This is a genomic window from Ruegeria sp. BG7, assembly GCF_056535685.1.
Map to the genome: position 1 here is coordinate 3,403,066 of NZ_JBQFIU010000001.1, position 55,993 is coordinate 3,459,058.

Below are 55,993 nucleotides of genomic sequence, written 5' to 3' on the forward strand. Positions count from 1 at the left end.
TCACCGACGCGCTGATGACCAATTTCCACCTGCCGAAATCAACGCTGTTGATGCTGGTGTCGGCGCTCATGGGGCAAGACCGGATGCTTAAAGTGTATGATCATGCGATTGAGCAGAAATACCGTTTCTTTTCTTACGGCGACGCGTCGCTTTTAATCCCGTGAAGGGCGCAGGCGAAGCATCAAAACAGTTCAATGTCGTAGACAAGCGCGACAGAAGCGGTCTTTGATCGCAGAACAGCTCGCACTTTAGGTTGGCATCAGTCGGAGACCCCAATGATTCAGGTTCTTTCCAGCGCATGGGCGTTGCTGCTCGGCATGGGGTTGCTGATGGTCGGAAACGGCCTTCAAGGCACGCTTCTGGGTGTCCGGGGCGAAATCGAAGGGTTCTCGACGCTGCAGATGTCATTTGTGATGTCAGCCTATTTTGTCGGTTTCCTCGGTGGCTCTCGTCTTGCACCTGAAATGATCCGACGCGTGGGTCATGTACGGGTTTTTGCGGCGCTGGCGTCTTTCATTTCGGCCGTCATGATTATGTACCCGATGCTCACGGACCCAATCGCTTGGGTTTTGGGGCGGGTGGTGATTGGCTTCTGTTTCTCGGGCGTGTATGTCACCGCAGAAAGCTGGCTGAACAACGCGGCCAATAACGAGAACCGGGGGCAGGCATTGTCCCTGTATATGATTGTTCAGATGTCAGGGATCATTGGTGCGCAAGCCCTGTTCCTGGTCGGTGATCCGGCGGGATATGAGACCTTTGTCATCGCTTCGATCCTGGTATCTGTGTCTTTTGCGCCAATTTTGCTGTCCATTTCACCAACACCGGCCTTTGACACCACCAAGCCCATGACCCTACGCGAATTGATGCAAAAATCGCCGCTGGGCTGTATCGGCTTGTTCCTTTTGGGAGGGGTTTTCTCTGCTCAGTTCGGTATGTCCGCGGTGTACGGGGCGCAGGCGGGGCTGAGCCTTGTTGAAATCTCAACCTTTGTAGCTGCCTTCTACGTTGGTGCGGTTGTGCTTCAATATCCGCTGGGGTGGTTTTCGGATCGCATGGACCGGCGTGTTCTGATCTTTCTGGTCGCAACGGTAGGGGCGGTCGCGGCCCTCGCAGGAATGCTCTACGGGGTGACTTTCGAAATCCTGTTGGTCTCGGCTTTTTTGATCGGCGGTATGTCCAACCCGTTGTATTCATTGTTGATCGCACATACCAACGACTTTCTGGAACACGAAGATATGGCCGCCGCGTCCGGTGGCCTTGTGTTCATCAACGGCTTAGGTGCCGTCGCAGGTCCATTGATCACCGGTTGGCTGATGGACGATGCCGTGTTCGGCCCGCCCGGCTTTTTCCTGATCATTGCTGTGCTGCTGTTCTTCCTTGCGGTGTATTCCGCATATCGGATGACGCAGCGCGCCTCGGTTCCCGTGGACGAAACCGGCACAATGGCGACATTGTATCCAACAGCGTCACCAGTCGCATTCGAAGTTGCGCAAGAGGTTGCGATCGAAGCAGCCGAAGCAGAAGCAGAAGAAAGCGCGCAGGAAACCGCTTAAGACACGAATTTATGTCGAATATGTTGCAATATGTTACTGTAACAGTTCTGTAAAACGGCCTTAAATGACCTTACGTCCCTTTTGCGGGCATAAGACGGAGTTTAAGGCAATGGCAACGCCTGAAGAGGTATTGAGTTTTTGGTTAGATAAAGTTGGTCCGAAAGGCTGGTACATACAGGATGAGGCGCTGGATGCAGAAATCCGCGATCGTTTCCTGTCAACTTGGGAGGCAGCGGTAGAGGGCAAGTTTTCGCTCTGGCTGACATATCCCAGCGGCGCACTGGCTTACATTATTTTGACGGACCAGTTTCCACGTAACATGTTCCGGGGTCAGGCGCGTGCTTTCGCGACAGACCGGGCGGCTTTGGCGGCGGCGAAATGCGCGGTCGACAAAGGCTGGGACAAAAAGATCGACGAACCGGCGCGGCAGTTCTTTTACCTGCCCTTGATGCATTCAGAAAACCTGTGCGATCAGGAGCGCTGTGTGAGGTTGATTTGCGAAAACCTGAGCCGCGACACAAGCAATCTGCTGCATGCGCGGGCGCATCGCGAAGTGATCCGCAAGTTTGGCCGGTTCCCGTATCGAAACGAAGCGCTGTCGCGTAATTCGACCCCCCACGAGGTCGCATATGTCGACATGGGTGGTTACGGCACCACCGTGCGCGAGCTTCAAGCGACCGTTTGACGGCACCCGACGTGTTGGCAGGCCGCGCAGTATTTTGCGCGGCGCAGCCTCATGAACCTGGCTCGCACCCTTTGAAATCCAGTACGCGCTGAGACACGATGTCGGCACCCTTTTCGATGGTTTGAGCAATCAGAACCTGAGGTTCGTCCGACAGGCTGCTCAACCGTTCCTGCGCTGCCTGTAACTTTTGTTCCAAACTGTTCAGGCGGGCCAAGGCTGACCGGAGCTCTTGCGCGGCTGCACTATTCGCCCCAGGATTTTCCAGCGACAAATCGGCCAGGTCTGCACGCAATGCCGCAAGCTCTGTTCTCGTGCCATTCACTTCATCCCGGATAGGGGCAACAGCTTGCACGGTTTGGGAAAACTCTGCTGTGATGCTCTCGACCTTGGACGCAAGTTGCCAGCCCAGAAACAGACACAGCGCCACAAGGATCAATGTGGCGTTGAGCAGAGCAAGCAGCAGGTCTTTAAGGGTTTTTGCCATGATCAGCCTCTTGAATGTCATTTGTTAAGAATTGCTCGAACGGTGTCGGCGGTTCTGTTCTAGCCACAGAGAGAGCTTGGGTATAGGCTGAATCCCGCACATTCAGGCATTGCTTACCCTGCGTCGCTTTTGTCGCGGGGGCGGCCTGTTGATGTGTTTCGGAAAGTAGTTTAATGGTAAACTAATTTCTCAACACCTGCGCCGAGAGGGACACATGGCTGCACAATCTTATGATCTGATCGTAATCGGGGCTGGCCCCGGCGGCTATGTCGCTGCAATCCGCGCAGCTCAGCTGGGTCTGAAAACCGTTGTTGTCGAACGCGAACATCTGGGTGGTATTTGCCTGAACTGGGGCTGCATTCCGACCAAAGCCTTGTTGCGCTCGTCCGAGGTGTTTCACCTGATGGAACGCGCCAACGATTTTGGTTTGAAGGCCGACAAGATTGGCTACGATCTGGATGCGGTGGTTAAAAGGTCACGGGGTGTGGCCGGGCAACTGTCGGGTGGGATTGGCCACCTGTTGAAGAAGAACAAGGTTGCCGTGGTGATGGGCGAAGCCACGATCCCTGCCAAGGGCAAGGTCAGTGTCAAAACCGAAAAAGGTACCGAAGAACTCACAGCCAAGAACATCATTCTGGCCACCGGCGCGCGGGCACGGGAGTTGCCGGGGCTTGAGGCAGACGGCGATCTGGTCTGGACCTACAAACATGCGCTGCAACCGCCACGGATGCCAAAGAAGCTGCTGGTCATTGGGTCTGGCGCAATCGGCATCGAATTCGCCAGCTTCTACAACACGCTGGGCGCAGACACGACCGTGGTCGAGGTGATGGACCGGGTGCTGCCGGTGGAAGATGCCGAGATCAGCGCCTTTGCTAAAAAGGCATTCACCAAGCAAGGCATGACCATCATGGAAAAAGCTATGGTCAAGCAGCTGGACCGGGCCAAGGGCAAGGTAACGGCCCATATCGAGGTCAAGGGCAAGGTCGAGAAACACGAATTCGACACCGTGATCTCGGCTGTTGGCATTGTCGGCAATGTCGAAAACCTTGGGCTTGAAGCTCTGGGGGTCAAGATCGACCGCACACATGTGGTGACGGATGAATTCTGCCGTACCGGTGTCGAAGGCCTGTATGCAATCGGTGACATCGCCGGCGCGCCCTGGTTGGCGCACAAGGCCAGCCACGAAGGTGTAATGGTTGCCGACCTGATCGCGGGCCAACATGCGCACCCGGTTAAACCCGAGAGCATTGCAGGATGTACCTACTGCCAGCCTCAGGTCGCGTCCGTGGGCTACACGGAAGCCAAAGCCAAAGAGCTGGGCTATGACATCAAAGTTGGTCGCTTCCCCTTCATCGGCAACGGCAAGGCGATAGCGTTGGGTGAGCCGGAGGGGTTGATCAAAACCGTCTTTGACGCAAAGACCGGAGAACTTCTGGGTGCGCACATGATCGGCGCAGAAGTCACCGAACTGATTCAGGGATACGTTGTGGGTCGCCAGTTGGAGACCACTGAAGAAGACCTCATGAACACGGTCTTCCCACATCCAACCTTGTCAGAGATGATGCACGAAAGCGTTCTGGACGCTTATGATCGCGTGATCCACATGTAAGGGAAGGGGGCGCTGCCCCCGCCGCGGCAAGCCGCGACTCCCCCGAGGTATTTATAGCCAGATGAAGCAGGGGATCCGTACTTCATCTGGCCCAAAATACCTCGGAGCGCGAGGCAGAGCCTCGCAAAAAACTACTTGTTCAAAGCATCCAGAATTCGGGCCCACGAGCGGATGCCCTTATGGAAACTTTTGACGTCATATTTCTCATTCGGAGAATGGATGGCATCATCTTCGTTTGCATAGCCAACCAGCATCGAATCGAGCCCCAGCACGGTGTTGAAATACCCGACGACCGGGATGGACCCGCCCATGCCTGTAAACACAGCCTCGCGCTCCCATTCATCGGAAAGGGCTGCGCGCGCGGCTTCGAATTCCGGTCGGTTGATGTTCATGACGGAAGCAGGAGAGCCTTCGGAGTCATTATCCCAAACGACTTTAGCATCTGGAGACAGGCGTTCCTCGACGTGTTTGCGGATCTTCCTGCGCAACGCATCGGGGTTCATATCGCCCACAAGGCGGCAGGTAATTTTACAATGGGCTTCCGACGGGATCACGGTTTTCGAACCAGCGCCATTATAGCCGCCCCATAGGCCGTTCACCTCTAGTGTTGGACGTGCCCATTGCTGTTCAAGTGTCGAATACCCCTTTTCACCATGCGGTTGGGTATAACCGACCGAGTTCAGATAATCTGCTTCGTCGAAACCGCAGTTTTGCCACTGGCGAAGCTGGTCTTCGGGTACTTCGTGCACGCCCTCATAAAACCCTTCGATCGCGACGCGCCCGGTTTCGTCATCGTAGAACGAAGAGACGATCTTGGACAATTCCCGCAGCGGGTTCAGGCCGGGGCCACCATAGTGGCCGGAATGCAGATCGATCCGGGGACCTATGATTGTGAACTCGTCCTTCAGCATGCCGCGCAATTGGGCGGCAATCGAGGGAACGCCGCGTGACACCATCGAGGTGTCGCAAACAAGTGCCAAATCTGCTTTAAGCTCGGCCGCATTTTCCTTGAGGAAAGGAACCAGAGAGGGCGAGCCGGATTCTTCCTCGCCTTCGAAGAAAAAGGTGATGCGACAGGGCATGGACCCATGGACGGCCTTCCAGGCCCGGCAGGCTTCGACAAAGGTCATCAATTGTCCTTTGTCGTCAGATGCGCCGCGCCCGCGGATCACCGGACCATGTGCTGTTTCTTCAATCGCGGGATCGAAAGGATCGCGGGTCCAGAGGTTCAAAGGGTCGACTGGCTGAACATCGTAGTGACCGTAGAACAGAATATGCGGGGCGTCTGTGTCCTCTCCCACATGACCGACAACCATAGGGTGGCCGGGAGTTTCCCGCTTTTCAGCAGCAATCCCGATACTGCGGAGGTCATCGACTAGCCAATCTGCGGCGCGGCTTACCTCGTCCTTGAATGCGGGATCGGTTGAAATGGACTGGATTCGCAGCAATTCCATCAGACGGTCGATCGACGTTTGCAGATCATCGTCAATCCGGTTCAGCACGGTGTCTAGCGACATAGGGGGCTCCTGCTTTTCTAGTTTGGGCGAACCCTAGCAGCGTCAACGGCGCCGTCCAGAGCGGTTGTGTCGAAAAGTTAAAGTCTACTCAGCACACTGACTTGACGGCGCCTGCGTCGTTTCCACGCGTTCGATGGCCGTAACTTTACTTGTCGTAGGGGGCGCAACCTTTTATTTGATGCAAATCAAAGTTGGGTTCACCTGTTCGGCTGTAACCAGCTAAACTAAGGAACGCAAAGCCGCTGAAGCAGGTTACACTGTTTAAGGCGGCAGACTATTAGCCCAAGGGAAACCAATTTGGGCGCTCAAGGAGGGTCCGTTGGACTATACTGCTCAGCTCGATTCAGCGATCGCAAGGCTGCACGACGAAGGACGCTACCGGACCTTCATCGACATCGAACGTCGCAACGGACATTTCCCTCATGCGGTACGCACGCGTCCGGATGGGTCGCAGCAGAACATCACCGTATGGTGCGGCAATGATTACTTGGGCATGGGCCAGCACCCTGTTGTTCTGAATGCCATGCACGAGGCTGTGGACGCCGCAGGTGCAGGATCTGGCGGGACGCGCAACATCTCTGGCACCACGGTCTACCATAAAAGGCTTGAGGCCGAGCTGGCCGATCTGCACGGCAAAGAAGCCGCGCTGCTGTTCACAAGCGCTTATATTGCCAATGACGCAACGCTCAGCACTCTGCCCAAGCTGTTTCCTGGTCTGATCATTTATTCCGACGCGCTGAATCATGCATCGATGATTGAAGGTGTGCGCCGCAATGGTGGCGCCAAGCGGATCTTCCGGCACAACGACTTGGCGCATCTGCGTGAGTTGCTTGAAGCAGACGATCCTGCCGCGCCTAAGCTGATTGCGTTTGAGTCGGTCTATTCGATGGACGGCGATTTTGGTCCGATTGAAGAAATCTGCGATCTGGCAGATGAATTCGGCGCTCTGACCTATATCGACGAAGTTCACGCGGTTGGGATGTACGGCCCGCGTGGTGGCGGCGTGACCGAGCGGGACCGTCTGGCCCATCGGATCGACATTATCAATGGCACGCTCGCCAAAGCATATGGCGTTATGGGGGGCTATATCGCCGCCAGCGCCAAGATGTGTGACGCTGTGCGCTCTTACGCGCCGGGTTTCATTTTCACCACTTCGTTGCCGCCTGCTGTCGCTGCGGGCGCCGCCGCTTCGGTCGCGCATCTGAAAACCGCGCAAGAGCTGCGTGACCAGCATCAGACCCAGGCCAAGATCCTCAAGCTGCGACTGAAAGGTATGGGTCTGCCTTTGATTGATCATGGCAGCCACATTGTGCCCGTGATCGTTGGTAACCCTGTGCACACCAAAAAGCTCAGCGATATGTTGCTGGATGATTATGGCATTTACGTGCAGCCCATCAATTTCCCGACTGTCCCGCGCGGCACCGAAAGGCTACGGTTTACCCCGTCTCCGGTGCATGGACCCGACGAAATGAACCGTTTGGTGCAGGCGATGGACGAACTTTGGTCACATTGTGCGCTAAATCGCGCCGAACTTGCCGGTTAACCTCACGCCAAAGTGTGCAACGTGATTGCCGCGTGTTAAGCTTAGGTTAACAAAATTGGCAGACGAATCATTGTGGGGATGATTCGCCGCTAACGCGAAATACGCGACAGGCAGAATGGGGCAGCAGGGATGATTGGGCGCAGATCTCAGCGCGAGTCCGAAGAAGATGTAGACGTCAGGCCAAAAGGGTTTGACGATTACGAGATTCGTTTAGGCGACAAGATGCGCGGTGAACGCGCAACGATGGGCAAATCTCTTCTGGATGTTCAACGCGAGCTGCGGATCAAAGCCAACTACATCGCCGCAATCGAAAACGCCGATCCTGATGCATTTGATACACCCGGCTTCATAGCCGGGTATGTGCGTTCTTATGCACGTTATCTGGGCATGAACCCGGATGAGACTTTTGCGACCTTCTGTCAGGAAAGCGGGTTTGAAGTCGCGCACGGCATGTCGGCCGAAGCATCGGTTGTCCGCAAACCCACGGGTGGTCTTCCGGCACGTGGTCCGATGGGACGCGATCCGTTCATCTCGCCCAACACGCCCTTCATTCCGGGCAAGGAACCTCTGGTCAGCCAGATTGAGCCTCGGGCCATCGGGTCTTCGCTGGTCTTGTTGGCGGTCATTGGCGGCATCGGCTACGGCGGCTGGGCCGTTCTGAACAAAATCCAGCAGGTGCAAGTCAACCCGGTAGAACAAGCCCCCGTCGTTTTGTCAGATTTGGACCCGCTGGATGCAGCGCGCAGCACAGTTTCGGACGGTCCTGTCGAGACGGCAAGCGCCGAAGCACTCGACCGTCTTTATCGTCCGCAGGCTTTGGACGTTCCGGTTCTGGTGGCGCGTGATGCGCCTATTTCAACGCTTGATCCGCGTGAGGTCGGAACGTTCCGTCCGCCCGAGCTGCCGCAGTTCGAAGTGGCAGATGTACACACAGTTGAACGTCCTGCATTGCCACAGGTGGTCGAGCAGATCGACACAACGCTAAAGATCGTGGCCGTGGACCCGGCTTGGATGCGCGTGACTGCGGCTGACGGCAGCATCATCTTTGAAGGCACTTTGGGCACGGTTGAGCAGGGCAGCGTTTTTGAGGTGCCCCTGACAGAAGAACCACCGCAGTTGCGGGCCGGGGCGTCTGGGTCGGTTTACTTCTCAATGAACGGTGAGCATTACGGCCCGGCCGGGGCACCAGGTACGGTTGCCAAAGGTGTCGTCCTGTCGAAAGATGCCGTGTCCGAGACTTATGCCGTTGCCGATCTTGAGGCCGAGCAGAACAGCGCGCTCAAGCAACTGGTGGCTGAACTGCAGACCGAGGCGACAGAAGCGCCCGCCGAGTGATCTAGCCATTGCGGTGACCCCGTTGCCGAACTATCTACAGTCGCAACTCTGGCAGACGCGGATCCGTCCTTATGTCCCTCAATCACGTACGCCCCTGGCGCGACATCTATCGCCGTAAATCCCGTCAAATCATGGTTGGCAACGTCCCGGTTGGCGGCGACGCGCCCATCGCGGTGCAAACCATGACCAACACGCTGACCACCGATGTGGCAGCGACCGTGGCGCAGGTTCAGGCCGCAGCCGAAGCGGGCGCCGATATTGTACGTGTTTCGGTCCCGGATGAGGCATCGTCCAAAGCGCTGAAAGAAATCGTACGCGAAAGCCCCGTGCCGATTGTGGCAGATATTCACTTTCATTACCGCCGTGGCATCGAAGCAGCCGAGGCAGGGGCGGCTTGCCTTCGTATCAATCCCGGCAACATTGGCGATGAAACTCGTGTGAAGGAAGTGATCCAAGCTGCGCGCGACCACAATTGTTCGATCCGCATTGGCGTGAACGCGGGGTCTTTGGAAAAGCACCTGCTTGAGAAATACGGCGAACCATGCCCCGAGGCGATGGTGGAAAGCGGGTTGGAACATATCCGTATCCTGCAAGACAACGACTTTCACGAATTCAAGATCAGCGTGAAGGCCAGCGATGTCTTCCTGTCTGCCGCCGCTTATCAGGGCATTGCCGAGGCCACAGACGCTCCTATCCACCTCGGTATCACCGAGGCTGGTGGGCTGGTCAGCGGCACCATCAAATCGGCCATCGGTCTGGGCAACCTGCTGTGGATGGGAATCGGCGACACGATCCGCGTCAGCTTGTCCGCAGACCCGGTGGAAGAGGTCAAAGTTGGCTTTGAAATCCTGAAATCTCTGGGTCTTCGCCATCGCGGTGTGAACATCATTTCGTGCCCGTCCTGCGCCCGGCAGGGATTTGACGTGATCAAAACCGTGGAACAGCTTGAGCACAGGCTAGAGCACATCAAGACGCCGATGAGCCTTTCGATCATCGGCTGTGTCGTGAACGGTCCGGGCGAGGCTTTGATGACCGACGTTGGCTTTACCGGCGGCGGGGCAGGGTCCGGCATGGTCTATCTGGCGGGCAAGGCCAGCCACAAGATGTCCAACGATCAGATGATTGATCACATCGTGGAGCAGGTCGAAAAAAAAGCGGTTGAACTGGACGCGCAGGCCGAAGCGGCAGAGTAACGGCGCTTTCAATAGAAGCTTTCCACGCGTCGCAAATGGCAAGTCTGCAAAAGGGGGCTAGGAATGATCTCCTATATCACCGTTGGCGTAAACGACATCGCACGCGCCGAGCAGTTTTACTCTGCTTTCCTGCCGTCCTTGGGGTATGAACTGGAGAGGTATCATGGCGACTTGAGCTATGCCTTGCCGGTCCAGCCAGGCCAGTCCGTTGCCTTGCCAGAATTTTATGTGAAATCCCCGTTCGACGGGCAACCAGCCTCAGCCGGTAATGGTACGATGGTTGCGTTTGAGGCACGAAATCAAAAGCAGGTTCGTGATCTTCACGCGGCAGCGATTGCCGCCGGTGGGGCGGATGAAGGCCAGCCAGGCTTTCGGGACGCATACGGTGCGCATTTCTATGTTGGATACCTTCGCGACCCTCAAGGCAACAAGATCGCGTTGTTTTCCAGCAATCCAGGTGAACCTGGACGAGACGGATAGATCAGACGTTATCGAAGTTCTTAAGGTGAGAGGCTTCGAGATCTAGCAGGGTCTTCGTGAATTTTGTTCTACGTCGCACGCGCACAGGAAACGAAATTGGGGCGGGCCAAGCCGCCCCATCCCTTGTTTACCCGCGCTCAGCCCGAACACCATCCGCGATCTGTTTCATCTGATCGGCAGGCAGGAAGCCACGCAGCATTTCTGTGCCCAGAACAAAGGAAGGCGTACCCGAGATTTGCATCCGCTGCGCCAGCGCTCGGGTGCGGGTGATTTCATCCGTCACGCTGTCGCTGTCCATCGCGGCGATGATCGCATCGCTGTCCAGGCCCAATCCGTCCGAGATGCGGCGTAAAGAGATTTCATTTGGCTCGCCGGTGAACTCCAGCAGCGCGTCGTGGACCTGTTTGTAAGCGTCGTCTCCGGCCACCTGCTTGGTCGCAACCGCAAAGCGCGAGGACAAGACAGAGGCATCACCCAGAATGGGAAGCTCTTTGATGACAAGGCGGATATTACCGTCTTCGGCCAACAGGCTGGCAACTTCGGGTACGGCACGTCGGCAATAGCCACAGCGGTAGTCCATGAATTCGACCAGAGTGATGTCACCGTCCGGGTTGCCGCCCACCCAGCTATAGCCGTCGTTGAAAAGCTCGTCTTCGTTGGCCGCGATCAGTTCCTTGTCAGCCAGCGCTTCGGCTGCGGCGTTGCGCTGTTCCAGGATGTTGATCGCTTCGATAATGACTTCGGGGTTTTCCAGCAGGTATTCGCGTACCTGCGCGCCAAACTCAACCTTTTCGGCTTCGCTCATTGCGTTCAGGTCCAGCGCCTGCGCCGAGGTCGCCGCCATGGAAAGCCCCAGAAGGGCGGGTGCAGCATGTCTGAGGATCATTTCCGTTTCCTTTTGTTTCTCTTGAATCGTTCGGATGCAATCAGCATGTCTTGTGCCCTTTGCCAACCCGGTGAACCTTCGGGCAGTCGCGCCACGGCGCGTTTTGCGTGAATTCCGGCATCTTCCAGCCGCCCTTGCAGCGCATACCGCTCGGCTGTCACGGTCGACGCCATGCCGTTGTTGCCCACTTTTGCATATGCAACGCCCAGATCCCGCATCAAACGCGCGTTGCGAAAATCGCGCGCACGCGCTTGTTCCAGGGCAGTAAGGGCCTGTTTGGTCTTGCCTTGCGCCAGTAAAGCCCGCCCGTAACCTGCAAGGATCAGGGCATTGTTTGGGGCCATTTCAACGGCATTTGCATAAGCTTCAACAGCTTCGCTTACCTGCCTGTTTTCCAACAAAATTTGCCCCTTCAGATCATAGTAAAACGGATCATCCGGACGGATAGCCAACGCTTCATCAATTGCGGCACGGGCTTGGGAGAGGTTGCGGTTTTGATGATGGGCCGAGGCTTCGCGCATCAGGCGAATGTCCCGATCGGTCTCTTCCTTGGCGCGTCGCAAGGTCCAGTTGGGCGATCGCAAAAACGCCGAGAGTTTGCCTTTGACGCGGGCAAACCAATAGTCGGCGGTTGGATTCGGAACGGCCTTGTCTCCAAATTCGTCCAGAAAAGCTTCGGCTGCGCGCAGGCGTTCGCGGCTGGTGGGGTGCGACCGCATATAGGGATCCTGATTGGCTACGCTCAGCAACTCCTGACCTGCGAATTTCCTGTGCAGTTCCACCATGCCGCTGGGTGAGATCCGCGCCCACCGAAGGTAGCTGGCGGCACTGCGGTCCGCCGAAGCTTCTTCAGCGCGGGTATGGCCCAGAAAACTGCGAAGGGCTGCGCCCCGCGTGCCGGCGGCGATGCCAATAGCAGCTTCTCCGCCGCCCGCTGCAGCCGCAAGCAGAGCCAAGGCTGTGCCAAGGCCCGCATTACGCTGAGCAGCTTTGAGGTTTTCGGCCCGGCGCGCCAGGTGGCCATTCGCGATATGAGCGGCTTCATGTGCGATGACGGCCTGCAACATTTCCGGGTTCTCTACGCTTAGAATCAGACCGTAGTTCACGTAGATGGCATTGTAGTCGATGACAAAAGCGTTGAACGTGTTGTCGTTGACGACCAGGATCTGAACGCGGTTTGTGTTCAACCCCGCTGCGCGCAGCACGGGAAAGGCCAGTTCACGCAGCCCATACTCGATATCGGGATCGCGGATCAGGCTTTGCGCATGGGTTTGCGCCACTGCCGCCAGCCAGACAACAGCTGCAAGCATCAGAGCCGGGATTGACGCCAGCCTGGATACGCGTTCAAAAGCCATGGCTGCAACATGGGAGATGGGCATGAGAAACTCAACCCGGTCCGGGGTCGATCCGTTTATTGTGATGGACGTGATGGAGGCCGCGCGCAAAGCGGAAGAGGCCGGACGCCATATCATCCACATGGAAGTCGGCCAGCCAGGAACAGGAGCACCAAAAGGGGCCACGCAAGCTTTGGCCAGTGCCATGGAGGAAACCCCTTTGGGCTATACAGTGTCCTTGGGTCTGCCTGCGCTGCGCCAGCGGATCGCGCAGCTTTACGGGCAATGGTACGATGTTGACCTGAACCCCGAGAGGGTGGTGGTCACACCCGGATCTTCTGGCGGGTTTCTGCTTGCGTTTACGGCGCTTTTTGACAGCGGGGATCGGGTGGGTATCGGCGCGCCCGGTTATCCGTCATACCGCCAGATCCTCAAGGCGTTGGGTCTGGTGCCCGTCGATCTGCCCACTGCCGCTGAAAACAGGTTGCAGCCTGTCGCCGATGACATTCGAGGTATGGACCTGAGGGGGCTGATGGTGGCCTCGCCCGCAAACCCAACCGGCACGATGCTGGATCACGCGGCCATGGGGGCGCTTATTGACGCAGCGCAGGGGCAAGGGGCGTCGTTCATAAGTGACGAAATCTATCACGGGCTGGAATACGAAGCCAAAGCTGTCACCGCACTGGAGCTGACGGATGAGTGCTATGTGATCAACTCATTCTCCAAATATTTCTCGATGACCGGCTGGCGCGTCGGATGGATGGTCGTTCCCGAGGATCAGGTGCGCGTGGTCGAGCGGATTGCCCAGAACATGTTCATTTGCGCGCCCCATGCCAGCCAGGTCGCGGCACTGGCGGCAATGGATTGCGAAGACGAATTGCAGGCCAATCTGGACGTGTACCGCCGTAACCGCGCGTTGATGCTGGACGGTCTGCCCAAGGCCGGGTTCACAAACATAGCCCCGCCCGACGGTGCGTTTTATGTTTATGCTGACGTGTCTGACCTGACCAATGACAGCCGTGCCTTCGCGGCCGAGATTCTTGAAAAGGCGGGCGTTGCGGTAACTCCGGGTCTCGACTTCGATCCCCAGCGCGGTCACACGACCCTGCGTTTCTCTTACGCAAGGGCCACGGCGGATATCGAAGACGGTCTTGAGCGTTTGCGCCTGTTCATGGCCGCGCGTGGCGCGATCAGGGAACAGGCCTGAACCGTTCACAAAACGCAGCTTGTGGTATAGGCTGCCGTCCAAACGATCTCGGGAAAACTTGAGGCTATGAGCAGGATCTTCTTTTGCATCGCCCTGATATGGGCGCTGGCCAGCGGTGCGATGGCGCAGGATTTCAGCGCGCTGGCGCGTGTCCAGCCAGACCAAAGCCGCATTACGGACGTCGGGCGTACTGGGGTGCAGGTGAATATCGGTCTCAGCCAAGGGGTGCCGTACCGGATCTTCACCTTGCAGGACCCGTATCGGATGGTTCTGGACTTTAACGAGGTCGACTGGACGGGTTTGAAGTCGCAGGACTTCCTGCAATCAGATCGCATAAGCGGTGTTCAGTTCGGAGCTTATGTTCCTGGCTGGTCACGTCTGGTGCTGGAGCTAGGCGCACCCATGGCGGTTGATACAGCGCAATTGTCAGTTGCCGAGGATTCGGGTGCTGCCGTGTTGTCCCTGAACCTCAAGGGCACGGATTTCGACACGTTCAACGCAACCGCAGGTGCGCCGCGCAATCCGGGCTGGGACCTGCCGGAACCCGCCAACCTGCCGCAAGCGGAACCACGCAGCGCCGACCGGCCCCTGCGTGTCATGCTGGATCCGGGTCATGGCGGAATTGATCCGGGTGCCGAAGTCGGCGATGTGAATGAGAAGACGATGATGCTGACTTTCGCGCGTGAGCTGCGGGAAGTTCTTTTGCGTTCAGGCAGATACGAGGTGGTCCTGACGCGGGTTGAGGATCAGTTCGTGTCGCTTGAGCGTCGGATTGCCTTGGCCCATCGGGCGGGTGCGGACCTGTTCATTTCGCTGCACGCTGATTCCCTGTCCGAGGGGCAGGCTCATGGCGCGGCGGTCTATACTTTGTCCGATGATGCCTCGGATGTGGCAAGTTCAAAACTGGCCGAGCGACACGACCGGGGGGATTTGCTGTCGGGTGTTGATCTCAGCGGCTCGGACGATCAGGTGGCCGATGTTCTGCTGGATCTGGCGCGGCAGGAAACCAAGCCGCGCACACGGTCGCTGGCTTCGGCGATTGCCAACGGCATGGCGCAGCAAGGTGGCCCAATGAACCGCAAACCGCTGCGCACGGCGTCTTTTTCCGTGCTCAAGGCGGCGGATATCCCTTCTGTTCTGGTCGAGCTTGGGTTCTTGTCCAGTCCCAGAGACCTGAAAAACCTCAAGGATCCGGAATGGCGATCGAAAATGGCTCTGGGTATTTATCAGGGGCTTGAGGACTGGCGACAGCAGGATGTGATCCGTAAATCCCTGATTGGCCAGTGACCTTGCGGCGCAAACCGGCTAGAATACGCTTGGTGTTTTGACCCTCAGGCGGCGCATCACTATATAGACGGCACCGCGAGAAAAAGGCAGTAACGTGATCCGGTTCATTCTTTCGTTTTTCGGGGCTATCTTCAGCCTCGTAACTTTGGGTATTTTCATGGCCGCACTGGTAATCGGTGCGGTGTTTTGGATGTATGGGCGCGACCTGCCCAGCCATGAATCACTGGCACAGTACAAGCCTCCGACCATCAGCCGGATCTATTCGGGCGAAGGTCAGCTGATCGACGAATTCGCGCAAGAGCGTCGTCTGTTCACCCCATCCGAGGAAATTCCTGATCTGGTGAAGCAGGCTTTTATCTCGGCGGAAGACAAGAACTTTTACACCCATCAGGGATATGACCCGCGTGGTATCATCGCCGCGGGGGTTGAGGCCGTGCGCAGCAAGGGCGAAACCGTGCGCGGGGCCTCGACCATCACCCAGCAGGTGATGAAGAACTTCCTGCTATCGGGTGACCGCCGAGCTGAACGCAAGATCAAGGAAATCATCCTCGCCACCCGGCTTGAGGATACCTTGGACAAGGAACAGATCCTCGAGCTTTACATGAACGAGATCTTTCTGGGTCAGAACTCGTACGGTGTGACGGCTGCGGCGCAGACCTATTTCAACAAGACCTTGCAGGAACTTGCTCCGCATGAGGCCGCGATGTTGGCCGCAATGCCAAAGGCACCGTCGGATTACCACCCGGTTCGCCAAAAAGAACGCCTTCTGGCCCGCCGCAACTATGTGCTGCGTGAGATGAACCAGAACGGCTATATTGATCAGGCGACCTATGAGGTCGAAGTCGAAATGCCGCTGCGTTCGGTGCAGAACGGTGACTTTGAAAGTTTCCGCACCGCTTTGCCGCCGCGGGACTATTTCACCGACGAAATCCGCCGCCAGTTGAGCGAGGATTTTGGCGAAGGCGAGTTCTTTACCGGCGGCTTTACGGTTCGTGCGTCTGTGGACGAAGAAATGCAGATCGAAGCTGCCAAAGCCCTGCGTACCGCGCTGCAGAAATACGACCGCTCACGCGGCAGATGGCGTGGAACCGGCGAAGTGATCCCGGAAGAAACGTTGACGGATGAGGCGCAGTGGCGCGAAGCGTTGTCGGTCATGGAAATTCCACGCGATGTGGTGCTACCGACCCGATGGTATCCTGCGGTCGTCTTGAATGTCGAGGACCAGCAACTCACGGTCGGGATCGAAAACGGGCCTGCGGATGGTGTTGTCCCACGTTCAGACATCAAATGGATGCAGGGCGATTTTGCAGCGAACTTCAAACGCGGTGACGTGATCCTTGTCATGGCTGGGGAAGAGGGGCAGTGGTCCGCCCGACAGGTGCCCGAAGTGCAGGGCGGCTTTGTTGCGATGGATGTGAACTCGGGGCGTGTTCTGGCGATGCAGGGCGGGTTCTCTTATCAGGACACAGTGTTCAACCGCGCCACGCAGGCACAGCGTCAGCCCGGATCGTCCTTTAAGCCCTTCGTCTATGCCGCCGCACTGGACAGTGGCTATAGCCCCGCAACCATCGTTGTGGATGCCCCGATTGAGGTGAACACGCCACAGGGTCTGTGGCGTCCCAAGAACTCGTCGAACAAGTTCTACGGACCGACGCCGCTGCGCACCGGGATCGAGCAGTCGCGGAACCTGATGACCATCCGTCTGGCGCAAGAAGTCACGATGCCGGTGGTTGCAGGCTATGCGGAACGCTTTGGCGTCTACGACCGGATGGGAGCATTCCTTGCCAACTCGCTGGGGTCCGAAGAGACGACGCTTTACAAGATGGTGGCCGCCTATGCGATGTTTGCCAATGGCGGTCAGCGGGTCGAACCCACTCTGGTCGACCGTATTCAGGACCGTTTCGGCAAAACCATCTATCGCCACGACGACCGTCAGTGTCTGGATTGCGATTCCACATGGATGGCCGCTGATGAATCTCCGACCCTTGTGACGGACCGCCCTCAGGTGATGGATGCGATCACAGCCTATCAGTTGACCTCAATGATGACGGGCGTTGTGGATCGTGGCACTGCTTCGCGTTATGTCAACCTGCCGGTTCCGACAGCGGGAAAGACCGGAACCACCAATGAATCCAAGGATGCGTGGTTCATCGGATTTACCTCGAACATCGTGGCGGGATGCTACATCGGCTACGACCGACCGCGTCCGATGGGTCGGGGGGCATATGGTGGCACGATGTGTGGCCCTGTGTTCCAAAGCTTCATGGAAAAAGCTGTCGAGAAATACGGCGGCGGTCCGTTCGAAGTGCCGGAAGGCGGTCATTTCATCAAGATCGACCGTTTCAGTGGCGCGCGGCTGCCTGACGATGCCAGCGGTGACTATGTTGTTGCTGAATTCTTCCGTGATGGCGTCGATGGCTTTATCGACCGCGTCTACGACGGCGGATTTGCCATCGGTTCGGACCTTCCTTTGTTTGAGGAAGTGCAGCGCGCAGGCGTGCAGGTTCAGACCTCGACAGGTCAGACGGTCACTGTCGGGCCCAAAGCCACGCAGGGCGACCTGAGTACTGGCGGGCTTTACTGACCAGATTGACGCAGAAGCAGAGACAAAAGATCTGCTTCAGGATCGTTATCGATTGCACCGTCCGATCGCCAGTAAATGGACAAGGCGCATTTGACGGCGGCCCATTGGGCCAGCTGTTCCTTTGGTACTCTCAGCGCTTTGGAGTAGAGCGACAGGCAGGTTTCGATCTGCTGAGGATCACGCACCAAATCTGGCATTCCTTTTGGGTGGCGTAATGCATTTGCCAGCTCAAACGTCGGGTCTCCGACATACCCTTTGGCATCGAAAACCCGTGGGCCTGCATCGGTCATGATGATGTTGTCAGGGTGAAGATCCCCGTGAAGGGGCACTGTCGCTGGTTGGCTGTTCAACAAATACCGGCCCATGGCCATGGCGGACAGCATGTCATTGCGCAGAAAGGCTGGGCATGTTGGCGCAAAAGCGCAATTAAATAACGGGGTGAAAACCTGGCCCAGGGGTCTCAAACCCTGAACCCGGGCGGTGGGCTTTCCATGCAGACGCGTTGCAGTTTCGGCAAGGATTCTCGTGGCGTCATCGGGGCGCCCCGAACGCGCAATGTCACCCAATGACGGACCATCCAGCCATTCCATCAGAACAGCGTTCCGCTCTTCGTTGAAAATACGAACCGCACCCCGGTCTCGCCACGCATTCAACAGCGCGCTGCCGGGTGCTTCGTTGCCGCGATCCTGTGTGCGATAGAGTTTCAATGCGGCGGGTCCGTGTTTCGATAACACTTTCCAAACCCGCACCTGACCGGTCTCGGCAACCAGCTCTGGCTGCCGCAGGTTCCATTCGTCCAGAAACTCGTCGCATGTGCTTTGCATTCGCGTCCGGCCCGTCTTGTGGTGTCTCGCACCTCTTGCTATCACGCAAGCCTGATTGAGCAAGTTGGGACAAGACCATGCGCGCCGAAACCCAGAACATCGTGGCGGAAATCGAAAAGTCGCTGGAGCTGCTGGCGCAGCGTATGGACTATGAAACCGCGCCGCATCGCCTTGAGGAATTCAACGCGCGTGTCGAAGATCCGAACCTGTGGGACAACCCTGAAAACGCGCAGAAGCTGATGCGCGAACGGCAGATGCTGGTCGACGCCATCGAGACCTATGAAACCATCAAGACCGATCTCAGCGACAATATCGAGCTGATCGAACTGGGCGAGATGGAAGAGGATGAAGAGGTCGTTCAGGACGCCGAAGCTGCGATCAAGGCGCTACAGGGCAAAGCCGCCAAGAAAGAGCTTGAAGCGCTGCTGGACGGTGAGGCCGACAGCAACGACACGTTCCTCGAAATCAACTCGGGCGCAGGTGGTACCGAAAGCTGTGACTGGGCTTCGATGCTGGCGCGGATGTACGTTCGCTGGGCCGAGAAAAAGGGCTATACGGTTGAGCTGCAGTCCGAAACGGCAGGCGAAGAGGCGGGCATCAAATCTGCCGCGTACAAGATCTCGGGCCACAACGCTTATGGCTGGCTGAAATCGGAAAGCGGTGTACACCGGCTGGTGCGGATTTCGCCTTTTGACTCGGCGGCGAAGCGCCATACCTCGTTCAGTTCGGTCTGGGTCTACCCGGTGGTGGATGACAATATCGAGATCGAGGTGAACCCGGCGGATATTCGCATCGACACGTATCGGTCATCCGGCGCAGGTGGTCAGCACGTCAACACCACGGACTCGGCGGTACGGATAACGCACATTCCAACCGGGATTGTGGTGACCTCGTCCGAGAAATCGCAACACCAGAACCGCGATATCGCCATGAAGGCCCTGAAATCGCGCCTGTATCAACAGGAACTGGACCGTCGGAACGCGGATATCAACGCCGCGCATGAGGCCAAAGGCGATGCCGGTTGGGGCAACCAGATCCGGTCCTACGTGTTGCAGCCGTACCAGATGGTCAAGGATCTGCGCACGAACCATGAGACTTCGGACACCAAGGGCGTGCTGGATGGCGATCTGGACGGTTTCATGGCTGCAACGCTGGCTCTGAACGTGGCAGGTAAAAGCCGGTCCGAGGCGCAGGGCGACAGCTAAGGTGAAGCGCCAAAGCTCTTTTCTGAATTTGTTGAAAGGGCACTGGCAGCTTATTGCGATCACCACATTGGTTTTTCTGCTTTGGAACACTCCCGCTGTGGTTCCGCTGAAAATTCTGATCGTCTTTCTGCACGAGCTGTCTCACGCCGTGACGATAATTTTGACCGGCGGCTCGGTCGAAAGCTTTTCGATCTCACCACAGCAGGGTGGGCTGGTGATCGGTTGGGGTGGCAACCGGTTTCTCAGCCTGTCCGCCGGGTATCTTGGCTCGCTTTTGCTGGGCATGGGCCTTTTGATCATTGCATTGCGCACGCGGGCTGACCGTGCCGTTCTGGCAGGTTTTGGCGGGGTCATGTGTTTGGTAGCTGTGCTTTACATCCGCGATCTGTTTGCACTTGTGTTTTGTATCGGCGTCGGGTCGGCGATGATCGCCACCGCCTGGTATCTACGCCGCGAGCTCAGCGACCTTGTGCTGCGCGTCATCGGGTTGACCAGCGTGATCTATGTGCCGTTCGACATCTTTGACGACACGATCCGGCGTTCTGGGATGCGGTCCGATGCGTTCATGTTGGCCGAGGAGTTCGGCGGAACAACAATGATGTGGGGCGGGATGTGGTTGGTGCTGAGTGCCCTCGCGATTTATCTGTGCCTGCGTCATTGCCTTGGGCCGGACAGCAACTTGCATTTTGGTCGTACAGCAAGGTGAAGTGTTCCAGTGCTGTGGTGGCGAAAAGATACATTTAAACAGTGGGTTTAAATGAGCTGAACCGCTCGCTAGGCTGTTGAAGACGAACAACAGACTGGCGTGTTATGGATCTGACCCGGATATCGGCCGCAGAGCTTTTGAAACAACTTACAACGCGGCAGGTTTCAGCCACGGACGTGATGCGTGCCACACTTGATCGTATCGCGGCGGTGAATGGCGATGTGAATGCCATCGTTGCGCTGCGCGATGAGAGTGCGTTGATGGACGAGGCGCGCAAGCACGACAGTGGCCCAATCACCGGCCCGCTGCACGGGCTGCCAATTGCGGTCAAGGATTTGGTCAATGTGGCCGGTGTGGTCTCGTCTCATGGATCACCGCTGTTCAAGGGTGTCGTGCCGGACAGTGACGATCTGATTGCCGCCCGGATGCGGGACGCAGGTGCGATCCTGATCGGAAAGACCAACACGCCGGAATTCGGATTGGGCTCGCACACATTCAACCCGGTTTATGGTGCGACGCGCAACCCGTATGACGCCAACCATACCTGCGGGGGTTCGTCCGGTGGGGCGGCGGTGGCCCTGGCCATGGGTATGGTGGCGCTGGCAGACGGATCCGACATGATGGGCAGTCTGCGTAACCCAGCGGCCTGGAACAATATCTACGGCTTTCGCCCAAGCTGGGGCAGGGTGCCGTCTGATCCTGTCGGCGACAGCTTTCTGCATCAATTGTCAACACTTGGCCCTATGGCCCGCAGCCCCGAGGATCTGGGCATTTTGCTCGACGTGATTTCAGGACCAGACCCGCGCCTGCCTTTAGCCTCTGAAAGTACTCTGGTGTCGCCGGTGACACCGGCGGACATGCAGGGGCTGCGGATCGGTTGGCTTGGGGATTGGGGCGGGGCGTTCCCGATCGAGCCTGGCATTCTCGACCTTTGCAAAGATGCGTTGGCCGTGTGTGAAAGCCTTGGCGCTGATGTGCAAGACGTGGATCCGCCCTTCGATGCTGAACAGCTTTGGACAAGTTGGATCACGCTGCGGTCGTTCAGCGTTGCGGCGGGGTTGGAGCCCTTGGCCGCACAAAAGGATCATCTGAAAGATACCGCACAATGGGAACTGGATCGCGGCCTGTCCATGCGCGCGATGGAGGTGCAGCACGCCAGCGTTATCCGCTCGGACTGGTTCCGCTGCGCGGCGGACCTGTTCACTCGGTTTGACGCACTGGTTTTGCCATCCGCACAGGTCTGGCCCTTCGGGATCGAGACCCCGTACCCGACCAGCATCGCGGGTCGGGCCATGGATACCTATCACCGGTGGATGCACGTCACAGTGCCGGTCAGCCTGATTGGATTGCCCTGTTTGGCTGCGCCTGCTGGCTTTGGGTCAAACGGATTGCCGATGGGGTTCCAGCTGTTTGGACCAAGAGGCTCAGACAAGAAACTACTGTCAATTGGGGCGGCCTATCATGCCGAAACCAAATGGCCAAATAAGAGACCGGCGATGCCATAACGCCGGACAGGGAGGAGAGGACATCATGGACAAGCCTTTTGGAGTGCCGGAAATGCGACCGGTCGATACCGACATGCTGCGCACGGCATTGCAGCGCGCATGGGCCGATTTCCGTCGCGCACCTTTATTCGGGCTGATCTTTGCGGGTTTTTACGTGCTGGCGGGCTGGGCCATGGCGTGGGTGACAGTGCAGACCGGAACAACCTTCTGGCTGGTGCTGGCGGCCATCGGGTTTCCGTTGATCGGACCTTTCGCAGCGGTCGGGCTTTACGAGGTCTCGCACCGGGTTGAGCAGGGTGATCCTCTGGATTTTGCTGCGATCTTTGGTGTGGTGCTACAGCAGAGCCGCAGGCAGTTGCCGTCGATCTGCGCGATCATCGTCGTGATGTTTCTGTTCTGGTTCTTTTTAGGGCACATGATCTTTGCCTTGTTTCTGGGGCTGGCCACGATGACCAACATTTCGACCTCAACCGAAGTCTTCTTCACTCTGAACGGCCTGACCATGCTGGCCGTTGGAACGGCGGTAGGGGCGATCTTTGCGACCGTTCTGTATATGATCACCGTTCTGTCGATCCCGTTGCTGCTGGATCGTGAACTGGATTTTGTTACAGCCATGATCACAAGCTTTTCCTACGTAAAGGAAAACCTGTTTGTCATGCTGGGCTGGGGCGCCTTTATTGCGGTTGTAACGTTCGTGGCGATGGTGCCGTGGTTTCTGGGGTTGTTAGTTGTGCTGCCTTTGCTCGGCCACGCCAGCTGGCATCTGTATCGGCAGATCACGCAGGGTGATGGTCGGCCGGAAGCCGCAACCGCGACCGATTAGAAATGCTGCGCCAGATTGTTTGTGGACAGGCGCGCAGCGGCAAAAATCGCGGCCGAGTCGTGCCCCAGATACTTGAGGACTACCGGTTCCGGGTTGGATGTATCGGCCGAGTTGACCACAGATCCGCGCCATTGAACCGCGGTTCCCGTGGCATCGGGTGAGATCAGATAGACCCGGCTGTTATGCCCGCCCCGCTGGGATGTCAGCATGTACACGGTATCGCCGCTACAGGCTGCGATCCCTTGTATTTCACGTGCCTGTGGCGGGGCTTCGGGCATTGCGGCACGCGAAACATAGCCCCGTATCAAGGTGCATTGGGTCAGTGGTCGGGCGTGCAACAATGTCATGCGATGCTCGTCCGAAAGGCTTTCGATCACCGCATAAAACCCGGGTGCAAACGGCGATTTCTCAATCGCGTCTGACCCGGAGCCCAGAAACTCGGTCAGGGCTGAGGTTGCCGGGTGACTTTCTGACTTTTCGATCTCATCCAGCGGTTTCAGAAGGATGCGGGCGTCCACGTCGAAAAAACGACAGATCCGGTCCAGAACATCCGGTCGGGGCACGCTTTCTCCAGAGAGATACCTGTTAAACTGCGTCCGGTTCACCCCGAGTTTGCGACACAGGGCCGAGATCGAGCGATGTTGCTGCGCCAAGCGCCGAAGATTCTCGCTGAACATTGCGCGTAGCTCTTCAGGACTGCGGGTATCGTCGGTCATGGCCGTCCAAGTGTTGCTTTGCCTTCGGATGAAACCAACTGAACACCACGGCCAAAGCCAGTTGAACAGTGATAAATCGCACAGAATAACCCCAAGCAACGTATCCCCACGTCGCGTTGCACACCCAACGCTAGCGCCGTATAGCGCAAAGGCAATAGGCTTTATCTGAAAATGACTGATCTTTATCCGGAAGCTCGGGCCCCTATTGCAATTATAGCGCAACAAGGCCACGTGGGCGGCGAGCGCATTGCGCCGCCAACCCATGAAGTATCCCCGCCCCAAATTACCTCGGAACGGGAACGAAGTTTAATCGCCGCGCAGCAACGCTGCGACACCGGTCCGCGCGATCTCGACAAGGCCCAACGGGCGCATGAGATCGGCAAACGCATCGATCTTGTCAGGCGCGCCGGTGATTTCAAAGATGAACGAGTTGAGCGTGCTGTCCACCACATTGGCGCGGAAAATATCGGCCAGGCGCAACGCCTCGACCCGTTTGTCTCCTTCACCAACCACTTTGATGATGGCCAATTCCCGTTCGACCGATGGGCCTTCGACCGTCAGATCATGCACATCATGCACGGTCACGATCCGGCCCAACTGCGCCTTGATCTGCTCGATTACCTGAGGGGTTCCGGTGGTGACGATGGTGATGCGGCTGAGATGGCCGGTGTGATCCACCTCGGCCACGGTCAGGCTTTCGATGTTATAGCCACGGCCTGAGAACAATCCGATCACACGGGCCAGAACGCCGGGTTCGTTTTCGACCAGAACCGCGATTGTATGGCGTTCCTGTACGTCCGAGAAGGTGGGGCGTAGGTTATAGGCAGAATGGCGGGTAGAGCCTTTTTTGATATGTAGGGCAGACATTTATGTCCCTTTCATCATCCTTGAGATGCCGGGCGCAACAAGGCGCCCGACTAAATCCGTCGAATTGCGTTAAACCAGAACCGAACCTTTAGAGTCGATCACGCCCTGCGTCTCGGCCTCGCCCAGCAGCATCTCGTTATGGGCCTTGCCCGACGGGATCATGGGGAAGCAGTTCTCGTGCTTTTCAACCAGACAGTCGAAGATCACCGGGCCGTCATAGGTGATCATTTCCATGATCGCATCGTCCAGATCGGCGGGCTCGGAACACAGGATGCCTTTCGCGCCAAACGCTTCAGCCAGCTTGACAAAATCGGGCAGGGCCTCGGACCAGCTGTGCGAATAGCGCTCGCCATGCAGCAACTCCTGCCACTGGCGGACCATGCCCAGACGTTCGTTGTTCAGGATGAACTGTTTCACCGGCAGGCGGTATTGAACCGCGGTGCCCATTTCCTGCATGTTCATCAGCCACGACGCTTCACCGGCCACATTGATCACCAGCGCGTCCGGGTGCGCCATCTGCACACCGATAGAGGCCGGGAAGCCGTAACCCATCGTGCCCAGACCGCCCGAGGTCATCCAGCGGTTGGGGTCTTCGAAGCCAAGGTACTGCGCGGCCCACATCTGATGCTGGCCCACTTCGGTGGTGATATAGCGGTCGTGCTTTTTGGTCAGTTCCTCAAGCCGTTGCAACGCGTGCTGAGGTTTGATGGTCTTTTCGCTGGCTGTGAAGGCAAGGCAGTTCACCTTGCGCCACTCAGAGATCTGCGCTTGCCATTGCTTGATAGCCGCCGCGTCGGTCTTGCGACCGCGCGCTTTCCAGACCTTCAGGATGTCTTCCAGCACATGGGCCACATCGCCCACGATCGGGATATCGACGCGGATCACCTTGTTGATGGAAGAGGGGTCAATATCGATATGCGCTTTCTTCGAGTTTGGAGAGAACGCATCGACGCGCCCTGTGATCCGGTCATCGAACCGTGCACCGATATTGATCATCAGGTCGCAGTCATGCATCGCAAGGTTGGCCTCATAGAGACCATGCATTCCCAACATGCCCAGCCAGTTTTCACCGGACGCCGGGTAGGCCCCCAATCCCATCAGGGTCGAGGTGACCGGGATACCGGTCGAATCGACCAGCTCACGCAGCAGTTGGCTGGCCGCGGGGCCCGAGTTGATCACGCCGCCACCTGTGTAGAAAACCGGCTTTTTGGCGGTTTCGATGGCGGCAACCAGCTCGGTGATTTCCTCAAGGTCGCCCTTCAATACCGGCTGGTAATGCGATGTCGAAGGCTTCGGGCTGGTGTATTCGCCGGACGCAAACTGAACGTCCTTGGGGATGTCGATCAACACAGGGCCGGGGCGGCCCGAGGTGGCGACATGGAACGCCTCATGCATGGTCTCGGCCAGCGAATCCGTGTCCTTCACCAGCCAGTTGTGCTTGGTGCAGGGGCGGGTGATGCCAACTGTGTCAGCCTCTTGAAACGCGTCTGATCCGATCATGAAAGTGGGAACCTGACCCGTCAGGACCACAATCGGGATCGAATCCATCAAAGCATCAGTCAGGCCGGTAACAGCGTTGGTGGCCCCGGGACCAGAGGTCACAAGCGCAACGCCGGGCTTGCCGGTCGAACGCGCATAGCCTTCGGCAGCGTGAACCGCACCTTGTTCGTGACGCACCAGAATGTGGCGAATGTCATTCTGCAGAAAGATCTCATCATAGATCGGTAGGACGGCGCCACCGGGGTATCCGAATACCGTGTCCACGCCCTGATCCTTGAGGGCCTGAACCACCATCTTTGCGCCGGTCATCTCACGTGTCATCTGCTTTGCTCCGTTCGCGACATGTGTCTTGCGTTTTGCCAAAAAAAAGCCCCCGATTTTTTCGGAGGCGCATGGGTTCGATTATGGTTTTCCGTTACCGGCCCATGCGCGTTTTTCCTACGATTACGACTAGCGCTTTCATCGCCAGAGGCTCCTTCTTTGCGTGCAGGGACATTATGGTCGGGGGGAAGGGGCGTCAACAGGCAAAATCGCAAATTTCCTGTCCTGAGGGTGGTATTTTGCGACATTTTATTGCGCAGATTGCCGCATGTTGGGAACTTCCGGGAAAGCGCGGCTCGATTCTCTGGTTTTGCCGTCGCATTTTGGGGTCTGAAAGCGTCAAGCCAATGTCTGAAATTGGCATGATCCGCCGATATGTCTGCTGCACGGTCATCCGTAGGGCGCATGCAAGGGAGGCGGAAAATGCTGCAAGACCTGGTAGACCTTGGACGGTACCCGATCGATTGCCCAGACTCTCCAGCCTATGATCGGTTGATCAGAGACCTGAGGCAGGAGCTGGAGCATGATGGGTGCGCGGTCCTGCCCGGGTTTGTGCATGAAAAAGGCATCGCGCTTTTGGCCGAGGAAGCCGATGCCGTTGCCCCCAACGCGCACCGCTCTTTCAGCCGCACAAATGCATATTTCACCAAGGACGATCCACGATTTGGTATCGGGCATCCGATACGTCGGTTCTATGAACGTTCAAACGCCTTTGTCCCGGCGGACAACTTCCATCAGTCCGGTCCCTTGCGGCGGATTTATGAGTTCGCGGACTTTCTGCCGTTCATTCGGGAAGCTCTGAATGAACCCGAGGATCGGTTCTTCCGCTATGATGATCCGCTTGCGGATGTGATCATCAACGTGGTGGAAGAAGGGCAGGGCTTTCCCTGGCACTTCGATACGAACAACTACACAGTGACCCTGGCCATCCAGAATGGCGAGGCAGGAGGGGCATTCGAATACGTTCCCAATCTTCGCACATCTGAAGACGAGAACTTTGCTCAGGTCGCCTCGGTTCTGGACGGCAACATGACGCGTGTTCACCAACTAGAGCTTCAGCCCGGGGATTTGCAGATTTTCAAGGGGAGGTATTCCCTGCACCGGGTGGCACCTGTCACCGGAACGCGACGCCGCTACGTCGGAATTTTCTCGTTTGTCGAAGCTGAAGGCATGTGCGGCGGGGTCGAGCGGACGCAGCAGCTTTATGGCCGTGTGTTGCCGCACCACTATGAACGCGCGGGTCTGCGCAAAGATCAATTGCTGGATTGAAAACCCGTCGTGGGTAAACTGAAGCGGTTCATGGTCGGAGCTTCAAATGCCTGAGATTTTGCAACTTACCCCATTCGTGCTGTGTTCGTCCTTACAGAACCAGATCGATTTCTACTGTGACCGACTTGGGTTTTCCTGCGGGTTCAGGCAGGAAAACTACGCCTTCCTGTCGCTCGGGTCGGTGGCTATTCGCTTGTTGGAATGTCCCGCGCGGGAAGACGGCAAGTCACTGGGCGACGATCAGTCGTTTTACATTGATGTCGACGATGTAGACGGCCTGTACGAAAGCCTGAAATCCGGGCTGGCTGATTTGCCCGAAGGGCGCGTGCGCCCGCCGTTTGACCAACCTTATCTTCAGCGCGAATTTCACGTTTTGGACGAGGACGGAACACTGGTGTTTTTTGGGCAGGACATAAGACCCCGGACCTGAGTACCCGCCCGGCGTCGACCTTCAGTCATGTAACTTCAAGTCAGACGCGCCGCGCGTGCGCGTAGATCAGAAGCCGACGCCAGTACCTTGCAGCACACCATGTTCCAGCGCATAGCGTGTCAGACCAGCGGTGGAAGAAATACCCAGTTTGCGCTTGATGTTCTTGCGGTGGGTCTCGACCGTGCGCACCGAAATCTCGAGTTTTTGGGCGACTTCCTTGTTGGATTTGCCCTGTGCAAGTTCCAGCAGGATCGTCTGTTCGCGCCCGGTCAGTGCCTCGCGCGCGCTGTCTTGTTTTGGTTTGAGGGACCCGCTGGCGCCTGTGCACAGGTATTGTTCGTCCTGCATAACGGCATCGATGGCCTGCTTGATCTCTTCGGTGGGTACATCCTTGAGAATATAGCCTTTGGCACCATGGCTGAGAGCTGTTGAGATGTATTCGGGACTATCATGCATCGACAGGATCAGGATGCGCGTTTCGGGAAGGCGTTCGAGGATGATTTCCGTCGCGCTGAGACCACCGAGACCGGGCATGTTTAGGTCCATCAGGATGACATCAGGGGCCAGGTCGACGGCCTGATCCACAGCCGCCTGACCACTACCGAGTGTGCCGACCACGTTGATGTCCTCATAGCTTTCCAGGATAGACTGGATGCCTTCGGCCACCATCGGGTGGTCGTCCACAATAAGAACCCGTGTGCTGTCAGAACTCATGTACCGGCCTTTCGGTTGGGAGTTGCGTCTTCCTGCGGCGGCAGAAGGTGGCTGAGCGGCAAGCTGGCTTCGATCACCGTTCCGCCTCGCGGTCCGCGTGATGACAGAATCCGCAACGATCCGTCAAGCTGTTCGATACGCTCCTGCATGTTGCGCAGGCCGATGCCTGTGGTTGCCGTCCCGGGCTCGGTGCGCAATCCGTGGCCGTTATCGGTGATCCGCATGGTCGCGCCTTTCTTATGTCCGCGCAGGTCTATCGTAACATGCGTAGCGCCGGAATGGCGTTCAATATTGGTCAGAGCCTCTTGGGCTATGCGGTAGAGGGCAATCTTGCTGTCCTGATCCAGCCGGTTGCGGAACACGACCGTCGAGAATTCGGTCTCAATCCCGGTGCGGTCGCGGAAATCGTCAGTCAGCGCTTTCAGTGCCGGCCCCAGGCCCAGATCGTCCAGCACACCCGGGCGAAGGTCGCGGCTGATGCGCCGTACCTCGGTAATGGCGGTGCCAAGGTGGTCGATCCCTTTTTCCAGCGGATCGCGCGCGCCGATATCGTCGCCGCGTGACAGACGGCGGCGGGCATTGTCCAGCGCATAGCGAACACCGACAAGGATTTGGCTGATGCCGTCGTGCAGCTCACGCGCGACCCGGCCACGTTCTTCTTCCTGCGCGTCGAAGACTCGTTGGGTCAGTTCTTTCAGCTTGGCGTCAGCCAACCGGCGTTCGCGAATGTTCAGCAACATGCCCGAGGCAAAAACGATGAGGACAGCCGCTAGCACGATTGCACCGATATACATGAAGGTGCGTTGTACACGGGCTTCGACCTCGGCCCGCGCGTTGGCCACTGTGGCGACAATGTCATCAATGAATACACCCGTGCCCACGACCCAACGCCAGTCCTGAAGCCCGACCACATAAGCGATCATCTGCGCCTCTTCCCCGGTCGACGGCTTTTGCCACATGAAGCTGTGCCAACCCGCCCCTTGGCGGGCGAGGCGAATGAATTCGTCGACGATGGGCGTGCCTTCGCTGTCGGTCAGCCCTTCCCAGTTCTGGTTGATGAACTGCGTCTGTCTGGGGCTGACCAAGTTGTTTCCGTCATAGTCATAAACAAAGAAGAACCCGTCCTGACCATAGATCATCGCCGAAAGGATTTGCGTGACCAGGTTTTTTGCCACCTCGTCATCGGGTTCAGCCCGACCATAGATGTAAGCAAACCCGTTACGCGCTTGCGTGACATAGTTGCGCAACTCTTCCTTCTTGGCCTCGATCAGGCTGCGCTCCAGTGCCTCGATCTCGCGCTCGGCTGTCGCGCGGGCCTCGTAAGCCACCAACACGGCGATTGCAGCCACAGCGACCACCAATGGGATCGCGGCCACCAGAGACAATTTCTGCGCATAGGTCAGCGAGACCAGTTGACGGAGTCTTTGCATAGTCGAATCGATACGCAAGCGGCGGCGAAAATGCAAAAGGAATGGGCAGGATCACCAAAATGGCGAGTTTTTTGCGATGTTTACTTGGAGGATGGTCAAAGAATCTGTGAAAAACGGCAAAAGAAACCGCCTGCCTACGCAGTAGTAGGTATTCCCATTCACATCACTGTCATTAGGCTGACGCGCATTGAATGCGACAGGTCCGGCTGTGCCGGATTATGACTATGAAGGGGAGGAACACTCATATGGATCGTCGTTCATTTCTGAAAAAATCCGCGCTGGGCGGATCAGCAGCTGCAGCAACCGCTCTGGCGGCACCGGCCTACGCTCAGGGCCAGCGCACGCTGACCATGGTGACCTCATGGGGTCGCGGTCTGGCGGGCGTGTTTGATAGCGCGCAGCGCTGTGCCGACAGCATCAACGCGATGTCTGATGGCAGCCTGAATGTTGAGATCAAAGCAGCCGGTGAACTGGTTGGCGCTTTCGAAGTGTTTGACGCGGTATCTTCCGGTCAGGCCGACATGTATCACGCCGCTGACTACTACTTTGTAGGTCAGCACCCGGGCTACGCGTTCTTTACCGCTGTGCCCTTTGGTATGACCGCGCAGGAACTGGTGAACTGGTACTACCATGATGGCGGCATGGAGTTGCATGATGAACTGGGCTCGATCTTTGGCCTGAAATCCTTCCTGGCGGGTAACACCGGCGCGCAGGCAGGCGGTTGGTACTCGAAAGAGATCAATGGCCCTGAGGATTTCCAGGGTCTTAAGTTCCGTATGCCAGGTCTGGGTGGTCAGGCGCTGGGTAAGCTGGGCGCATCCGTACAGAACATTCCGGGCTCGGAAGTGTATCAGGCGCTGTCCTCGGGTGCGATTGACGGCACCGAGTGGATCGGTCCCTGGGCGGACGAAAAGGCCGGTTTCCAGGAAATCACCAAAACTTACTACACCGCTGGCTTCCACGAGCCGGGTGCAGGTCTGTCGCTGGCGACCAACCGCGACGTGTTCGACAGCCTGACGCCGGCGCAGCAGAAGATCATCGAGATCGCCGCTGCCGAAGCGCACCAGTGGAACCTGGCGCAGTTCCTGGCCAACAACGGTGCAGCCCTGCAGCGTCTGCAATCCGGTGGCGTGAAGGTCATGGAATTCCCGGAAAGCGTTTGGGACGCCTTCGGTCAGGCTTCGCAAGAAGTTCTGGACGAAAACATGGGCGACGAGCTGTTCAAGAAGATCCACGACAGCGCCATGACGTCGATGGCAGCATCGTCCGCGTGGAACAACCTGTCGTCGGGTGTCTATACCGCTCAGCGCGACCGCGTTCGCGGCTAAACATCAGCCAATAAAGTAAACGGTTTCCCCGCAATCGCGGGGAAGCCTTTCCTGTTGCATATGCGCGGACCCATCATGCCGCTATAATAAGCAATGCAACTGACGCGACCCGGGGACAACATGCAGGACGACAACGGTATTTCGTTTTTCGGCGCCCTGTGGAATGGACTGATCTGGTTCATTCAGAACATTGCCGAAGCCTTCTATAATTTCGGATATGCGGTGACGCATCCGCAGCTGTGGCTGAACTGGTCGGACAAAGAAGCGATCATGCGCTTTGTCTACTATGGGGGCTCGGTCGAGTTCTTCTTTGTGGTCTTCACGCTGTTTTTGGTTCTGACGGCCATTGGCCTCTACTATCGGAACTTTATGTGGGGCATGGTTCGAGGGCTGGAAGGGTTCGCAAACGTCACCGGGCGTTTCTTTGCCTGGGCAGGTCTTCTGATGGTTATTCAGCAGATCGTCATCGTATTCATGCAACGCGTGTTCACACGGGCCGACATGGCCTTTGGCCTGGGTATACCGTTTCAGAAGGATATCAGTTGGTTCGCGGAAGAACTTAAACTCTACAACGCAATGGTCGTGTGCCTGTGCTGCACATACACTTTCGTTCAGGGCGGACATGTTCGGGTTGACCTGATCTATGCAGGCATCAGCCACCGCGCCAAGCGCGTTGTCGATATGTGCGGCGCGATGCTGTTCATGATGCCCATGGCAGTGCTGACATGGATGTACGGCTGGTACTTTATGTGGCGGCACCTGATTGTGCCGAAGCCTTCGGCCAGTGACACCTTGGATCGTCTCGTGGCCAAGTCACGCGCACTGCGCTGGAACGTTGAAACCATCGGGTTCAGTCCCAACGGGTTCAACGCGTATTTCCTGTTCAAGATCCTGCTGGTGCTGTTTGCAGGCATGGTGTTCCTGCACGCGATTGCCTTCCTGTGGCGGTCGTATCTGGAATACGTGGAAGGGCCGGAAAGCGCCGGAAAATACCTCGACAAGGACAGCCTTGGCGAGGGCGAAGAAGCCTATGAAGGCGCACATTAAGGACGGAGACCAAGACAATGCTATTCGGACTTGATGGCGTCGAGATAGGCCTCATTATCGTATTTTTTTGCCTTTTCGGAGGCATCCTGTCCGGTTTTCCGGTGGCCTTTGCCATCGGCGGGGCCGGGGTTATCTCATTCGGGATCATCGCAGCCTTGGACAGCGCAGGATTGCTGATCCATCAGGCAATTGACACAGGCTCGCAAGCTTACCGGGATGTCGTGAACTCGGGTGTGAAACCCGACACGATATCTGTGTTCCGATACCCAGACTTACCGAGGATCGCCGAGCCGGTCTTTGTTCAAGGTTGGGAAACCGCTTTGGACCGCAATGTTTCGTTCATCGTGAACCGAATGAACGAACGTGTTCTGGCCGGTCAGTCCATTGAGACACTTCTGGCCGTGCTGATGTTCGTTCTGATGGGCATCACGCTTGAACGCTCGAAGATCGCAAACGATCTGTTGACGACAATGGCGCGTGTCTTTGGCCCATTGCCGGGCGGTCTGGCAGTGTCGATTGTGGTTGTTGGCGCGTTTCTGGCGGCCTCGACCGGTATCGTCGGCGCAACCGTGGTGACCATGGGTCTGCTGGCCTTGCCGACCATGTTGCGGAACAATTACTCACCAGAGCTGGCGACTGGTGTGATTGCGGCCTCGGGCACGTTGGGACAGATCATTCCACCGTCGATTGTCATCGTTTTGTTGGGAACGCTGGCCGGTGATCTTTATTCGACCGCGCAAGAAACGCGTGCGGTCGAGGCCGGATGTACCGATGCGCTGACCTATCTGGGTGAGCCCGCAGTGGTCTCGGTCGGAACCCTGTTTCAGGCGGCACTTCTGCCAGGGATCATGCTGGCCTTGCTGTATGCGCTCTATGCCTTTGGGTACGCGTTGCTGAACCCGGACAAAGCGCCAGCCGTTGAAATGTCCGGTGGCTCGGGTGAGACGATCACCCGCTCTGAGGGTCTGACCTGGCTGCTGGGCGCGCCGGTCGCGATCATTGTCGGTGCCGTGCTTTTGGGCAGTGCTGGCGTCATCGGCAGCCAGAACATCTCGGTCTCAGCATTCTCGGATGTCGGGCAGGGCGCATCGCTGCGCACCAACGTATCGGAAGAATGCAAGGCATCGATGATCGATCTGCATGGCCAGTCCGCCTGGGATCAGGCGGTTGCCGAGCAGGAAGAGATCGACGCTGCCGGTGGTATCGCCAATGCCGAGCGTTTGAGCGAGGAAGAGCTGGTCGAAGCCCGCGAGGCAAAAATCGCGAATGCAGCGCCGATTGGAAACGGAGTTGCGGTTTTTGTGGTGCTGCTGGCGCTGACCCTGGTTCTGGGTCGGGGCATCGCGCCCTCGCGCTCGCCACAGCCATTGATCGTTGGTGCGATTGGTCTTTTGTTGATGTTGTTGGTCGATGTTCTGTTTGTTGCACCGACTACATCTGCGGGGCTGACATTTGTTCTGTTGGCCATTCCCTTTGCCATTGCGATCTATGGTTGCCGGGAAGCGGCAGCACGCTGTGCGACCAACGACCTGATCCGAGTGGTGTTTCCACCCTTGGTTCTGATTATCGCGGTGCTGGGTTCGATCCTGGGCGGTATCACCAACCCGACACCTGCCGCCGCATTGGGTGCGGGCGGGGCAATCATGCTGGCCGCTTATCGCAAACTGCATGATCAGGGTCGTTCCGGCGGCGTCATCATCTGGTCGACCTTTGCCGTGATCATCTGTTTGCTGTTGGGCGTGAACTTTGACCTCAGGGTCAATCAGGAAGGTGCTTCGGTCGAAACCGTGATCGCTTTTGTTCTGGCTTATGCAACGTATCTGTATGCTCTGTTTGGCCTGTTATTTGGCTGCTGGGTGTTGTTTTCGAGCGGTGTTCTGACGCCTGTTGTTCGCGAGACAGCGAAAGTGACCTCGATGGTCTTTACCATTCTGATCGGGTCACAGTTGCTGAACCTTGTGGTGATCTCGTTTGGAGGCGAGCACTATATTCAGCAGTTCCTGAAGAGCTTTGACAACGAGTTTACGGTCTTCCTGATCGTGATGTTGGTGCTGTTCATTCTGGGCTTTGTGCTAGACTTCCTTGAAATCATCTACATCGTGATCCCCATTGTGGGGCCGGTGATTTATGGTGGATCTTTCGATCCGAAATGGGTGACGATCATGGTGGCTGTGAACCTGCAGACCTCGTTCCTGACACCACCCTTCGGATTCGCCTTGTTCTATCTAAGGGGGGTTGCCCCAAAAGAGGTCACGACCGGCCACATATACAGAGGGATCATACCGTTTGTGTTGATCCAGGTGGTTGGCATTGCGATCTTGTGGTTCTTCCCCTCGATCGTCACCATCGTGCCGGATCTGATCCCGAATTGATCCCGGTGAGCAAGATGCAAAGGGGGCCTGGTGGCCCCCTTTTCTTTTTTGCTTTGGAAAAGGGGCCAGCCCCTTCTTGGCCTGCGGCCAATTCATCCCCGAGGTATTTGTAGCCAGATGAAGATGCGGATCAGTTGAATTCTATCAGGTCCCAACGATTGCCGAAGGGGTCACGCCAGACTGCGACCTGGCCATAAGGCTCGGAGCGCGGGGTTTCTTCAAACGTGACGCCCCGTGCCAACATGTCGGTATGGTCGCGATGGAAATCATCTGTTTGCAGGAAGAAACCCACGCGGCCACCGGTCTGATTGCCAATAGCGGTTTCCTGGTCGGGGCCGTCAGCTTTGGCCAGCAGAAGAGAACTGCCATTTGAGCCGGGTGGGGCGATCAATACCCAGCGTTTGCCGTCGCCCAGGTCGATGTCCTGCAGAAGCTGGAACTTGAGCGCTTCGGTATAAAATGAGATCGCGGCATCGTAGTCGGGCACCACAAGGGTAACCGCGTGCAAATTTTGCTTCATGATGATGTCAGCCTTTGGTCGGATGGCGGTCGGGCAACTGAATATTGGCCACTTGTTCCGCTATTGGGGCTGAGGACAACGGGTGATGCGATGCATCGGAAAAGGCATCTGGATCTTTGATCTTTTGCCATTGGCCCTGAATATAAGCCTCGAGCCCTGAGAACTTGGCCTTGTAGCCCATCTTGGGGCTGCCCGGGACCCAGTAGCCCAAATAAATGTAGGGCAGGCCGGCTTCGCGCGCGATGTCTATGTGATCGAGGATCATGTATGTGCCCAGCGAATTCTGGGGCTGGTTTGGATCGTAGAAGGAATAAACCATGCTTAGCCCGTCATCGAGCACATCGGTCAGACTGACTGCGATCAGATCGCCGGTTTTCGGGTCGGCATATTCCACCACACGGCTGCGGATCGGAGTCTCTTCGATCATGGCAGCAAATTCGAATACATCCATGTCGGCCATGCCGCCGTCGGCGTGCCGGGTATCCAGATAACGGCGGAACAGTTCGTATTGTTCGTCTGTAGCCCAGGGTGACGTTGCGCGGCGTTCCAGATACCCGTTGCGCTTTGCAGCGCGTTTCTGGCTTTTGGTGGCGCGAAAGGCCGAAACGTCGATCCGGGCGGACAAACAAGCTGCGCAGTCCGTGCAGGACGGTCGGTAAAGCACGTTTTGCGATCGGCGAAACCCCTGCTGCGAAAGCGAGTTATTCAACTGCTCAGCGCCTTCACCTTGAAGGGCTGTAAACAATTTACGCTCCATCCTGCCGTCAAGATAGGGGCAGGGTTGTGGAGCGGTCACATAGAATTGTGGCGCAATTGGCAGCGTGTGTCGCATGAAGTTCCCATCTAGCCTCGGGACAGATGATAACAACCGTTCCCGAGACCGCCAAGTGATTCACGCAGTTGGGCCTCACGCTCTTTGATTGATCATAACAGTCCCCAGGAAACTGTCGGTCAGGCCCTGACCGCGAGCGCTTGTCAGCATCATGATGACCGAAATGATCTGGACCACGAAAAACGCCATGCTGACGAAATAACCGGCAGTATGTGCGATGGCTTTGCCCATATCCATACGTTCGCCAAACGCGTCGCGCAGTTCGATGCCCATGAAGCGCATACCCAGCGTGGCTGAGCCGTTCGAGATGGTGATGACCCGATACGCAAAGCTGATCACCGCATAAATCAGCGGTAGGAAAAACAGCCCCGCACCGAATGTCAGGAAGACGGGCACGATGCACAGCAGCGAGATGAAGGCGATATCGAACAACCACGCGACAAAGCGCTTGGTCGCAACCGAGCTGTAGAATTCTGGTTGAGTATCCGGGTTGGGCAGGTGGTTCATTCGTCAGGTCCGAAAGATAGGGTTGAGGCACCCTGACCCGAAGAATCGGGGCAGGGCAAGGGCTATCAGGCAGGTGCGCCTTTGCCGTCGTCTTCGTGGTTCTCGCGGGCGCGTTCGTCCATGAACTGGTCGAACTCGGCCTTGTCCTTGGCCTCGCGCAGACGGCGCAGGAAGGCTTCGAAATCCTGCTGTTCGCGCTCCAGACGGGCAAGGGTGTCAGCCTTGTAGGCGTCAAAGGCGCTGTTACCCGAAGGTTTCATCGCGCTCATGTGACTGTGCCAGGATTTGCGGCGGCTGCAGGACTTGCTGAACATGCGTTTGCTCCAGATCATATAAGCCAGAAGGGCTAGGCCAACGGGCCAGAAGAAGATGAACCCAAGGACCATGGCGGCGATCCAGGCCCCTTTGCCTTTGTCGTCCAGCCAGGCTTCAATTCGGTAAAGCCATCCCGGATTTGCGGGGACGGCGGGGTCTGACAGTGCAGTCATGAAAGCTCTCCAGGGTTGATGTAAATTCTTTTCACATTGTCTAGATGGGGATGCATTTTGGTGATGCAAGGGGTGATGTGAAAAAGATTTACATTCTGCAACTCGGTTGACGTTGAACACCTCTGATCGCAGGGTGCGGTCATGAATATGACTGAAAACAAGACAGCTCCGGCGTTGAATGAAATTCTTGATCTGGAAAAGCAGGTCTGGATGGCGTTGGTCGAAGGTAATGCAAGCGCAGACCGTGCTTTGCTGAGTGCAGATTTTCTGGGGGTTTACCCAACCGGGTTTGCCAATCGCGATGATCATGTTGGCCAATTCGCGGATTCTCCGACGATGGTGGAGTTTGATCTGAGCGATGCGCGGTTGCGGGTTCTGACATCGGATATCGTTTTGTTGTCTTATAGGGCTGATTACTTGCGTCCCGGTGCGACAGAGCGCGAAGCGATGCTGATTTCCTCATTGTGGGAACGAAGGAACGACGTCTGGGTCAACAGTTTCAGTCAGGACACACCCGTTCAGGACGTCTGATCAGAATGCCCCATTGACGATGACGCGCCGCGATGCGCAGGGTGCGCGCATGACTGACGCACTTGCCATTACCCGACTTCCACGTGCTTTTGATCCGTCTTTAGGAGATGAAGCGCGGGCCCTTATGCCAGATTTGCCGCAGGAAATGGGTGAGCTCGTGGCGGGCACTGCCGGGTCCAGCCCTTATCTGAAAGGTCTGATCGAGCGTGAGAAAAGCTGGTTGCCCGAGGCATTGGAGCAGCCGGATCAGGCCCTTGCGAACGTTATGGCTGCAGCGCGTGATCTGCCGCCCGATCAGTTGAAACCCGGCTTGCGGCAGGCCAAGCGACGTTTGGCGCTGCTGACCGCCTTGGCTGATATTGCAGGTGCGTGGCCGTTAGAGAAGGTCACGGCGGCCCTGACGGATTTCGGAGCCCTGGCTGCGGATGTTGCGGCCAAGGCCGAGATCGCTGCTTTGATCCGGCGCAAGAAACTGCCCGGAATGACTGAAGATGATGTCGAAAACGCAGCTGGGCTGGTCATTCTTGCGATGGGCAAGATGGGCGCGCATGAGCTGAACTATAGCTCGGACATTGACCTGATAGTCCTGTTTGATGAGACGCGTTTTGACCCAGATGATTTTTACGAAGCCCGGCAGGGCATGGTCCGGGCGACGCGAAACTTTTGCGCAACGCTCAGCGACAAGACGGCGGACGGGTATGTGTTTCGTACCGATCTGAGGCTGCGTCCTGATCCCGCCGTGACACCGGTCTGCATGGCGATGGAGGCGGCTGAACGGTATTATGAAAGCCTTGGTCGTACCTGGGAACGGGCAGCCTATATCAAGGCACGACCCTGTGCCGGGGATCTGGTTGCGGGTCAAAGGTTTTTGGACAGCCTGCGCCCATTCGTCTGGCGCCGTCATCTGGACTTTGCGGCCATTCAGGACGCCCATGATATGCGTCTGCGTATCCGCGAAAACAAAGGTACGGGTGGGTCCATGTCAATCCCCGGCCACGACATGAAGCTGGGGCAGGGCGGTATCCGAGAGATCGAGTTTTTCACTCAAACCCGCCAACTGATCGCAGGTGGGCGGGATGCTGACCTGCGGGTGCGGGGGACTGTTCCGGGGCTGGCAGCGCTGGCGTCAAAAGGCTGGGTGCCAGAGGACGTAGCCGAGAAACTGACCGATCATTACCGGGCGCATCGCGAGGTCGAGCATCGCATTCAGATGATCCACGATGCGCAGACCCACAAGGTTCCCAAAACGCCGGATGGGATCGAACGTGTTGCGTGCCTGATGGGGATCAGCAGCGCCGATTTGATGCAAGACCTGACGAACCGCCTGACCGAAGTACATGAACTGACCGAGGGGTTCTTTGCTCCGGGCCAATCACAACCGCCCGCGCCTGCGCAGGATGTCGAGTTCGACAAAAAGATACTGGCGCGTTGGACGACATATCCGGCGTTGCGAAGCCAGCGAGGTGCTCGGATTTTCGAACGTCTGCGGCCAGAATTGCTGTCGCGCCTCGCCAAGACGGCCAAGCCAGACGAGGCGCTTATGGCCTTGGACGGGTTTCTGGCCGGTCTTCCCGCCGGCGTGCAGCTGTTTTCCTTGTTCGAAGCGAACCCGCATCTGATTGACCTCTTGGTCGATATTGTTGGCACATCCCATGCGCTTGCTTCGCACCTGTCACGCAATGCGTCTGTGTTTGACGCAGTGATCGGGGGCAGTTTCTTTACCGATTGGCCGGGGCAAGAGGCGCTGCAGGCCGAACTGGCACAAGCCCTTTCAGAGGAAACGGACTATGAAACTCAGCTCGATCTGGCGCGGCGCTGGTGCAAAGAATGGCATTTCCGTATTGGTGTGCACCATCTGCGCGGCCTGATTGACGGGGCACAGGCCGGTCAGCAATACGCACAGCTTGCTCAATCGGTGATTGCAGCCATACTCCCACACGTCACTGAAAACTTCGCCCGCAAACATGGTCCTGCGCCGGGGCGCGGGGCGGCTATTCTGGGCATGGGCTCACTTGGGGCAGGGCGGATCAACTCGCAATCCGATCTGGACATGATCGTGATCTATGATCCCTTGGACCAAGAGATGTCGGATGGCCCGCGCCCATTGGCCGCGCGGACATATTACGCAAGGTTTACGCAGGCGCTGATCACCGCACTCTCGGCCCCCATGTCGCAAGGGCGTTTGTATGAGGTCGACATGCGATTGCGCCCCTCGGGCAATCAGGGGCCGGTGGCAACAAGCTGGGCCAGCTTTACCAACTATCAGCAAAACGAAGCCTGGGTGTGGGAGCATCTGGCCCTGACTCGCGCGCATGTCGTCGCGGGTGACGCGGGGCTGGCTGAGGACATTGAATCCTTCCGGGCTGAATTCCTGTCTCACCCACGAGAACAGGCTAAAGTCCTGCGCGAAGTGGCAGAGATGCGCGCGCGCCTCGCCGCCGCCAAGGCACCTGCGGGCATCTGGGATGCCAAGAACGGACCGGGGCGTCTGATGGACATCGAACTGATGGCCGAGACCGGCGCTTTGCTGGCCGGCTCGGCGCAGCGTGATGTATCGTCGGGTCTGGATGGGGCCGTCGCAGCCGGATTGCTGAATGTCGCGCAGGCGCAATCGCTGAAAGAATGCTATGATTTATGCTGGTCCGTGCAATGTGCCGCCCGCCTACTGTCGGGCAAGGTCATCGAAGCGGACAAGATCGGTGAGGGTGGCACCGCGTTTCTATGCCGCGCAACCGGGTTCGAACAGGTCGAGGCGCTGCAGGCGGCATTGCAGGACAGTTACACGACCGCAGCCGATCTGATCGGAGGCGTGATCAAAGGGGGCGAAGATGGCGCGCAGCACTGATCCCAACGACCACAAGGGTCTGATCCTTGAAGCCTATCGCATTGAGGGCATCACCTTGCCCGAATGCCGCAGCATTTTTCTGGACTGGGCGCTCAGCCTGCCTGCCGATCGCGATCAGAATACAGCGCTGGCGGAATTGCACGCGGGCTACGTGGACCAAAACCCCGATCATCCCATGACACAAGTCCTGAGCGAGGGTCTTCAGGCGGCTCAGACCCCCAAACGCCGAGGCGGATGGCGATCCCGTAACCGCTAGGGGTTTTCGACCGCCGCGTTCATGACTATGAGGGCGCCATGACCCAATCTGCCGACCGCCCCCGTATCCGCCTGAAACCCAAAGCCAATGCGCGCGGCCTGCGTCATGGCTTCCCTTGGGTCTATGCCAACGACATCGTCACCGACCGCCGTACCCGTAAAATCCCTGCCGGTGCACTGGCCGTGCTTGAGGATGAAAAACGCGCGCCCATCGCGCTGGTGGCGGTCAACCCCGAGTCCAAGATCATGTGCCGGGTGCTGGACCGGGATATTGACGCGCAGCTTGACGCCGCGTGGTTCGAAACCCGCCTGCGGCGCGCTCTTGAGATGCGCGAACGCCTGTTTGACGCGCCGTATTACCGCCTGATCCATGCCGAGGCGGATGGCTTTCCCGGCGTGATCATCGACCGTTTTGGAGACGCCTGCGTTATCCAACCGAACGCGGCCTGGGCCGAGGCGCATCTGGACCTGCTGACAGATGCTCTGGTCAGGGTCACTGGCGTGACCACGGTTCTAAAGAACGCCTCGGGTCGCACGCGCGGGCTGGAGGGGCTGGACGATGTCAACCTAACCCTGCGCGGCACCGCACCCGATGCACCCCTGCCGGTGCCGATGAATGGCGCGACCTATATGGCCGATCTGACCGGCGGGCAGAAAACCGGCCTGTTCTATGACCAGCGTCCCAATCATGCCTTCGCTGCGCGGCTTGTTCATCCCGGAGCGCACGTGTTGGACGTCTTCAGCCATGTAGGCGGCTTTGGTCTCGCCATGCTGGCAGGCGGTGCTGGGCAGGCGCTGTCTGTGGATGGCTCTGCCGCCGCACTGGAGTTGGCGGCAAAGGGTGCTGAGGCTTCGGGCCTTGCTGACAAGTTCCAAACCCGGCAAGGCGACGCGTTCGACGTGTTGACCCAATTGGGGGAAGAGGGCGCGCAGTTTGACGTCGTGATCTGCGACCCGCCCGCTTTTGCGCCGTCGAAACAAGCGCTGGATGCAGGGCTGCGCGCCTATGAGCGGATCGCCCGATTGGCCGCACCTCTGGTCAAATCCGGCGGTTACCTGGGGCTGTGCTCATGTTCACACGCCGCTGATCTGGGGCGATTCCGCGATGCCTCATCCCGCGGGATCGGTCGGGCCGGACGGCAGGCACAACTGATCCATACCGGGTTTGCGGGCCCGGATCACCCGCAATTGCCGCAACTGGCGGAAAGCGGCTATCTCAAAGCGGTGTTCTATCGCCTATGAAAGCCGTGCTCGACACCTGCGTGATCTACCCCACGGTGATGCGCGAGATGTTGTTGGGGGCCGCGCGTCTGGGTCATTTCACCCCGATTTGGTCTGCACGTATCCTCGAGGAATGGGCCCGCGCCGCCCGCAAACTTGGCCCAACGGGTGAGGCACAAGCCCGTGCCGAAATCGCACTGACACAAGCCAATTGGCCCGATGCCGAGCGCGCGCCGAACGAGGGACTGCAAAACCGCCTTTGGCTGCCTGATGCTGCTGACATTCATGTATTGGCCACCGCAATTGCTGCGTCCGCCGATGTAATCGTGACGGTGAATGCGAAAGATTTCCCCAGAAATATCCTAGCCGAAGAAGGGCTTGATCGCGTCGACCCTGACAGTCTGCTTCACGGTTTCTGGCAAGCAGACGCAACCGGGATGAACGCACTCGCGGCTCAGGTCCTTGCCGAGGCCAACCGTCTCTCAGGTGTTCAATGGACGTTGCGCGCATTGATGAAAAAAGCCCGCCTTCCCCGATTGGGCAAAGCCCTTACCACGTAAACGGGATCTATCTTCGTCTGGCTAAAAATACCTCGGAGAGCGCGAGAGGCTGGCCTCTCGCTGCGCACCCTCAGCCACGTTCCCAACGCTGCTCAAGAGCTTCCAACGCTGCAATCCGCTCGTCCGTCTTGGGGTGGCTCATCAACCACGCCGGAACGACACCGGCGCGTTGCTGCGTCAGGTCCTCCAACTTGTGAAACAGTGATTTCTGCGGTCCAATTCCGATCCCGGCCTTGGTCAACAAAGCTGCGGCATATTCGTCGGCCTCATACTCATCCCCACGTGACAGGCGCGAGGCCAAAAGAGCGGTCAAAGCATTGGCAATCATCGCACCGATGAACGGGATGAACCGGTTCAGGACCAGTATCAACGCCGTCCGCATCGCGTTCTGACCGGAAAAATCAATCATCCGTCGACGTGCGTGCCCCAGCGCCACATGCCCCAACTCATGCGCGATGACACTGGCCATTTCCTCGGCTGAAACTTCGCCATTGCGAAACTTGCGATAGAACCCCCGCGTAATGAAAATCCGCCCGTCTGGGGCGGCCAACCCATTCACCGGGTCGATCTCATAGATGTAAACCGGTACCCGATCGATACCCAAAGCAGCGGCCAGCCGGTCCGTCATGCGTTTCAGCGCGGGGTCGGCCAGTTCGGTCGACTTTGCGTCCAGCTCTCGGTGGGTGCGCCAGACGGATATCCGGTACATCGCAAGGCCATACAAAACGGCCAGAAAGATCGGGGTGAGTTTGATCATAGCCCAGATATGGTTCTTCATCGCGAGTTCGGCAAGGCACAATGGCCCTGCCAGACGCTTCAATACCGTTTTGTACTGCCCAGGCTATGATCACTTCCGGGGTGCAGGAAGCTTCAGGTTTTCATGTAGGTCAGCCAGAGTTTCGATTGTCAGTGTGGAACCCTTGGAGGCTTCAAAAAATGCGTGTTCAGCCTCTTTTTGCGCGACCAGGCTATCCGTTCTCAAATCTCTCACATCAGCGCGCAGAGCGTCCTGTGCCTCCTCAAAGGTCTGTGCGTCCCGCAGTTCGTTTTCCAACGCATCGAGTTTCTCGTTGTAGTCCGGGTCACCGGGATCGAGCGCTGCGATGTCATCGGCAATCTGGTCGCTACTTCGCCCGTCGTAGCTTTCGTTCAGATCCCGCAAATCACGCCGTGCGTCATATAACTGCCCGCGCAAGTCGTAATATTCGGTCGCCGCTGCCTGATAAGTGGCGATTTTCCCAACATTGCTGTTGGCTGCAGCGTTCTGGAAGGCTGGGGCCGCCGCTTTCGATGCATTCAGATTGCGCAGCTTGTCCGAACCGTAAGGATCGGTGATCTCAGCAACCAGCGGGTCATGATAGCGGTGTTTCTTACCGTTATAAGGCGTCTTATGGCGAAGTTGGAATTCGGTTTCTTTCGGGTTGTAGTTATGGGTCTGAGAATACTGATGATAGCTTGGATCGTAAGGCACCGGTTGCACAGTCACATCGTCTTTGTAACGGTTCTTGGGTTGCGGAAGCCCAAGATTGTCATGGAAATCTCCCAAAGTATCTTTGGTCAGGGAACGCCCTTTGGAGGCGTCAAAGAACGCGTCTTCTGCCTCTTGCAGCGCATCATTTGTCTGATACCGCAGGTCTTTCAGATCGGCGCGCAATCCGTCGCGTGTTTCCTCATATGTTTCAGCGTCCTGCAATTCGGATTCCAGAGCTTCGCGTTTGCTGTCATAATCCGGATCATTCGGATCAAGCGCTGCGATGTCGTCGGCAATTTGGTCGCTGGTTCGCCCGTCATAGCTTTCGTTCAGATCTAGCAAATCGCGTCTCGTGTCATACAACTGCCCACGCAAATCGTAATATTCCGCGGCAGCAGCCTGATAAGTGGCGATTTTCCCAACATTGCTGTTGGCTGCAGCGTTCTGGAAGGCAGGAGCCGCCGCTTTCGACGCATTCAGATTGCGCAGCTTATCCGAACCGTAAGGATCGGTAATCGCAGCAACCAAAGGGTCGTGATAGCGGTGTTTTTTGCGGCCATCCAAGTCAGGAGCAACATCATATCGTACAACAGGACGTAAAGAACGTTCGACCGGTTTCACTGAAACGGTCTTGTATGCGCGTGTCATTTTTGCGGACTTGCCGTTGGACTTCTTTGTGGGCTGTTTGCCAAACAGCTGCCGTACATCCTTCTTGAACTCTCGCCCAAATTCGCCAAGTGAGACCCGCCGAGCTTTTTGGTTTCCTCCAGCGATAGATTTAGACTTTTTTGTCTTGGCCGCGTGTTGCTTTTTCGCTCCGGCACCTTTCCCCGAAGCTGAGGATTTGCCCTTGGATTTGTTTTTCCCACCACTACTGGCATGGGATCCTTTTGAGGAGTTTCCTTTGCCACCGCCGTCGGCCTGCGATCCCCTTGACGAATTCCCTTTTCCTTTGGATCCGTCCCCATTGTCTGCTTTCCCAGAATTCCCATTCCCTTTGCCGTTCTTTGCAAAAGCTGTATCCGGCGCAAGTGCAAATGTCGCGGCCGCCCCGAACGTAACGATCAATGAAATGGCGGTTGCCACGGACGCAAGAAGATTTCTTAATTTGCGGTTGGTCATGTCTGCCCCCAAGCTTTGACCCGCTTGCACATTAACATGAAACTGAAGATCGGCGAGCCTTGAGGCCGCTTTAGTACGGAACTCGCAAACAATCGGCGCATTTGCGCGCCTATCTTTCAAATCTGTTCATAATTCGGAAACAATAAGGCGGCGCTTGGGGGCTTGCTTTGGCTACCGCGTAAGTTCCCTCATGCCCTGTTCCAGGCCGGCCAGTGTCATGGGCACCATACGATCCTCGAAAATCTCTCGGATCATCCCAATGGAATGGGTGTATTCCCAATATTTCTCGGGCACTGGATTGATCCAAAGGTTGGATGCCCACTGTTCGCGCGCCCGTTGCAGCCAGACTTGTCCGGCTTCCTGATTCCAGTGTTCGTTGGCACCGCCGGGATAGGCGATTTCATACGGGCTCATCGAGGCGTCGCCGACGAAGATGCATTTGTAGTCACCGCCATAGGTGCGCAGCACTTCGTGCGTGGGGGTCTGTTGATCCCAGCGACGGCGATTGTCGCGCCAAACACCTTCATAAAGGCAGTTGTGGAAGTAGTAATATTCCAGATGCTTGAACTCGGTTCGGGCAGCGGAAAACAGTTCTTCGACCACCTTGATGTGCGGGTCCATTGATCCGCCCACGTCCAGAAACAGCAGCACCTTGACCGCGTTGTGACGCTCGGGGCGGGTCTTGACGTCCAGATAGCCATGTTCAGCCGTGGCGCGGATGGTGCCGTCCAGATCCAGCTCTTCAGCCGCGCCTTCACGGGCCCAGCGGCGCAGCCGTTTCAAGGCGACCTTGATGTTGCGTGTGCCCAGTTCAACTGTGTCGTCTAAGTTTTTGAATTCCCGCTTGTCCCAGACCTTTACGGCGCGCTGATGGCGGCTTTCCTTCTGACCGATGCGGACGCCTTCGGGGTTATACCCGTAGGCCCCAAATGGAGAGGTTCCGGCTGTGCCAATCCACTTGTTGCCCCCTTGATGGCGGCCCTGTTGTTCCTTGAGCCGCTCGCGCAGGGTTTCCATCAGCTTATCAAACCCGCCAAGCGCTTCAATCTCGGCTTTTTCCTCATCCGACAGGTGCTTTTCGGCCATCTTGGCCAGCCAGTCGCCAGGGATATCCACGGCTTCCAGAACCTGATCGAAACTGATCTCATTCAGCCCTTCGAAGCTGGCAGCAAAAGCGCGGTCAAACTTGTCGATGTTGCGTTCATCTTTCACCATCGACACACGCGCGAGGTAATAAAACGCTTCGACATCATAAGTGGCGAGACCCTTTTTCATGCCCTCCAGAAAAGTCAGGTATTCTCGGAGCGAGACCGGAATTCCAGCTTTGCGGAGGTTTTCGAAGAAGGGCAGAAACATCGCGCTATACCACCAAGCGGACCAGAACGAGCGATATTATTAACCCGACCAGCGCAAACGCGATCCCGTAGCCTGCCGCATATTGCGCCATGTCGGCCCCGTTGCCATTGCGTCTCTTCGCGGTCAAAGCGCCCAGGATTGCCCCCAGGATCGCCATTCCCAAAACTACCACCATATGCGTTTCACCCGTCTGTCGTGCTGCTGGAACTCCGCTGGCCTGCACTTTCAATCAAAGATTGGGCCACCAGTTCCGAGCCGAACCCGTATCGCGCCCAACCAATGCTGTCCAGCCTGACCGAACGGGCCTGTTGAAGCTGTCCGGACTGTTTCAAAGCTTCGGACTTCAACAGAAGCAACGTAGCTAAAATCGAGGCGTTTTCGGCGCGGGTCATCACGTAAATGGCGTTGTTCAGTTCAGGCAAGACGCGGGGCCCCTGGTTTTGAGCCAAAGCAAATGCAGCGGTCTGAGTGGTCACATAGGCCTGGTGAACTTCGGTTCCAGGCGTTGCCTTCAGAAACTGCTGAGCAATCTGGAACTGGCGCAGCGCTTCGTTCGGATTTCGGAACTGCTCCATCCGACCCATCAGGTAGTGGGGGTAAGCGCGGCGGTGGTCCGTCCATCCCAGTCGTTGACCGATGCTTGCTGCTTTTCTGGCTGCCCGCATTTGCCGGGGCGAACCGGGCCCAGGCCCCAGCGATTTCTGGATGGCGTCGATCCATTCACGTGGAGTTTCGGTTGCAGGTTGCGCAGCCAGCCGATTGCCGCGCGGGTTCAGGCGGCTCAGTACCCCGGGGATCACGGCGGTAACTTCTTCGCGGCTCATGCCCGTGCGCAGTTCGGGCGCATAAGCGGCACGCAGGATCAACATGTCAAACCCGGTCAGAACGGTGTGGATGTTGTCGTCGTTGAACACAGAATCCGGCAGGTGATAGAGGTCATTCAACGGCCCAAGGGCCTGGGCCAGCTCTTCATGCAGGCAGTCCCGTATTTCTTGTGGGCTGACATCATAAGGGATGAAAATGCCAAGCCGTTCGCGTTGGCGCAGTTCGGTCCAACTGCTTTTCGCCTTGCGGCGGTCACGGCGGTATTCGTCCAGGCTTGAGGCGTTTGGAACCACGAAACAGGCTGCATTGGGCAGAATGCGCAGGATGTCTTCCTGGCTGACTGCCTCGATCGTGATATTGGCCTGACCCTCACGGATCTGCCGGATATTGATCCCGGCTTCGCGTTTCAGGCGGTTCAGCAGTCGTGTCAGATCCTGTTGCATGCTGGCGGTGGGTGAACCTGTCAGCCTTACTGTGACCGGTGTTTCAAACCGGGTGAACACGGGCAGCGCGGCCCCGCTTTCTAACGCGAAATGCAATGCCACAAAGTCTTCGGCGATGTTCTTGTTGGATCGGGCAGGTGGCCAGGGCCGCGGAGCACCAAAGGTCTTGGTCGGAGGCAATGTCGCCTCAACCGAGCGAACCTCGTCTGACACCGGAACCGTTTGAATGGTTTCTACAGTTGTACAGCCCGCCGCAAACAACGCCAGAACAAGAGCGGACCAACGCATCATGTGCGGGAATACTTGATAAATGGCGTGACCGTTCCGATGCGGTCATAGAGCTGGCGCGCGGTTTTGTTGAACTCCTGTGTCAGCCAATAGACAGACGGGGCACCTTGCCGGTCAGCCTCGTCATACACCGCCTGGATCAACGCACGGCCCGCGCCTGTTCCACGGGCTTCGGGGCGGGCGAACAGGTCTTGAAGATAGCAGACCTTTTCCACTTTCCATGCGTGGCTGTGAAACAGGTAATGCGTCAACCCGACCAGATTGCCATCCTGCTCGGCGACAAAACATGAAAAATCCTGCGGATCATCACCCAACAGTCTTGAGAATGTCGTCTCGTACACCTCTGCGGGCAGCGTGGTTTCATAGAACGCTAGATAGTCCCGCCACATGACAGCCCACTGATCCTTGTCTTCGGCTTGAAGTGGGCGGATTTTCAATGTGTTCGCCAAGCGATCTATCCAATTCTGTGAGGTTGAGCCTGTCACTTTCGCGATGCTGACAGCCGGGGTGCAGCAACGCAAGCCAAGATCACCAAATGTTCAGGTTTCAGCTACCGTTTGCCGCGTGCCATGAAGGCCAGGCGTTCGAACAAATGCACATCCTGCTCATTTTTAAGCAACGCTCCGTGCAATTTGGGCAGGGCGCTGGCCCCGTCGCGCTTGAGGTCTTCGGCGCTCAGGTCTTCGGCCAGCAACAGCTTCAGCCAGTCCAGAACTTCTGAGGTTGAAGGTTTTTTCTTCAAACCCTGTGTCTCACGGATTTCATAGAACTGGGTGAGCGCCGTGGTCAAAAGCGCGTCTTTGATGCCGGGGTGGTGAACTTCGACGATACGGCGCATCGTGGCCTCATCGGGGAAGCGGATATAGTGAAAGAAGCAACGGCGCAGAAAGGCGTCGGGCAGCTCTTTTTCATTGTTTGAAGTGATGATGACGATGGGGCGGTTCTTGGCCCGGATTGTTTCTCCGGTCTCATAGACATGGAACTCCATCTTATCGAGTTCCTGCAAAAGATCGTTGGGAAATTCGATATCCGCCTTGTCGATCTCATCGATCAGCAGAACAACCTTTTCATCGGCGTCGAATGCCTGCCATAACTTACCCTTGCGGATATAGTTCGACACGTCATGCACGCGCTCTTCGCCCAACTGACTGTCGCGCAGGCGGCTGACAGCATCATATTCATACAGCCCCTGCTGCGCGCGGGTGGTGGATTTCACGTTCCACTCGATCATCCGTACGCCCAACGCGCCGGCCACCTGTTTGGCCAACTCAGTCTTGCCAGTGCCGGGTTCCCCTTTGACCAGCAGAGGGCGTTCGAGTGTGACGGCTGCGTTCACGGCAATGGTCAGATCGTCTGTGGCGACATATTCGGCTGTACCTTGAAAACGTGCTGTCATGGGCCTCTCATGTGGTTGTGCGACGTGGTCGGGCAAACTGTGTTTTCCGGGTTACAGAGCGGCAAGGTTTTTGACAACCCGCGTCCCTGCGTCGAACAACGGGATTTTTACTGCATCTCCAAGCCCTTTTGCTTGATTCGCGTGCAGTCGACGTTAAGGCGTTAAGTTAGCCGCCCCAAAAAAGCCTGCTGAATTTCATAGAAAAACAAGGTTTTCTTGATGTTTGTCTCATATTTAGACAAATCCGCGTGGGCGAATGTGGATGCAACGTTTGTGTAGTGACATTCCACGGCCCGTCGGCTAAACGCTGCGCAGAAGGGAGAGCCAAATGTCAGGTGAAACAACCGCGACCGACGTTTCTGGCCATACCGAGGGAGCAAATATGAAGCAGGAAGTTTTTCTGCCGGAGGACTACCGTCCGGCCGAAGATGAACCTTTCATGAATGATCGTCAGCTTGAGTATTTTCGGCGCAAGCTGCTGGATTGGAAGACAGAACTATTGGCAGGCAGTCGCGACACGATTGAAGGGCTGCAGGACAACACCCGTAACATTCCGGACGTCGCAGATCGCGCCAGCGAGGAAACCGACCGTGCGCTGGAACTGCGTACACGGGATCGTCAGCGTAAGCTGGTCGCCAAGATCGACTCGGCCCTGCGCCGGATCGACGAAGGGGAATACGGGTATTGCGAAAAGACCGGCGACCCGATCTCGCTGAAACGTCTGGACGCGCGTCCCATTGCCACCATGACGCTTGAGGCACAAGAACGTCACGAGCGCCGCGAAAAGGTCCACCGCGACGATTGATCGCCGGTTTGGGGTTAAAAACTTAAGCGCCGGGGCCTGTGGCTCCGGCGTTTTTGCGTTAAGGCGGGGGCATGAATATCCATGGTTTGAAATTCTGCGTGATTGGTGGCGGCATCGGAGGTCTGGCCACCGCGCTAGCACTGCAAGTCAGGGGCGCACAGGTCACTGTGCTTGAACAGGCTGCCGAACTGACCGAAGTCGGAGCAGGTCTGCAAATCAGCGCCAATGGCACGGCTGTGCTGAGGGCTCTTGGCGTTGCAGAGGGCAGGCCTGCTTTAGGGCAAAAATCGTTTGGCACAGTTCTGCGTGATTATCGGAAAGGGCGGGTGATCAGCCGCGTACCCAGTCCCGCCGCAGGATCAACATATTACTACCACCGCGCTGACCTGCTTGATTTACTGCACACGGCCGCGTTGCGCGCCGGAGTGGAACTGCGTCTAGGATCACGCGTTACGGAAGTGCGCAAACACCCCGGAGAGGCCGAGATCGTTCTGGAAGGCGGCGAAAGGCTGCGGGCCGAATGTGCCATTGCGGCAGACGGTGGACGCAGCGCGATCCGGCCGATCCTCAACGGGCCCGAAACACCAGCCTTCACCCATCAAGTCGCATGGCGGGCCACGATTCCATGGAACCGTCCCGAGCAGATGCCGCGCGCAGCGCTGACAATGGGCCCCGGACGTCACGTGGTGACGTATCCTTTGCGCGACCAAAGCCAGATGAACATCGTAGCGATCGAAGAACGGTCAGACTGGCATGAGGAAGGCTGGCGTCTGGAGGGCGATCCAGTTGATCTGCGTGCACGCTTCGCGGACTTTAGCGGGGAAGTGGGCGATATTTTGGCGCAAGTCCAGAATGTCAACATTTGGGCTTTGTTCCTGCGCCCGGTTGCCGAGAAATGGCAAAACGGTCGCCTTGCCCTGCTGGGGGATGCGGCGCACCCGACGCTGCCCTTCATGGCGCAAGGAGCTTGCTTGGCACTGGAGGATGCATGGTGTCTTGCACGCGCCTTCGAGGCGCAGTCGGGTGTCGCACAGGCGTTGGCTGCATACGAAAGTGCGCGCAAAGCACGCGCGCGAAAAGTCGTTGCTGCAGCGGGATCAAACGCGCGGAACTTTCATCTCAGGGGCCCAATGCGCCTAGCTGCACAGGCCGCTTTGATGGCGCTTGGTCCAAGGCTCGCGCAACGATACGAGTGGATTTACAGCTACGATCCGACGGCCTGAGGGACTACAGGTCCAAATCAACCCAGACCGGCACGTGATCCGAAGGCTTTTCATGTCCACGGATTTCAAAGTCGATCCGGCAATCGCGCATCAGATCCGCAGCCTGAGGGGTCAAGAGGAAATGGTCGATCCGAATGCCGTCATTTCGGTTCCAGGCACCGGCCTGATAATCCCAGAACGAATAATGCCCGGGGCCTTGGGTCGTGGCCCGGAATGCCTCGGTAAACCCAAGGTTCAGGATCTTGCGAAACGCCGCGCGGCTTTCGGGCCGGAAAAGGGCGTCCTCCCGCCATGCCTCAGGACGTTTGGCATCTTCGGCCTGCGGGATGATATTGTAGTCACCCGCCATCAGGGCTGGCTCTTCACTGTCCAGCAGGTCACGCGCGCGTTGATACAGTCGTTCCATCCACGACAGCTTATAGTCGTATTTCGGGCCAGGCACGGGATTGCCATTGGGCAGGTACAGGCCGCAGAGCCGCAGCGCTTTTTTTCCGATAACCGTGGCTTCGATCCAGCGAGCTTGCTCGTCTTCTTCGTCACCCGGCAGACCGCGCGAGACATCTTCCAATGGCAGTTTCGACAGGATGGCCACGCCATTGAAACTCTTTTGCCCGTGGGTTTCCACGTTATATCCACGCTCTTCAAACATTTCGCGGGGGAAGTTCTCGTCGATGGATTTGATTTCTTGCAAAAGAACGACGTCAGGTTGCCCGTCGTCCAGCCAACGGGGAAGGGCTTCGGCCCGCGCTTTGATGCCGTTGATGTTGAATGTGGCGATTTTCATGCGCGATCCTCCGAAGCCTTTGGCAACCTATCGCTCAGAATGAACCCAGCGGCAAGGTGGCGGTGGGGTTTGCGAGGCTCTGCCTCGCGCTCCGAGGTAATTTGGCCAGATGAAGAAACGGATCCTTAACCCATTCACTCGATGGTTTTGAGGCGGTACAGGCGGAGGCGCCAATGACCGCGCCAGGTGAAGCTCTCTGATCGTTGGGTCAGAGAGCGGATCCCTGCTTCATCTGGCTAAAAATACCTTGGGGGTGTGGGGGCAAAGCCCCCGCGGCGCTTACATCGAAAAAGATGTGCCGCATCCACAGGAAGAGGTTGCGTTGGGATTGTCGATCACAAAACGCGCGCCGATCAGCTCTTGAGTGAAGTCGATGACCGCATTTTCCAGGAAAGGCAGCGAGATCGCATCAACGATGACTTTCTGACCATTGCCTTCAAGGATCAGGTCATCCTCTTTAGGGGTGTCCAGCGCGATTTCGTACTGAAAGCCCGAGCAACCGCCGCCTTCCACTGCAACACGCAGAGCCTGGCCCTGATCCGCCGCGCCAATTTCGGCCAGACGTTCAAAAGCGCGATCAGTGACTGTAGGGGGCAGATTCATGCCGCTCTCCAAAGGTTTATTTCCTCAGCATCCTACAATATATGGAACTCGAGGACAGGCGACAAGGACTAGACCTTTGGTCAGAGCGAGTTTTGCCTCGGACCCGGACCGCGCAAGAGGGCGGCTGGTACCTGAGGAAGAGAGCAGCTTCCGGTCATGCTTTCAACGCGATCGGGACAGGATCATTCATGCCAGCGCATTTCGGCGGCTCAAGCACAAGACACAGGTCTTTGTCGAGCATGAGGGCGACAGCTATCGCACGCGCCTGACCCATTCCATAGAAGTGGCGCAGGTGGCGCGGACCATCGCCGGGGCGTTGGGTCTGAACCCAGAACTCACCGAGGCTGTGGCTTTGGCCCATGATCTGGGGCACACGCCGTTTGGTCATACTGGTGAAGACGCCTTACATGCCTTGATGGAGCGCTATGGTGGCTTTGACCACAACGCTCAGGCCATTCGGATTGTGACGCGGTTAGAGCGCCACTACGCCGAGTTCGACGGCTGCAACCTGACATGGGAATGTCTGGAAGGGATCGCCAAACATAACGGCCCGGTAGTCGGAGAACTGCCCTGGGCGCTGGCCGAGTGCAATGAGGGATTCGATCTTGAACTCCACACCCATGCCAGCGCCGAGGCGCAGGTGGCGGCGCTGTCTGACGACATCGCTTACAACAATCACGACCTGCTGGATGGGTTGCGGGCAGGCTTGTTCAAAGACGATGATCTGCGCGACATGCCCATTGTTGGGCAGTGTTACGCGGAAGTAGACGCAAAATATCCAAACCTTGACCCGTATCGGCGGCGTCACGAAGCGCTGCGGCGGGTGTTTGGCGTTATGGTGTCTGACGTTATCAACACGTCCCGTGACCTGATTGAAAACTCGGGGGCGCAGTCTGTCGAGGATATCCGCCATCTGGGCTATCCCGTCATACAGTTTTCACACGGGGTCTGGGCGCAACTTCGCGAAATCAGGGCGTTTCTGTTTACCCGGATGTATCGTGCCCCAAGTGTCATGAAGGTCCGGGCCGAAGTCGCAACGATTGTTGAGGACCTGTTCCCCATTTATCTGAATGATCCGAAACAGATGCCTGCGCGCTGGCACAATGACATTGAAGCTGCCAAGGATGAGACCGCCTTGGCGCGTATTGTTTCGGACTACATTGCGGGTATGACCGACCGGTTTGCTCTGCAGGATCACGCCCGGCTGACGGGCTGATCACTCTACAGCGATGTAAGCTATGGCCCAGACTTGCTGCCCCGCTTGTTCCGCCGATTGGTCAGCGTCGTCTGTTGGCGGGAATACGATCATCGTGGGGCCGTACCCTCCGATCCCCATGGGTGAACCATCGGCGTGCGTGGCGATGATTGGTTTATGGGTGGTGATGCTGTCCCACGCGATTTCGGCCTGATACCCGTCCAAAGCCATGGGCAGCGCTGATTTACCTTCGGCACCAGCCATGATCATGACTTCTGAAAGAAGGGGGCCCGAGAACGTATAATCTCGTTGATTGCCCGGAGAGCCATAGGGGATGGTGATTTCAACCTGTTGCAGCGCATCCAGCATGGCCGCATCAAATCCGGCAGCGCCGTCATGTGTGACTTCGAGGTATCCTAGCAAGCCGCCGTCATTCTCACCGCGCGCTGGCAGGTTTGTTTCGCTGACAGCGCCGCCCAGCGTCAGCAACACATGGCCTTGCGGCTGTGGCAGATCGGCCAGAGCCGGAATAACTGTCGTCAGAAGCAGGGCAAAAGGCAAGGCACGGCGCATGTGTGTCTCCGGTCGTTGTGATCAGGCCGAGAGTAGCGAGGTTTGCGCTCAAACCAAGCTTAAACATTAGGCGTCCATTGACCTTGCCGCTTTGCGTGTTAAACCGCCCGGCAAGCAAAAGGACATCCGAAATGAACTTGTTTTCCGAGATCCGCGGCCTGGTACTGGACGCACTGACGCAGATGCAGTCCGAAGGCGCTTTGCCCGAGGGGTTGAGCTTTGACAACGTGGCGGTCGAACCCCCGCGTGATTCCGCGCATGGTGACATGGCGACCAACGCTGCGATGGTGCTTGCGAAACCGGCCAAGATGAAGCCTCGGGATATCGCTGATGTGCTGGCTGGGAAGCTAGCAGCGGATGACCGGATCACCAGCGCCGAAGTGGCTGGTCCCGGATTCCTCAACCTCCGGCTCGCAGCTTCAGTTTGGCAGGGTGTGCTAGCCGCGGTGTTGGAAAAAGGTACCGACTATGGCCGCTCATCCATGGGGCAGGGACAGAAGGTCAACGTGGAATACGTCTCGGCCAACCCCACCGGCCCGTTGCATGTGGGCCATACGCGGGGGGCCGTTTTCGGAGATGCTTTGGCAAGCCTGCTGGCCTATTCCGGCCATGATGTGACCCGCGAGTACTATATCAACGACGGCGGCGCACAGGTGGATGTGCTGGCGCGGTCCGCCTATGAGCGGTATCGCGAGGCCAATGGTCTGAGCCCCGAGATTGCCGAGGGTCTGTATCCCGGTGACTACTTGATCCCAATCGGTGAGGCGCTGAAAGAGAAATACGGCGACAGCCTGATCGACAAGCCGGAAAGCGAATGGCTGGAGGATCTGCGCAACTTCGCCACGGACGCGATGATGGACCTGATCCGCGCTGACCTGAAGGCGTTGGGCGTCGAGATGGATGTGTTCTTCTCGGAAAAATCGCTCTATGGCACAGGGCGGATCGAGGCGGCACTTCAGTCGCTGACCGACAAAGGTTTGATCTACGAAGGCGTCCTTGAGCCGCCGAAGGGCAAGAAGCCCGAGGATTGGGAGCCGCGCGAGCAGACCCTGTTCAAGTCGACCGAGCATGGTGATGACGTGGACCGTCCGGTCAAGAAATCGGATGGCAGCTGGACCTATTTCGCCCCGGATATCGCCTATCACTATGACAAGGTCAGCCGTGGCTTTGACGCGCTGATCGACGTGTTCGGTGCCGACCATGGCGGTTATGTCAAACGGATGAAGGCGGCTGTATCGGCACTGTCCGACGGCAAAGTGCCACTGGATATCAAGCTGACGCAGTTGGTGAAGCTGTGGAAGAATGGTGAGCCATTCAAAATGTCCAAACGGGCGGGGAACTTTGTCACCTTGCGCGATGTGGTCGATCAGGTGGGGCCGGACGTGACCCGTTTCGT

The 55,993-nt window shown here is 57.4% G+C and carries 54 protein-coding genes (2 of these 54 running past the window's edge); 30 read left to right on the top strand and 24 right to left on the bottom strand.

Annotation, left to right across the window (positions count from 1 at the left end):
• From queA to ACR3EH_RS16835, 3 genes are all read left to right on the top strand, one after another.
• Positions 1–164, top strand: the final stretch of a protein-coding gene (queA, locus tag ACR3EH_RS16825) for a tRNA preQ1(34) S-adenosylmethionine ribosyltransferase-isomerase QueA (protein ID WP_171186235.1). The gene continues 883 nt to the left of window position 1, outside the view; the window shows 164 of its 1,047 coding nt (coding positions 884–1,047); the start codon falls outside the window, past its left edge; it ends in the stop codon at positions 162–164.
• 111 nt (positions 165–275) lie between these two features.
• Positions 276–1,553: an MFS transporter gene (locus tag ACR3EH_RS16830; protein ID WP_171090650.1), complete on the top strand. Its 1,278-nt coding sequence runs from the start codon at positions 276–278 to the stop codon at positions 1,551–1,553.
• A gap of 109 nt (positions 1,554–1,662) precedes the next feature.
• Positions 1,663–2,238 (top strand): DUF924 family protein, encoded by a 576-nt coding sequence (locus ACR3EH_RS16835; protein ID WP_171090649.1) that lies wholly within the window; start codon positions 1,663–1,665, stop codon positions 2,236–2,238.
• A gap of 49 nt (positions 2,239–2,287) precedes the next feature.
• Here the strand turns inward: ACR3EH_RS16835 and ACR3EH_RS16840 are convergent, their stop codons facing one another.
• Positions 2,288–2,722, bottom strand: coding sequence for a hypothetical protein (locus tag ACR3EH_RS16840; protein WP_171185786.1), 435 nt, complete (start codon positions 2,720–2,722; stop codon positions 2,288–2,290).
• A 214-nt stretch (positions 2,723–2,936) separates the two neighbouring features.
• Here ACR3EH_RS16840 and lpdA point away from each other — a divergent pair, with 214 nt between their 5' ends.
• On the top strand, positions 2,937–4,331 hold the full coding sequence (gene lpdA, locus ACR3EH_RS16845; protein ID WP_171676104.1) for a dihydrolipoyl dehydrogenase: 1,395 nt from the start codon (positions 2,937–2,939) through the stop codon (positions 4,329–4,331).
• 131 nt (positions 4,332–4,462) lie between these two features.
• Here lpdA and ACR3EH_RS16850 read toward each other — a convergent pair whose 3' ends face one another.
• A complete protein-coding gene (locus ACR3EH_RS16850; protein WP_171185783.1) occupies positions 4,463–5,848 on the bottom strand; it encodes a M20/M25/M40 family metallo-hydrolase in 1,386 nt (461 codons plus the stop codon).
• Between the two features lie 319 nt (positions 5,849–6,167).
• Here ACR3EH_RS16850 and hemA point away from each other — a divergent pair, with 319 nt between their 5' ends.
• The 4 genes from hemA (at position 6,168) to ACR3EH_RS16870 (ending at position 10,399) form a co-directional block, all read left to right on the top strand.
• Positions 6,168–7,391 (top strand): 5-aminolevulinate synthase, encoded by a 1,224-nt coding sequence (hemA, locus tag ACR3EH_RS16855; RefSeq protein WP_171185781.1) that lies wholly within the window; start codon positions 6,168–6,170, stop codon positions 7,389–7,391.
• Between the two features lie 129 nt (positions 7,392–7,520).
• The gene (locus tag ACR3EH_RS16860) at positions 7,521–8,726 is read left to right on the top strand and encodes a helix-turn-helix domain-containing protein (RefSeq protein ID WP_171185779.1); all 1,206 of its coding nucleotides are present in this window, start codon (positions 7,521–7,523) and stop codon (positions 8,724–8,726) included.
• 71 nt (positions 8,727–8,797) lie between these two features.
• The gene (gene ispG / locus ACR3EH_RS16865; RefSeq protein ID WP_171185778.1) at positions 8,798–9,919 is read left to right on the top strand and encodes a flavodoxin-dependent (E)-4-hydroxy-3-methylbut-2-enyl-diphosphate synthase; all 1,122 of its coding nucleotides are present in this window, start codon (positions 8,798–8,800) and stop codon (positions 9,917–9,919) included.
• Between the two features lie 63 nt (positions 9,920–9,982).
• Positions 9,983–10,399, top strand: coding sequence for a VOC family protein (locus ACR3EH_RS16870; protein ID WP_171676102.1), 417 nt, complete (start codon positions 9,983–9,985; stop codon positions 10,397–10,399).
• Positions 10,400–10,526: 127 nt separating this feature from the next.
• Here ACR3EH_RS16870 and ACR3EH_RS16875 read toward each other — a convergent pair whose 3' ends face one another.
• Complete coding sequence (locus ACR3EH_RS16875) at positions 10,527–11,285, bottom strand: DsbA family protein (protein ID WP_171676100.1); 759 nt, start codon at positions 11,283–11,285, stop codon at positions 10,527–10,529.
• Positions 11,282–12,664, bottom strand: coding sequence for a M48 family metalloprotease (locus tag ACR3EH_RS16880; RefSeq protein ID WP_171676098.1), 1,383 nt, complete (start codon positions 12,662–12,664; stop codon positions 11,282–11,284). The genes ACR3EH_RS16875 and ACR3EH_RS16880 overlap by 4 nt, the downstream gene beginning before the upstream one ends.
• Between ACR3EH_RS16880 and ACR3EH_RS16885 the strand changes: the two genes are divergently transcribed.
• The 3 genes from ACR3EH_RS16885 to ACR3EH_RS16895 all read left to right on the top strand — a co-directional run bounded on the left by ACR3EH_RS16885 (position 12,663) and on the right by ACR3EH_RS16895 (position 17,697).
• On the top strand, positions 12,663–13,826 hold the full coding sequence (locus ACR3EH_RS16885) for a pyridoxal phosphate-dependent aminotransferase (protein ID WP_171647639.1): 1,164 nt from the start codon (positions 12,663–12,665) through the stop codon (positions 13,824–13,826). The two genes, ACR3EH_RS16880 and ACR3EH_RS16885, sit on opposite strands and share 2 nt — an antisense overlap.
• 66 nt (positions 13,827–13,892) lie before the next feature.
• Entirely contained in the window at positions 13,893–15,113 is a 1,221-nt protein-coding gene (locus tag ACR3EH_RS16890; protein ID WP_171185769.1) for an N-acetylmuramoyl-L-alanine amidase, read from the top strand.
• Positions 15,114–15,207: 94 nt separating this feature from the next.
• A complete protein-coding gene (locus ACR3EH_RS16895) occupies positions 15,208–17,697 on the top strand; it encodes a penicillin-binding protein 1A (protein ID WP_171185767.1) in 2,490 nt (829 codons plus the stop codon).
• Here ACR3EH_RS16895 and ACR3EH_RS16900 read toward each other — a convergent pair.
• Positions 17,691–18,521, bottom strand: a complete 831-nt coding sequence (locus ACR3EH_RS16900; protein ID WP_171185766.1) for an aminoglycoside phosphotransferase family protein — start codon at positions 18,519–18,521, stop codon at positions 17,691–17,693. The two genes, ACR3EH_RS16895 and ACR3EH_RS16900, sit on opposite strands and share 7 nt — an antisense overlap.
• 77 nt (positions 18,522–18,598) lie before the next feature.
• Between ACR3EH_RS16900 and prfB the strand changes: the two genes are divergently transcribed.
• The 4 genes from prfB to ACR3EH_RS16920 all read left to right on the top strand — a co-directional run bounded on the left by prfB (position 18,599) and on the right by ACR3EH_RS16920 (position 22,760).
• A complete protein-coding gene (gene prfB, locus ACR3EH_RS16905) occupies positions 18,599–19,726 on the top strand; it encodes a peptide chain release factor 2 (RefSeq protein ID WP_171090621.1) in 1,128 nt (375 codons plus the stop codon).
• 1 nt (position 19,727) lies between these two features.
• Complete coding sequence (locus ACR3EH_RS16910; protein WP_371732055.1) at positions 19,728–20,432, top strand: M50 family metallopeptidase; 705 nt, start codon at positions 19,728–19,730, stop codon at positions 20,430–20,432.
• Positions 20,433–20,536: 104 nt separating this feature from the next.
• Complete coding sequence (locus ACR3EH_RS16915; RefSeq protein WP_171185764.1) at positions 20,537–21,937, top strand: amidase; 1,401 nt, start codon at positions 20,537–20,539, stop codon at positions 21,935–21,937.
• A gap of 25 nt (positions 21,938–21,962) precedes the next feature.
• Complete coding sequence (locus ACR3EH_RS16920) at positions 21,963–22,760, top strand: DUF2189 domain-containing protein (protein ID WP_171185761.1); 798 nt, start codon at positions 21,963–21,965, stop codon at positions 22,758–22,760.
• On the opposite strand, the gene ACR3EH_RS16925 is transcribed toward ACR3EH_RS16920, so the two are convergent.
• From ACR3EH_RS16925 to ACR3EH_RS16935, 3 genes are all read right to left on the bottom strand, one after another.
• Positions 22,757–23,476: a helix-turn-helix domain-containing protein gene (locus tag ACR3EH_RS16925; RefSeq protein ID WP_171185759.1), complete on the bottom strand. Its 720-nt coding sequence runs from the start codon at positions 23,474–23,476 to the stop codon at positions 22,757–22,759. The genes ACR3EH_RS16920 and ACR3EH_RS16925 overlap by 4 nt on opposite strands.
• A gap of 306 nt (positions 23,477–23,782) precedes the next feature.
• Positions 23,783–24,343: an acetolactate synthase small subunit gene (gene ilvN, locus ACR3EH_RS16930; protein ID WP_170382781.1), complete on the bottom strand. Its 561-nt coding sequence runs from the start codon at positions 24,341–24,343 to the stop codon at positions 23,783–23,785.
• A 69-nt stretch (positions 24,344–24,412) separates the two neighbouring features.
• Complete coding sequence (locus tag ACR3EH_RS16935) at positions 24,413–26,164, bottom strand: acetolactate synthase 3 large subunit (protein WP_171676096.1); 1,752 nt, start codon at positions 26,162–26,164, stop codon at positions 24,413–24,415.
• A gap of 423 nt (positions 26,165–26,587) precedes the next feature.
• Between ACR3EH_RS16935 and ACR3EH_RS16940 the strand changes: the two genes are divergently transcribed.
• Both ACR3EH_RS16940 and ACR3EH_RS16945 read left to right on the top strand, forming a co-directional pair.
• Positions 26,588–27,433, top strand: a complete 846-nt coding sequence (locus ACR3EH_RS16940) for a HalD/BesD family halogenase (RefSeq protein ID WP_171185758.1) — start codon at positions 26,588–26,590, stop codon at positions 27,431–27,433.
• 46 nt (positions 27,434–27,479) lie between these two features.
• Positions 27,480–27,863, top strand: a complete 384-nt coding sequence (locus tag ACR3EH_RS16945; RefSeq protein ID WP_171090609.1) for a bleomycin resistance protein — start codon at positions 27,480–27,482, stop codon at positions 27,861–27,863.
• A 66-nt stretch (positions 27,864–27,929) separates the two neighbouring features.
• Here the strand turns inward: ACR3EH_RS16945 and ACR3EH_RS16950 are convergent, their stop codons facing one another.
• Positions 27,930–28,577 carry a response regulator transcription factor gene (locus tag ACR3EH_RS16950; protein ID WP_171185756.1) on the bottom strand — a complete coding sequence of 216 codons (648 nt, stop codon included), beginning with the start codon at positions 28,575–28,577 and terminating at the stop codon, positions 27,930–27,932.
• Complete coding sequence (locus tag ACR3EH_RS16955; protein WP_171185753.1) at positions 28,574–30,007, bottom strand: cache domain-containing protein; 1,434 nt, start codon at positions 30,005–30,007, stop codon at positions 28,574–28,576. The genes ACR3EH_RS16950 and ACR3EH_RS16955 overlap by 4 nt, the downstream gene beginning before the upstream one ends.
• A gap of 245 nt (positions 30,008–30,252) precedes the next feature.
• Between ACR3EH_RS16955 and ACR3EH_RS16960 the strand changes: the two genes are divergently transcribed.
• The 3 genes from ACR3EH_RS16960 to ACR3EH_RS16970 all read left to right on the top strand — a co-directional run bounded on the left by ACR3EH_RS16960 (position 30,253) and on the right by ACR3EH_RS16970 (position 34,754).
• Positions 30,253–31,335 carry a TRAP transporter substrate-binding protein gene (locus ACR3EH_RS16960; protein WP_171090603.1) on the top strand — a complete coding sequence of 361 codons (1,083 nt, stop codon included), beginning with the start codon at positions 30,253–30,255 and terminating at the stop codon, positions 31,333–31,335.
• Between the two features lie 120 nt (positions 31,336–31,455).
• Entirely contained in the window at positions 31,456–32,382 is a 927-nt protein-coding gene (locus ACR3EH_RS16965) for a TRAP transporter small permease subunit (protein ID WP_171090601.1), read from the top strand.
• A gap of 17 nt (positions 32,383–32,399) precedes the next feature.
• Positions 32,400–34,754 carry a TRAP transporter large permease gene (locus tag ACR3EH_RS16970; RefSeq protein ID WP_171185751.1) on the top strand — a complete coding sequence of 785 codons (2,355 nt, stop codon included), beginning with the start codon at positions 32,400–32,402 and terminating at the stop codon, positions 34,752–34,754.
• A 130-nt stretch (positions 34,755–34,884) separates the two neighbouring features.
• On the opposite strand, the gene ACR3EH_RS16975 is transcribed toward ACR3EH_RS16970, so the two are convergent.
• The 4 genes from ACR3EH_RS16975 to ACR3EH_RS16990 form a co-directional block, all read right to left on the bottom strand.
• A complete protein-coding gene (locus ACR3EH_RS16975) occupies positions 34,885–35,274 on the bottom strand; it encodes a VOC family protein (protein ID WP_171185749.1) in 390 nt (129 codons plus the stop codon).
• Between the two features lie 7 nt (positions 35,275–35,281).
• On the bottom strand, positions 35,282–36,106 hold the full coding sequence (locus ACR3EH_RS16980) for an arginyltransferase (RefSeq protein ID WP_171185747.1): 825 nt from the start codon (positions 36,104–36,106) through the stop codon (positions 35,282–35,284).
• A 75-nt stretch (positions 36,107–36,181) separates the two neighbouring features.
• Positions 36,182–36,613, bottom strand: a complete 432-nt coding sequence (locus ACR3EH_RS16985) for an RDD family protein (protein WP_171090593.1) — start codon at positions 36,611–36,613, stop codon at positions 36,182–36,184.
• Positions 36,614–36,678: 65 nt separating this feature from the next.
• On the bottom strand, positions 36,679–37,101 hold the full coding sequence (locus ACR3EH_RS16990; RefSeq protein WP_171090591.1) for a DUF2852 domain-containing protein: 423 nt from the start codon (positions 37,099–37,101) through the stop codon (positions 36,679–36,681).
• A gap of 141 nt (positions 37,102–37,242) precedes the next feature.
• On the opposite strand from ACR3EH_RS16990, the gene ACR3EH_RS16995 reads away from it, so the two are divergent.
• Genes ACR3EH_RS16995 through ACR3EH_RS17015 form a run of 5 tightly spaced genes read left to right on the top strand, consistent with a single transcriptional unit; the run spans position 37,243 to position 42,513 of the window.
• Positions 37,243–37,632 (top strand): nuclear transport factor 2 family protein, encoded by a 390-nt coding sequence (locus ACR3EH_RS16995; protein WP_171185745.1) that lies wholly within the window; start codon positions 37,243–37,245, stop codon positions 37,630–37,632.
• A gap of 49 nt (positions 37,633–37,681) precedes the next feature.
• Positions 37,682–40,477: a [protein-PII] uridylyltransferase family protein gene (locus ACR3EH_RS17000; RefSeq protein ID WP_171647629.1), complete on the top strand. Its 2,796-nt coding sequence runs from the start codon at positions 37,682–37,684 to the stop codon at positions 40,475–40,477.
• A complete protein-coding gene (locus ACR3EH_RS17005; protein WP_171185742.1) occupies positions 40,461–40,733 on the top strand; it encodes a hypothetical protein in 273 nt (90 codons plus the stop codon). The genes ACR3EH_RS17000 and ACR3EH_RS17005 overlap by 17 nt, the downstream gene beginning before the upstream one ends.
• Positions 40,734–40,771: 38 nt before the next feature.
• Positions 40,772–41,974: an RSP_2647 family RNA methyltransferase gene (locus ACR3EH_RS17010; RefSeq protein ID WP_171185740.1), complete on the top strand. Its 1,203-nt coding sequence runs from the start codon at positions 40,772–40,774 to the stop codon at positions 41,972–41,974.
• A complete protein-coding gene (locus ACR3EH_RS17015; RefSeq protein ID WP_171185738.1) occupies positions 41,971–42,513 on the top strand; it encodes an RSP_2648 family PIN domain-containing protein in 543 nt (180 codons plus the stop codon). The genes ACR3EH_RS17010 and ACR3EH_RS17015 overlap by 4 nt, the downstream gene beginning before the upstream one ends.
• A gap of 70 nt (positions 42,514–42,583) precedes the next feature.
• Here ACR3EH_RS17015 and ACR3EH_RS17020 read toward each other — a convergent pair whose 3' ends face one another.
• Positions 42,584–43,270: a M48 family metallopeptidase gene (locus ACR3EH_RS17020; protein WP_171186231.1), complete on the bottom strand. Its 687-nt coding sequence runs from the start codon at positions 43,268–43,270 to the stop codon at positions 42,584–42,586.
• A gap of 90 nt (positions 43,271–43,360) precedes the next feature.
• Positions 43,361–44,632 (bottom strand): hypothetical protein, encoded by a 1,272-nt coding sequence (locus ACR3EH_RS17025; RefSeq protein WP_171678518.1) that lies wholly within the window; start codon positions 44,630–44,632, stop codon positions 43,361–43,363.
• Positions 44,633–44,834: 202 nt separating this feature from the next.
• Here ACR3EH_RS17025 and ACR3EH_RS17030 point away from each other — a divergent pair, with 202 nt between their 5' ends.
• On the top strand, positions 44,835–45,125 hold the full coding sequence (locus ACR3EH_RS17030; protein ID WP_171676334.1) for a hypothetical protein: 291 nt from the start codon (positions 44,835–44,837) through the stop codon (positions 45,123–45,125).
• Positions 45,126–45,277: 152 nt separating this feature from the next.
• Here ACR3EH_RS17030 and ACR3EH_RS17035 read toward each other — a convergent pair whose 3' ends face one another.
• From ACR3EH_RS17035 to ACR3EH_RS17055, 5 genes are all read right to left on the bottom strand, one after another.
• Positions 45,278–46,462: a vWA domain-containing protein gene (locus tag ACR3EH_RS17035; protein WP_171090575.1), complete on the bottom strand. Its 1,185-nt coding sequence runs from the start codon at positions 46,460–46,462 to the stop codon at positions 45,278–45,280.
• Positions 46,463–46,466: 4 nt separating this feature from the next.
• Positions 46,467–46,637: a hypothetical protein gene (locus ACR3EH_RS17040; RefSeq protein WP_171183603.1), complete on the bottom strand. Its 171-nt coding sequence runs from the start codon at positions 46,635–46,637 to the stop codon at positions 46,467–46,469.
• Positions 46,638–46,644: 7 nt separating this feature from the next.
• Complete coding sequence (locus ACR3EH_RS17045) at positions 46,645–48,021, bottom strand: DUF2927 domain-containing protein (RefSeq protein ID WP_171676332.1); 1,377 nt, start codon at positions 48,019–48,021, stop codon at positions 46,645–46,647.
• Positions 48,018–48,467, bottom strand: coding sequence for a GNAT family N-acetyltransferase (locus ACR3EH_RS17050; RefSeq protein WP_371810739.1), 450 nt, complete (start codon positions 48,465–48,467; stop codon positions 48,018–48,020). The genes ACR3EH_RS17045 and ACR3EH_RS17050 overlap by 4 nt, the downstream gene beginning before the upstream one ends.
• A gap of 101 nt (positions 48,468–48,568) precedes the next feature.
• On the bottom strand, positions 48,569–49,414 hold the full coding sequence (locus tag ACR3EH_RS17055) for an AAA family ATPase (RefSeq protein ID WP_171090569.1): 846 nt from the start codon (positions 49,412–49,414) through the stop codon (positions 48,569–48,571).
• A 382-nt stretch (positions 49,415–49,796) separates the two neighbouring features.
• Here ACR3EH_RS17055 and dksA point away from each other — a divergent pair, with 382 nt between their 5' ends.
• Both dksA and ACR3EH_RS17065 read left to right on the top strand, forming a co-directional pair.
• Positions 49,797–50,219: an RNA polymerase-binding protein DksA gene (dksA, locus tag ACR3EH_RS17060; RefSeq protein ID WP_170354457.1), complete on the top strand. Its 423-nt coding sequence runs from the start codon at positions 49,797–49,799 to the stop codon at positions 50,217–50,219.
• 71 nt (positions 50,220–50,290) lie between these two features.
• Positions 50,291–51,442, top strand: a complete 1,152-nt coding sequence (locus ACR3EH_RS17065; RefSeq protein WP_171183599.1) for an FAD-dependent monooxygenase — start codon at positions 50,291–50,293, stop codon at positions 51,440–51,442.
• 4 nt (positions 51,443–51,446) lie between these two features.
• Here the strand turns inward: ACR3EH_RS17065 and xth are convergent, their stop codons facing one another.
• Positions 51,447–52,226: an exodeoxyribonuclease III gene (gene xth, locus ACR3EH_RS17070; protein ID WP_171183597.1), complete on the bottom strand. Its 780-nt coding sequence runs from the start codon at positions 52,224–52,226 to the stop codon at positions 51,447–51,449.
• A 279-nt stretch (positions 52,227–52,505) separates the two neighbouring features.
• Positions 52,506–52,829 (bottom strand): HesB/IscA family protein, encoded by a 324-nt coding sequence (locus ACR3EH_RS17075; protein ID WP_171183595.1) that lies wholly within the window; start codon positions 52,827–52,829, stop codon positions 52,506–52,508.
• Between the two features lie 76 nt (positions 52,830–52,905).
• On the opposite strand from ACR3EH_RS17075, the gene ACR3EH_RS17080 reads away from it, so the two are divergent.
• Positions 52,906–54,045 (top strand): deoxyguanosinetriphosphate triphosphohydrolase, encoded by a 1,140-nt coding sequence (locus ACR3EH_RS17080; protein WP_216601670.1) that lies wholly within the window; start codon positions 52,906–52,908, stop codon positions 54,043–54,045.
• On the opposite strand, the gene ACR3EH_RS17085 is transcribed toward ACR3EH_RS17080, so the two are convergent.
• Complete coding sequence (locus ACR3EH_RS17085) at positions 54,046–54,597, bottom strand: putative pterin-binding protein (protein ID WP_171183591.1); 552 nt, start codon at positions 54,595–54,597, stop codon at positions 54,046–54,048.
• Positions 54,598–54,728: 131 nt separating this feature from the next.
• Between ACR3EH_RS17085 and argS the strand changes: the two genes are divergently transcribed.
• Positions 54,729–55,993, top strand: the 5' portion of a protein-coding gene (argS, locus tag ACR3EH_RS17090) for an arginine--tRNA ligase (RefSeq protein ID WP_171183589.1). 481 nt of this gene lie beyond the right edge of the window; the window shows 1,265 of its 1,746 coding nt (coding positions 1–1,265); it begins with the start codon at positions 54,729–54,731; its stop codon lies off the right edge, out of view.

Excerpts from the sequence above, each read along its gene's own strand:
- ACR3EH_RS16830 (WP_171090650.1), top strand. The coding sequence starts at position 276 with ATGATTCAGGTTCTTTCCAGCGCATGGGCGTTGCTGCTCGGCATGGGG.
- ACR3EH_RS16835 (WP_171090649.1), top strand. The coding sequence starts at position 1,663 with ATGGCAACGCCTGAAGAGGTATTGAGTTTTTGGTTAGATAAAGTTGGT.
- ACR3EH_RS16840 (WP_171185786.1), bottom strand. The coding sequence starts at position 2,722 with ATGGCAAAAACCCTTAAAGACCTGCTGCTTGCTCTGCTCAACGCCACA.
- lpdA (WP_171676104.1), top strand. The coding sequence starts at position 2,937 with ATGGCTGCACAATCTTATGATCTGATCGTAATCGGGGCTGGCCCCGGC.
- ACR3EH_RS16850 (WP_171185783.1), bottom strand. The coding sequence starts at position 5,848 with ATGTCGCTAGACACCGTGCTGAACCGGATTGACGATGATCTGCAAACG.
- ACR3EH_RS16860 (WP_171185779.1), top strand. The coding sequence starts at position 7,521 with ATGATTGGGCGCAGATCTCAGCGCGAGTCCGAAGAAGATGTAGACGTC.
- ispG (WP_171185778.1), top strand. The coding sequence starts at position 8,798 with ATGTCCCTCAATCACGTACGCCCCTGGCGCGACATCTATCGCCGTAAA.
- ACR3EH_RS16870 (WP_171676102.1), top strand. The coding sequence starts at position 9,983 with ATGATCTCCTATATCACCGTTGGCGTAAACGACATCGCACGCGCCGAG.
- ACR3EH_RS16875 (WP_171676100.1), bottom strand. The coding sequence starts at position 11,285 with ATGATCCTCAGACATGCTGCACCCGCCCTTCTGGGGCTTTCCATGGCG.
- ACR3EH_RS16885 (WP_171647639.1), top strand. The coding sequence starts at position 12,663 with ATGAGAAACTCAACCCGGTCCGGGGTCGATCCGTTTATTGTGATGGAC.
- ACR3EH_RS16880 (WP_171676098.1), bottom strand. The coding sequence starts at position 12,664 with ATGCCCATCTCCCATGTTGCAGCCATGGCTTTTGAACGCGTATCCAGG.
- ACR3EH_RS16890 (WP_171185769.1), top strand. The coding sequence starts at position 13,893 with ATGAGCAGGATCTTCTTTTGCATCGCCCTGATATGGGCGCTGGCCAGC.
- ACR3EH_RS16900 (WP_171185766.1), bottom strand. The coding sequence starts at position 18,521 with ATGCAAAGCACATGCGACGAGTTTCTGGACGAATGGAACCTGCGGCAG.
- prfB (WP_171090621.1), top strand. The coding sequence starts at position 18,599 with ATGCGCGCCGAAACCCAGAACATCGTGGCGGAAATCGAAAAGTCGCTG.
- ACR3EH_RS16915 (WP_171185764.1), top strand. The coding sequence starts at position 20,537 with ATGGATCTGACCCGGATATCGGCCGCAGAGCTTTTGAAACAACTTACA.
- ACR3EH_RS16920 (WP_171185761.1), top strand. The coding sequence starts at position 21,963 with ATGGACAAGCCTTTTGGAGTGCCGGAAATGCGACCGGTCGATACCGAC.
- ACR3EH_RS16925 (WP_171185759.1), bottom strand. The coding sequence starts at position 23,476 with ATGACCGACGATACCCGCAGTCCTGAAGAGCTACGCGCAATGTTCAGC.
- ilvN (WP_170382781.1), bottom strand. The coding sequence starts at position 24,343 with ATGTCTGCCCTACATATCAAAAAAGGCTCTACCCGCCATTCTGCCTAT.
- ACR3EH_RS16935 (WP_171676096.1), bottom strand. The coding sequence starts at position 26,164 with ATGACACGTGAGATGACCGGCGCAAAGATGGTGGTTCAGGCCCTCAAG.
- ACR3EH_RS16940 (WP_171185758.1), top strand. The coding sequence starts at position 26,588 with ATGCTGCAAGACCTGGTAGACCTTGGACGGTACCCGATCGATTGCCCA.
- ACR3EH_RS16945 (WP_171090609.1), top strand. The coding sequence starts at position 27,480 with ATGCCTGAGATTTTGCAACTTACCCCATTCGTGCTGTGTTCGTCCTTA.
- ACR3EH_RS16950 (WP_171185756.1), bottom strand. The coding sequence starts at position 28,577 with ATGAGTTCTGACAGCACACGGGTTCTTATTGTGGACGACCACCCGATG.
- ACR3EH_RS16955 (WP_171185753.1), bottom strand. The coding sequence starts at position 30,007 with ATGCAAAGACTCCGTCAACTGGTCTCGCTGACCTATGCGCAGAAATTG.
- ACR3EH_RS16960 (WP_171090603.1), top strand. The coding sequence starts at position 30,253 with ATGGATCGTCGTTCATTTCTGAAAAAATCCGCGCTGGGCGGATCAGCA.
- ACR3EH_RS16965 (WP_171090601.1), top strand. The coding sequence starts at position 31,456 with ATGCAGGACGACAACGGTATTTCGTTTTTCGGCGCCCTGTGGAATGGA.
- ACR3EH_RS16970 (WP_171185751.1), top strand. The coding sequence starts at position 32,400 with ATGCTATTCGGACTTGATGGCGTCGAGATAGGCCTCATTATCGTATTT.
- ACR3EH_RS16975 (WP_171185749.1), bottom strand. The coding sequence starts at position 35,274 with ATGAAGCAAAATTTGCACGCGGTTACCCTTGTGGTGCCCGACTACGAT.
- ACR3EH_RS16980 (WP_171185747.1), bottom strand. The coding sequence starts at position 36,106 with ATGCGACACACGCTGCCAATTGCGCCACAATTCTATGTGACCGCTCCA.
- ACR3EH_RS16985 (WP_171090593.1), bottom strand. The coding sequence starts at position 36,613 with ATGAACCACCTGCCCAACCCGGATACTCAACCAGAATTCTACAGCTCG.
- ACR3EH_RS16990 (WP_171090591.1), bottom strand. The coding sequence starts at position 37,101 with ATGACTGCACTGTCAGACCCCGCCGTCCCCGCAAATCCGGGATGGCTT.
- ACR3EH_RS16995 (WP_171185745.1), top strand. The coding sequence starts at position 37,243 with ATGAATATGACTGAAAACAAGACAGCTCCGGCGTTGAATGAAATTCTT.
- ACR3EH_RS17000 (WP_171647629.1), top strand. The coding sequence starts at position 37,682 with ATGACTGACGCACTTGCCATTACCCGACTTCCACGTGCTTTTGATCCG.
- ACR3EH_RS17005 (WP_171185742.1), top strand. The coding sequence starts at position 40,461 with ATGGCGCGCAGCACTGATCCCAACGACCACAAGGGTCTGATCCTTGAA.
- ACR3EH_RS17010 (WP_171185740.1), top strand. The coding sequence starts at position 40,772 with ATGACCCAATCTGCCGACCGCCCCCGTATCCGCCTGAAACCCAAAGCC.
- ACR3EH_RS17015 (WP_171185738.1), top strand. The coding sequence starts at position 41,971 with ATGAAAGCCGTGCTCGACACCTGCGTGATCTACCCCACGGTGATGCGC.
- ACR3EH_RS17020 (WP_171186231.1), bottom strand. The coding sequence starts at position 43,270 with ATGATCAAACTCACCCCGATCTTTCTGGCCGTTTTGTATGGCCTTGCG.
- ACR3EH_RS17025 (WP_171678518.1), bottom strand. The coding sequence starts at position 44,632 with ATGACACGCGCATACAAGACCGTTTCAGTGAAACCGGTCGAACGTTCT.
- ACR3EH_RS17035 (WP_171090575.1), bottom strand. The coding sequence starts at position 46,462 with ATGTTTCTGCCCTTCTTCGAAAACCTCCGCAAAGCTGGAATTCCGGTC.
- ACR3EH_RS17040 (WP_171183603.1), bottom strand. The coding sequence starts at position 46,637 with ATGGTGGTAGTTTTGGGAATGGCGATCCTGGGGGCAATCCTGGGCGCT.
- ACR3EH_RS17045 (WP_171676332.1), bottom strand. The coding sequence starts at position 48,021 with ATGATGCGTTGGTCCGCTCTTGTTCTGGCGTTGTTTGCGGCGGGCTGT.
- ACR3EH_RS17055 (WP_171090569.1), bottom strand. The coding sequence starts at position 49,414 with ATGACAGCACGTTTTCAAGGTACAGCCGAATATGTCGCCACAGACGAT.
- dksA (WP_170354457.1), top strand. The coding sequence starts at position 49,797 with ATGAAGCAGGAAGTTTTTCTGCCGGAGGACTACCGTCCGGCCGAAGAT.
- ACR3EH_RS17065 (WP_171183599.1), top strand. The coding sequence starts at position 50,291 with ATGAATATCCATGGTTTGAAATTCTGCGTGATTGGTGGCGGCATCGGA.
- xth (WP_171183597.1), bottom strand. The coding sequence starts at position 52,226 with ATGAAAATCGCCACATTCAACATCAACGGCATCAAAGCGCGGGCCGAA.
- ACR3EH_RS17075 (WP_171183595.1), bottom strand. The coding sequence starts at position 52,829 with ATGAATCTGCCCCCTACAGTCACTGATCGCGCTTTTGAACGTCTGGCC.
- ACR3EH_RS17085 (WP_171183591.1), bottom strand. The coding sequence starts at position 54,597 with ATGCGCCGTGCCTTGCCTTTTGCCCTGCTTCTGACGACAGTTATTCCG.